This window comes from Streptomyces sp. RLB3-17 (assembly GCF_007113425.2).
GTDB classification, from domain to species: domain Bacteria; phylum Actinomycetota; class Actinomycetes; order Streptomycetales; family Streptomycetaceae; genus Streptomyces; species Streptomyces mirabilis_D.
In genome coordinates this window covers 10,632,907-10,689,783 of sequence record NZ_CP041610.2, presented here as the reverse complement: position 1 = coordinate 10,689,783, position 56,877 = coordinate 10,632,907, and the positions used below count along the sequence as shown (strand labels likewise).

Annotated in this window: 52 protein-coding genes, 1 tRNA gene and 2 pseudogenes (2 of these 55 cut by a window edge); 32 read left to right on the top strand and 23 right to left on the bottom strand. The window is 69.8% G+C overall.

Annotation, left to right across the window (positions count from 1 at the left end):
- Positions 1-387, bottom strand: partial view of a TMEM175 family protein gene (locus tag FNV62_RS48175; RefSeq protein WP_097288019.1) — the 5' portion only. The gene continues 270 nt to the left of window position 1, outside the view; 387 of the gene's 657 nt are visible here — the first part of the coding sequence; the start codon lies at positions 385-387; the stop codon falls past the left edge of the window.
- A 213-nt stretch (positions 388-600) separates the two neighbouring features.
- On the opposite strand from FNV62_RS48175, the gene FNV62_RS48170 reads away from it, so the two are divergent.
- The 4 genes from FNV62_RS48170 to FNV62_RS48155 all read left to right on the top strand — a co-directional run bounded on the left by FNV62_RS48170 (position 601) and on the right by FNV62_RS48155 (position 6,374).
- Entirely contained in the window at positions 601-1,119 is a 519-nt protein-coding gene (locus tag FNV62_RS48170; protein ID WP_097288018.1) for a DUF2231 domain-containing protein, read from the top strand.
- Between the two features lie 273 nt (positions 1,120-1,392).
- Positions 1,393-2,781, top strand: a complete 1,389-nt coding sequence (locus tag FNV62_RS48165; RefSeq protein WP_143629745.1) for a ricin-type beta-trefoil lectin domain protein — start codon at positions 1,393-1,395, stop codon at positions 2,779-2,781.
- A 51-nt stretch (positions 2,782-2,832) separates the two neighbouring features.
- The gene (locus tag FNV62_RS48160; RefSeq protein ID WP_143604388.1) at positions 2,833-5,055 is read left to right on the top strand and encodes an RICIN domain-containing protein; all 2,223 of its coding nucleotides are present in this window, start codon (positions 2,833-2,835) and stop codon (positions 5,053-5,055) included.
- A 26-nt stretch (positions 5,056-5,081) separates the two neighbouring features.
- Positions 5,082-6,374, top strand: a complete 1,293-nt coding sequence (locus FNV62_RS48155) for an RICIN domain-containing protein (protein ID WP_143604387.1) — start codon at positions 5,082-5,084, stop codon at positions 6,372-6,374.
- 53 nt (positions 6,375-6,427) lie between these two features.
- Here FNV62_RS48155 and FNV62_RS48150 read toward each other — a convergent pair whose 3' ends face one another.
- The gene (locus FNV62_RS48150; protein ID WP_143629743.1) at positions 6,428-7,579 is read right to left on the bottom strand and encodes a glycoside hydrolase family 88 protein; all 1,152 of its coding nucleotides are present in this window, start codon (positions 7,577-7,579) and stop codon (positions 6,428-6,430) included.
- A 290-nt stretch (positions 7,580-7,869) separates the two neighbouring features.
- Here FNV62_RS48150 and FNV62_RS48145 point away from each other — a divergent pair, with 290 nt between their 5' ends.
- The 7 genes from FNV62_RS48145 (at position 7,870) to FNV62_RS48115 (ending at position 14,048) form a co-directional block, all read left to right on the top strand.
- Positions 7,870-8,793 carry a MurR/RpiR family transcriptional regulator gene (locus FNV62_RS48145; RefSeq protein ID WP_143604385.1) on the top strand — a complete coding sequence of 308 codons (924 nt, stop codon included), beginning with the start codon at positions 7,870-7,872 and terminating at the stop codon, positions 8,791-8,793.
- 321 nt (positions 8,794-9,114) lie between these two features.
- The gene (locus tag FNV62_RS48140) at positions 9,115-9,495 is read left to right on the top strand and encodes a hypothetical protein (protein ID WP_143605797.1); all 381 of its coding nucleotides are present in this window, start codon (positions 9,115-9,117) and stop codon (positions 9,493-9,495) included.
- A gap of 50 nt (positions 9,496-9,545) precedes the next feature.
- Positions 9,546-10,334, top strand: coding sequence for an MBL fold metallo-hydrolase (locus FNV62_RS48135; RefSeq protein ID WP_225900657.1), 789 nt, complete (start codon positions 9,546-9,548; stop codon positions 10,332-10,334).
- 161 nt (positions 10,335-10,495) lie between these two features.
- On the top strand, positions 10,496-10,930 hold the full coding sequence (locus FNV62_RS48130; protein WP_143604384.1) for a VOC family protein: 435 nt from the start codon (positions 10,496-10,498) through the stop codon (positions 10,928-10,930).
- 88 nt (positions 10,931-11,018) lie between these two features.
- The gene (locus tag FNV62_RS48125) at positions 11,019-11,339 is read left to right on the top strand and encodes a DUF1232 domain-containing protein (RefSeq protein ID WP_060895600.1); all 321 of its coding nucleotides are present in this window, start codon (positions 11,019-11,021) and stop codon (positions 11,337-11,339) included.
- 74 nt (positions 11,340-11,413) lie between these two features.
- Positions 11,414-12,706, top strand: coding sequence for a CAP domain-containing protein (locus tag FNV62_RS48120; protein WP_143604383.1), 1,293 nt, complete (start codon positions 11,414-11,416; stop codon positions 12,704-12,706).
- A 121-nt stretch (positions 12,707-12,827) separates the two neighbouring features.
- On the top strand, positions 12,828-14,048 hold the full coding sequence (locus FNV62_RS48115) for a serine hydrolase domain-containing protein (protein ID WP_097288010.1): 1,221 nt from the start codon (positions 12,828-12,830) through the stop codon (positions 14,046-14,048).
- A gap of 68 nt (positions 14,049-14,116) precedes the next feature.
- On the opposite strand, the gene FNV62_RS48110 is transcribed toward FNV62_RS48115, so the two are convergent.
- The gene (locus FNV62_RS48110; protein ID WP_164331877.1) at positions 14,117-14,269 is read right to left on the bottom strand and encodes a hypothetical protein; all 153 of its coding nucleotides are present in this window, start codon (positions 14,267-14,269) and stop codon (positions 14,117-14,119) included.
- 145 nt (positions 14,270-14,414) lie between these two features.
- On the opposite strand from FNV62_RS48110, the gene FNV62_RS48105 reads away from it, so the two are divergent.
- On the top strand, positions 14,415-14,624 hold the full coding sequence (locus FNV62_RS48105) for a hypothetical protein (protein WP_143604382.1): 210 nt from the start codon (positions 14,415-14,417) through the stop codon (positions 14,622-14,624).
- Positions 14,621-15,319 (top strand): nucleoside/nucleotide kinase family protein, encoded by a 699-nt coding sequence (locus FNV62_RS48100; protein ID WP_143604381.1) that lies wholly within the window; start codon positions 14,621-14,623, stop codon positions 15,317-15,319. Before FNV62_RS48105 ends, FNV62_RS48100 begins: the two co-directional genes overlap by 4 nt.
- Here the strand turns inward: FNV62_RS48100 and FNV62_RS48095 are convergent.
- The 5 genes from FNV62_RS48095 to FNV62_RS48075 all read right to left on the bottom strand — a co-directional run bounded on the left by FNV62_RS48095 (position 15,249) and on the right by FNV62_RS48075 (position 22,064).
- Positions 15,249-17,081, bottom strand: a complete 1,833-nt coding sequence (locus FNV62_RS48095; protein WP_143604380.1) for a hypothetical protein — start codon at positions 17,079-17,081, stop codon at positions 15,249-15,251. The genes FNV62_RS48100 and FNV62_RS48095 overlap by 71 nt on opposite strands.
- Before the next feature lie 314 nt (positions 17,082-17,395).
- Entirely contained in the window at positions 17,396-18,298 is a 903-nt protein-coding gene (locus tag FNV62_RS48090; RefSeq protein WP_060900886.1) for a carbohydrate ABC transporter permease, read from the bottom strand.
- A complete protein-coding gene (locus FNV62_RS48085; RefSeq protein WP_060900887.1) occupies positions 18,295-19,209 on the bottom strand; it encodes a carbohydrate ABC transporter permease in 915 nt (304 codons plus the stop codon). The genes FNV62_RS48090 and FNV62_RS48085 overlap by 4 nt, the downstream gene beginning before the upstream one ends.
- 118 nt (positions 19,210-19,327) lie before the next feature.
- Entirely contained in the window at positions 19,328-20,656 is a 1,329-nt protein-coding gene (locus tag FNV62_RS48080; protein ID WP_143604378.1) for an ABC transporter substrate-binding protein, read from the bottom strand.
- Positions 20,657-20,930: 274 nt separating this feature from the next.
- Positions 20,931-22,064 carry an ROK family transcriptional regulator gene (locus FNV62_RS48075; RefSeq protein WP_225900656.1) on the bottom strand — a complete coding sequence of 378 codons (1,134 nt, stop codon included), beginning with the start codon at positions 22,062-22,064 and terminating at the stop codon, positions 20,931-20,933.
- Between the two features lie 320 nt (positions 22,065-22,384).
- Between FNV62_RS48075 and FNV62_RS48070 the strand changes: the two genes are divergently transcribed.
- The 8 genes from FNV62_RS48070 (at position 22,385) to FNV62_RS48035 (ending at position 31,573) form a co-directional block, all read left to right on the top strand.
- Positions 22,385-23,290: an N-acetylglucosamine kinase gene (locus FNV62_RS48070; protein WP_143604376.1), complete on the top strand. Its 906-nt coding sequence runs from the start codon at positions 22,385-22,387 to the stop codon at positions 23,288-23,290.
- Between the two features lie 298 nt (positions 23,291-23,588).
- Positions 23,589-25,538, top strand: coding sequence for a phosphatase PAP2 family protein (locus FNV62_RS48065; RefSeq protein ID WP_143604375.1), 1,950 nt, complete (start codon positions 23,589-23,591; stop codon positions 25,536-25,538).
- A gap of 193 nt (positions 25,539-25,731) precedes the next feature.
- Positions 25,732-26,241: a methylated-DNA--[protein]-cysteine S-methyltransferase gene (locus tag FNV62_RS48060; RefSeq protein ID WP_097288001.1), complete on the top strand. Its 510-nt coding sequence runs from the start codon at positions 25,732-25,734 to the stop codon at positions 26,239-26,241.
- 14 nt (positions 26,242-26,255) lie between these two features.
- Complete coding sequence (locus FNV62_RS48055) at positions 26,256-26,993, top strand: 2OG-Fe(II) oxygenase (RefSeq protein WP_143604374.1); 738 nt, start codon at positions 26,256-26,258, stop codon at positions 26,991-26,993.
- Between the two features lie 158 nt (positions 26,994-27,151).
- Positions 27,152-27,508: a DUF6204 family protein gene (locus tag FNV62_RS48050; RefSeq protein WP_097287999.1), complete on the top strand. Its 357-nt coding sequence runs from the start codon at positions 27,152-27,154 to the stop codon at positions 27,506-27,508.
- Between the two features lie 187 nt (positions 27,509-27,695).
- On the top strand, positions 27,696-28,685 hold the full coding sequence (locus FNV62_RS48045) for an alpha/beta fold hydrolase (protein WP_225900655.1): 990 nt from the start codon (positions 27,696-27,698) through the stop codon (positions 28,683-28,685).
- A gap of 363 nt (positions 28,686-29,048) precedes the next feature.
- Positions 29,049-29,963, top strand: coding sequence for an aminoglycoside phosphotransferase family protein (locus tag FNV62_RS48040; RefSeq protein ID WP_143604372.1), 915 nt, complete (start codon positions 29,049-29,051; stop codon positions 29,961-29,963).
- Positions 29,964-30,304: 341 nt separating this feature from the next.
- Entirely contained in the window at positions 30,305-31,573 is a 1,269-nt protein-coding gene (locus FNV62_RS48035; RefSeq protein WP_225900654.1) for a serine hydrolase domain-containing protein, read from the top strand.
- A 49-nt stretch (positions 31,574-31,622) separates the two neighbouring features.
- Here FNV62_RS48035 and FNV62_RS48030 read toward each other — a convergent pair whose 3' ends face one another.
- Together FNV62_RS48030 and FNV62_RS48025 are read right to left on the bottom strand one after the other, a co-directional pair.
- Entirely contained in the window at positions 31,623-32,648 is a 1,026-nt protein-coding gene (locus FNV62_RS48030; protein WP_143604371.1) for a LacI family DNA-binding transcriptional regulator, read from the bottom strand.
- An 8-nt stretch (positions 32,649-32,656) separates the two neighbouring features.
- Entirely contained in the window at positions 32,657-35,635 is a 2,979-nt protein-coding gene (locus tag FNV62_RS48025; RefSeq protein ID WP_143604370.1) for an aminotransferase, read from the bottom strand.
- A gap of 265 nt (positions 35,636-35,900) precedes the next feature.
- Here FNV62_RS48025 and FNV62_RS48020 point away from each other — a divergent pair, with 265 nt between their 5' ends.
- The 4 genes from FNV62_RS48020 (at position 35,901) to FNV62_RS48005 (ending at position 39,598) form a co-directional block, all read left to right on the top strand.
- The gene (locus FNV62_RS48020; RefSeq protein WP_143604369.1) at positions 35,901-37,253 is read left to right on the top strand and encodes an SGNH/GDSL hydrolase family protein; all 1,353 of its coding nucleotides are present in this window, start codon (positions 35,901-35,903) and stop codon (positions 37,251-37,253) included.
- Positions 37,254-37,452: 199 nt separating this feature from the next.
- On the top strand, positions 37,453-37,902 hold the full coding sequence (locus FNV62_RS48015; protein WP_225900653.1) for a hypothetical protein: 450 nt from the start codon (positions 37,453-37,455) through the stop codon (positions 37,900-37,902).
- Positions 37,899-39,287, top strand: a complete 1,389-nt coding sequence (locus FNV62_RS48010) for a hypothetical protein (RefSeq protein WP_143629742.1) — start codon at positions 37,899-37,901, stop codon at positions 39,285-39,287. Before FNV62_RS48015 ends, FNV62_RS48010 begins: the two co-directional genes overlap by 4 nt.
- Positions 39,287-39,598: a hypothetical protein gene (locus FNV62_RS48005; RefSeq protein ID WP_097287992.1), complete on the top strand. Its 312-nt coding sequence runs from the start codon at positions 39,287-39,289 to the stop codon at positions 39,596-39,598. Before FNV62_RS48010 ends, FNV62_RS48005 begins: the two co-directional genes overlap by 1 nt.
- 134 nt (positions 39,599-39,732) lie before the next feature.
- Here FNV62_RS48005 and FNV62_RS48000 read toward each other — a convergent pair whose 3' ends face one another.
- The 5 genes from FNV62_RS48000 to FNV62_RS47980 are packed head-to-tail and all read right to left on the bottom strand — an operon-like array spanning position 39,733 to position 47,162.
- Complete coding sequence (locus FNV62_RS48000; protein WP_221939462.1) at positions 39,733-42,642, bottom strand: DUF5682 family protein; 2,910 nt, start codon at positions 42,640-42,642, stop codon at positions 39,733-39,735.
- Positions 42,639-43,751, bottom strand: coding sequence for an ATP-binding protein (locus FNV62_RS47995; protein WP_060899692.1), 1,113 nt, complete (start codon positions 43,749-43,751; stop codon positions 42,639-42,641). The genes FNV62_RS48000 and FNV62_RS47995 overlap by 4 nt, the downstream gene beginning before the upstream one ends.
- Before the next feature lie 59 nt (positions 43,752-43,810).
- Complete coding sequence (locus tag FNV62_RS47990) at positions 43,811-45,274, bottom strand: vWA domain-containing protein (protein ID WP_143604367.1); 1,464 nt, start codon at positions 45,272-45,274, stop codon at positions 43,811-43,813.
- Entirely contained in the window at positions 45,271-46,689 is a 1,419-nt protein-coding gene (locus FNV62_RS47985) for a hypothetical protein (protein WP_144316233.1), read from the bottom strand. Before FNV62_RS47985 ends, FNV62_RS47990 begins: the two co-directional genes overlap by 4 nt.
- Complete coding sequence (locus tag FNV62_RS47980; RefSeq protein WP_060899522.1) at positions 46,659-47,162, bottom strand: hypothetical protein; 504 nt, start codon at positions 47,160-47,162, stop codon at positions 46,659-46,661. The genes FNV62_RS47985 and FNV62_RS47980 overlap by 31 nt, the downstream gene beginning before the upstream one ends.
- A 239-nt stretch (positions 47,163-47,401) precedes the next feature.
- Between FNV62_RS47980 and FNV62_RS47975 the strand changes: the two genes are divergently transcribed.
- Positions 47,402-47,818 (top strand): hypothetical protein, encoded by a 417-nt coding sequence (locus tag FNV62_RS47975; protein ID WP_143629738.1) that lies wholly within the window; start codon positions 47,402-47,404, stop codon positions 47,816-47,818.
- Between the two features lie 216 nt (positions 47,819-48,034).
- Here the strand turns inward: FNV62_RS47975 and FNV62_RS47970 are convergent, their stop codons facing one another.
- The 3 genes and pseudogenes from FNV62_RS47970 to FNV62_RS56370 form a co-directional block, all read right to left on the bottom strand.
- Positions 48,035-48,526, bottom strand: a complete 492-nt coding sequence (locus tag FNV62_RS47970) for a hypothetical protein (protein ID WP_143629736.1) — start codon at positions 48,524-48,526, stop codon at positions 48,035-48,037.
- 192 nt (positions 48,527-48,718) lie between these two features.
- Positions 48,719-48,922, bottom strand: coding sequence for a cold-shock protein (locus tag FNV62_RS47965; RefSeq protein WP_060899524.1), 204 nt, complete (start codon positions 48,920-48,922; stop codon positions 48,719-48,721).
- 505 nt (positions 48,923-49,427) lie between these two features.
- A pseudogene (locus FNV62_RS56370) lies at positions 49,428-49,613 on the bottom strand (3-oxoacyl-ACP reductase); the annotation flags it as partial.
- Between the two features lie 152 nt (positions 49,614-49,765).
- On the opposite strand from FNV62_RS56370, the gene FNV62_RS47955 reads away from it, so the two are divergent.
- The 4 genes and pseudogenes from FNV62_RS47955 to FNV62_RS47940 form a co-directional block, all read left to right on the top strand.
- Positions 49,766-50,377: a LysE family translocator gene (locus tag FNV62_RS47955; protein WP_413083901.1), complete on the top strand. Its 612-nt coding sequence runs from the start codon at positions 49,766-49,768 to the stop codon at positions 50,375-50,377.
- Positions 50,378-50,583: 206 nt separating this feature from the next.
- A tRNA-Met gene (locus FNV62_RS47950) sits at positions 50,584-50,657 on the top strand.
- Positions 50,658-51,067: 410 nt separating this feature from the next.
- Positions 51,068-51,466 (top strand): VOC family protein, encoded by a 399-nt coding sequence (locus FNV62_RS47945; protein ID WP_225900652.1) that lies wholly within the window; start codon positions 51,068-51,070, stop codon positions 51,464-51,466.
- 220 nt (positions 51,467-51,686) lie between these two features.
- Positions 51,687-51,839: pseudogene (locus FNV62_RS47940) on the top strand (transcriptional regulator); the annotation flags it as partial.
- Positions 51,840-51,981: 142 nt separating this feature from the next.
- Here FNV62_RS47940 and FNV62_RS47935 read toward each other — a convergent pair.
- Complete coding sequence (locus FNV62_RS47935; protein ID WP_143629733.1) at positions 51,982-52,890, bottom strand: hypothetical protein; 909 nt, start codon at positions 52,888-52,890, stop codon at positions 51,982-51,984.
- Positions 52,891-53,343: 453 nt separating this feature from the next.
- Here FNV62_RS47935 and FNV62_RS47930 point away from each other — a divergent pair, with 453 nt between their 5' ends.
- Complete coding sequence (locus FNV62_RS47930; protein ID WP_143656606.1) at positions 53,344-54,432, top strand: trypsin-like serine peptidase; 1,089 nt, start codon at positions 53,344-53,346, stop codon at positions 54,430-54,432.
- Between the two features lie 84 nt (positions 54,433-54,516).
- Here FNV62_RS47930 and FNV62_RS47925 read toward each other — a convergent pair whose 3' ends face one another.
- Positions 54,517-55,131, bottom strand: a complete 615-nt coding sequence (locus tag FNV62_RS47925) for a dihydrofolate reductase family protein (protein WP_143604360.1) — start codon at positions 55,129-55,131, stop codon at positions 54,517-54,519.
- A 184-nt stretch (positions 55,132-55,315) separates the two neighbouring features.
- Here FNV62_RS47925 and FNV62_RS47920 point away from each other — a divergent pair, with 184 nt between their 5' ends.
- The gene (locus tag FNV62_RS47920) at positions 55,316-56,056 is read left to right on the top strand and encodes an SDR family NAD(P)-dependent oxidoreductase (RefSeq protein ID WP_205522479.1); all 741 of its coding nucleotides are present in this window, start codon (positions 55,316-55,318) and stop codon (positions 56,054-56,056) included.
- Between the two features lie 10 nt (positions 56,057-56,066).
- Here FNV62_RS47920 and FNV62_RS58215 read toward each other — a convergent pair whose 3' ends face one another.
- The 3 genes in view from FNV62_RS58215 to FNV62_RS47910 are tightly spaced (at most 48 nt apart) and all read right to left on the bottom strand, a layout consistent with a single transcriptional unit that may run on beyond the window.
- Positions 56,067-56,198: a hypothetical protein gene (locus FNV62_RS58215; protein WP_382148763.1), complete on the bottom strand. Its 132-nt coding sequence runs from the start codon at positions 56,196-56,198 to the stop codon at positions 56,067-56,069.
- A 48-nt stretch (positions 56,199-56,246) separates the two neighbouring features.
- Complete coding sequence (locus tag FNV62_RS47915; RefSeq protein WP_143629727.1) at positions 56,247-56,561, bottom strand: hypothetical protein; 315 nt, start codon at positions 56,559-56,561, stop codon at positions 56,247-56,249.
- Positions 56,562-56,574: 13 nt separating this feature from the next.
- Positions 56,575-56,877 carry the 3' portion of an SRPBCC family protein gene (locus tag FNV62_RS47910; RefSeq protein ID WP_143629725.1) on the bottom strand. Its footprint extends 111 nt past the window's final position, so only the last 303 of its 414 coding nucleotides appear in the window; the start codon falls outside the window, past its right edge; the stop codon is at positions 56,575-56,577.

Below are 56,877 nucleotides of genomic sequence, written 5' to 3'. Positions count from 1 at the left end.
CGTCGCCGCGTAGACCGAGGTGGCCACGGCGGTGTTGCCGTACTCGCTGATGAGACGCGTGGGGAACGGGAGCGCGGCCACGACGGCGAGCAGAGCGAGATAGAGGCGGAGCAGCCAGTTGTCGAGCGCGGCGATCTGCCGGAAGAGCGCGTGCTGGCCCAGCCACAGGGCGCCGATGACGGCGAAGCTCAGCAGATACGCCCCGAACTTGGGCAGGGCGTCCCTCAGCGCGGCTCCGACCTCGCCGTCGGCCAGCCCCTCGGGAACGGTGATGTCGAGCGCGAGCAGTGTGATGGCGATCGCGATCACCGCGTCGCCGAAGGTGACGAGCCGGTCGGGATCCATCATGGCGTCGCGGCGGGGAAGGCGCGGGACACGGTTGGTCATCAGGGGGGCACCAGGGGTGTGAGGAACGCCTGTCGGCGTCAATGGGGACGGCAAGCGGTCAGAGTACCGGCGCCCGCCCGCGCGCACTCCCGCCTCAGAAGAAGCTGAGAAGTTCCTGTGCCAGGCTGCGAGCCGCCGGGCGCCGGGCGATCATCACCGCCGCCCCTGAACACCCCCCACTTCGCGACCGAGCGTCTCCAGGAGACAAGCCCGATGAGCCCCAGCATTGTCAACGGCCTGCCCGCACACGTCCTGTTCGTCCACATCGTCGTCGTCCTCGTACCGCTGAGCGCACTGGCGCTCGTCGTCTGCGCGATCTGGCCGCACCTCGCGCGGCGCCTCGGCGTCCTGCCGCCGGTGCTCGCGCTCGTGGCGCTGGTGAGCGTGCCTCTCACCACGCAGGCGGGAGAGTGGCTGGAGAAGCACGTCGACAGTTCGTCCCTGGTGGAGCGACACGCCCAGCTCGGCGACGGTCTGCTGCCATGGGCCCTCGGCTTGTTCGTGCTGTCCTCGGCCCTGTGGTGGGCGGCGCGACGCACCGCCCCCGGCGAGGGAGACACCCAGGGTCCGGCGATCCGTCTGACGTCCGCGCCGATACGGACCGCCGCGGTCGTGCTGTCCCTCGTCGTGGCGACAGGCTCCGTGGTGGACGTGTACCGCATCGGCGACTCGGGTGCCAAGGCGGCCTGGCACGACGCCTACTCGAAGACCACGCAGAGTCAGGGCAACTGACCGAGGCCGCCACAAGCGGGCTCCACACAACCGCTGCCCGCACAGCCGAGGTTCCGCACGGCGGAGCCTCGGCTGTTCGCTGTCTCCGGGATGGTCGATGCGTTCAACTCCTTGTGAACCCAGGTCAATTCGAAGCCCGCTTTGCTTCATCTCTTGACGAGTTTGGTTCAGACCTTTAGGTTCACCGATCACTACAGCTCCATGAATGCACTCAACGTTCACGGACATGAACGCCCCCCACTGTCAGCCTCCCCGAAGGGCTGTGACCCTCTGATGGCAAGACAATCCCTCGCGCGCTCCACCGTGCTGCGCGCCACTCTGACCACGGCGGTGTTCGCTCTCTCCGCCGGCGCCCTGAGCGTCTCCCCCGCCTCCGCCGCCACCGGGACCATCACCGGACTCGCGGGCAAGTGCCTCGACGTGGCCGGCGCGAACTCCGCGAACGGTACGGCCGTTCAGCTCTACGACTGCAACGGCACCACCGCCCAGCAGTGGACCGTCGGCTCCGACGGAACCGTACGAGCCCTCGGCAAGTGTCTTGACGTCACCGGCAACTCGACCGCGGACGGGGCCAAGCTCCAGCTGTGGGACTGTACGGGCGGCGCCAACCAGAAGTGGACGGTCTCCGCCGCCCGCGACCTCGTCAATCCGCAGGCGAACAAGTGTGCCGACGTCACCGGCAACACCTCGACCAACGGCACGCCTATCCAGATCTGGACCTGCACCGGCGCCGCCAACCAGAAGTGGACCGCGCCCGCCGCCGACGGCGGAGGCACGCCCCCCTCCGCGGCGATGGCCGTCGCCCCCTACCTCTACAACGGCTGGGGCAACCCGCCGAGCCCCACCACCGTCATGAACGCCACCGGCGTCAAGTGGTTCACGCTGGCCTTCGTCCTCAGCAACGGCTACTGCAACCCGCAGTGGGACGGCGGTCGCGCGCTGACCGGCGGCGTCGACCAGCAGACCATCAACACCGTGCGCTCGGCCGGCGGCGACGTCGTCCCCTCCTTCGGCGGCTACAGCGGCAACAAGCTGGAGAGCTCCTGCTCCAGCGCCGGAGAACTGGCCGCCGCGTACCAGAGGGTCATCAACGCGTACGGGCTCAAGGCGATCGACATCGACATCGAGGCCGACGCCTACAGCAACACGACGGTCCAGCAGCGCACCGTGGACGCGCTCAAGACCGTCAAGGCCAACAACCCGGGCATCAAGGTGTACGTCACCATCGGCACCGGGCAGAGCGGCCCCGACGCCAGCCTGATCAACCGGGCCGCGGCGTCCGGGCTGACCGTGGACGCCTGGACGATCATGCCGTTCGACTTCGGCGGCGCCGGCCAGAACATGGGCACGCTGACCCAGCGGGCCGCGGAGGGCCTCAAGACCGCGCTGAAGAACGCGTACGGCTACAGCGACGACCAGGCGTACCGGGACATGGGCATCTCCTCCATGAACGGCATCACCGACAACAACGAGACAGTCACCACCGCCGACTTCCAGACCATCCTCGGCTACGCGCAGACGCACCACCTCGCGCGGCTGACGTTCTGGTCGGCCAACCGTGACCGTCCCTGCCCGGGCAGCTACCCGAACGACGACACCTGCTCCGGAGTGGCCCAGAGCAACTGGCAGTTCACCAGCATCTTCGCCAAGTACACCGGCTGACGGACGCCCTCCGACCTTTCCACCCCACCCCCCATCACCACAGGAGAATCCGTGCTCAGACGGAAGAGACTGACCGGCCGCCATCGCGTCCCGAGAGCGCTCACGGCGGTCGCACTCGTGGCGACCACCGTGACCGGCATCGAGTTCGCCGCGCAGGGCTCGGCGAGCGCGGCCGCCTCGGCCGCCGCCGCGATACCGACCGGCTACACCACCGTGGTCAACAAAGGCAGCGGCAAGTGCGTCGACGCCCGCTCGGCCGCGAGTGCCGACGGCACCGCCGTCCAGCAGTACGCGTGCAACGGAAGCACCGCGCAGAACTGGCAGTTGGTGGCCACCAGTGGCGGCTACTACCGGGTGAACAGCAACCTGGACGCCACAAAGGCGTGGGACGTCACCGACGTCTCCACCGCCGACTCCGCGCCCGTCCAGCTGTGGACGTACTCCAGCGGCAACAACCAGCAGTGGCTGCCCGTCGCCGAGGCCGACGGCGCCTACCACTTCGTCAACCGCAACAGCGGGAAGTGTCTGGACGTCCCGAGCGCCTCCACCGCGGACAGCGTGCAGCTGGCGCAGTACACCTGCAACGGCACCGCCGCGCAGTCCTTCACTCTGGGTGGCGGCACGACGAACCCGCCGGGCACTCCGGACTTCGGTCCCAACGTGACGGTGTTCGACCCGTCGATGTCGGCGGCCGGCATCCAGTCCAAGCTGGACTCGGTCTTCTCCCAGCAGGAGACCAACCAGTTCGGCTCGGCCCGCCAGGCCCTGCTGTTCAAGCCCGGCACCTACAGCGCCAACGCCAACGTCGGCTTCTACACGCAGGTCGCAGGCCTCGGCTTCTCGCCGGACGACGTGACCATCAACGGTTCCGTGCACGCGGAGGCCGACTGGTTCCAGGGCAACGCCACCCAGAACTTCTGGCGCGACGCCGAGAACCTGTCGGTCAACCCCACCGGCGGCAGCGACCGCTGGGCCGTCTCGCAGGCCGCCCCGTACCGGCGCATGCACGTGCGCGGCAACCTCGCGCTGGACGACGGTGGCTGGTCCAGCGGCGGCTTCATCTCCGACACCAAGGTCGACGGACAGATCCAGTCCGGTACCCAGCAGCAGTTCCTCACCCGGAACTCACAGATGGGCAGTTGGTCCGGCTCCAACTGGAACATGGTCTTCGTCGGCGACCAGGGCGCGCCCGCCCAGTCCTTCCCGACGTACACCAACGTCGCCAGCTCCCCGACGATCCGCGAGAAGCCGTTCCTCTACGTCGACAGCGCGGGCGCCTACCAGGTGTTCGTGCCCGGGCTGCAGTCCAACGCCGTCGGCACCACGTGGAGCGGGAAGACCCCGACGGGCAAGTCCCTGCCGATCGACCAGTTCTACATCGTCAAGCCCGGCGCCACCGCGGCCGACATGAACTCGGCCCTCGCGGCGGGCAAGAACCTGCTGGTCACCCCCGGCGTCTACCACCTCAACCAGACGATCAACATCACGCGCCCCGACACGGTGGTGCTGGGCATGGGCCTGGCCACCTTCGTGCCGGACGGCGGGATCACCGCCGTCACCACCGCCGACGTGGACGGCATCCAGCTGGCGGGCCTGCTGATCGACGCGGGCACCACCAACTCCACCACCCTGATGCAGATCGGCCCGTCCGGTTCGTCCGCCACCCACGCGGCCGACCCGACGCAGCTGTCCGACGTCTTCATCCGGATCGGCGGCGCGACCGTCGGCAAGGCGACCAACTCGCTGGTGATCAACAGCGCCAACACGATCATCGACCACACCTGGATCTGGCGGGCCGACCACGGCAACTCCGGAACGGTCGGCTGGACGACCAACACGGCGGACAACGGCCTGACCGTCAACGGCAACAACGTCACCGCGTACGGCCTGTTCGTCGAGCACTACCAGAAGACCCAGGTCACCTGGAACGGCAACGGTGGCCGAACGTACTTCTTCCAGAACGAGATGCCCTACGACCCGCCGAACCAGGCCTCCTGGATGAACGGCGGCGGGAAGGGCTATCCCGCCTACAAGGTCGCCTCGTCCGTCACCAGCCACGAGGCGTGGGGTCTGGGCAGCTACTGCTACTTCAGCGCCAACTCGAGCGTGGTCGCCGATCACGCCTTCGAGGTGCCGAGCGTGTCGGGGGTCAGGTTCCACGACATGGTGACCGTCTCGCTGGGTGGTGTCGGCACCATCAGCCACATCATCAACAGCACGGGAGGACCGTCCAACTCCGGCACCAACGTCGCCTACCTCACCAACTACCCGTAAACCGCACGGAAAGGATCGATCAGCAGATGCACACCATCAGATCCGGTTCCACCCGCGCGGCCCTGCGAATCCTCCTCCTGCTGGCGGCGCTGCTCGGCCTCGCGGTACCGCCCGCCGCCCACGCGAGCACCGCGGCGACCCCGTTCAAGGTGCTCGCGCTCTACAGCGGCACCTACGACGCGGCACACATCGACTTCGACAAGGAGGCCAACGTCTGGTTCCCGCAGCAGGCCGCGGCGAACGGCTTCACCTACACGGCCAGCACCAACTGGGACCTGCTCGCCAACGGCGGGGTCAACGCGTACCAAGTCGTCCTGTTCCTGGACGACTTGCCGCAAACCGCCGCCCAACGCACCGGGTTCGAGGCGTACATGAGGGGCGGCGGCGGTTTCATGGGCTTCCACGTCTCCGCCTTCACGACGGACGCGGCGAGCTGGTCCTGGTACCACAACACGTTCCTCGGCTCGGGCAACTTCGTGTCCAACACCTGGGGTCCGACATCGGTGACCCTGAAGGTGGAGGACCGGACGCACGCGGCCACCAAGAACCTGCCGGCCACGTTCACCTCGTCGGTCAGCGAGTGGTACAGCTGGTCCAACGATCTGCGGCAGAACCCGAACATCAGGATCCTGGCCTCGATCGACCCCAGCAGCTTCCCGGTGGGAACGGATCCCAACCAGTCCTGGTACAGCGGCTATTACCCGATCCTGTGGACCAACACGCAGTACAAGATGCTGTACGCGAACTTCGGCCACAACGCGATGAACTACACGACCAACACGCGTCTGTCGTCGACGTTCGCGAGCGCGACACAGAATCAGTTCCTGCTGGACGGCCTGAAGTGGCTGGGAGGGGCCGACACCGGCACACCCCCGGCCGACTCCCCCTCCGAGACCGCCTGGTACTCGCTGACGAATGCCGGCAACGGCACCTGTGTGGACGCCCGTTCGGCCGCCACGGCGAACGGGACCGTGATCCAGCAGTACGCCTGCAACGGCACCCAGGCCCAGCAGTTCCAGTTCCGCTCGACCGACAGCGGGTACCGGCAGGCCGCCATCCGTGTCAATCCACAGCAGGTCATCGACGTGACCGGTGTCTCGACGGCCGACAACGCGCCGCTCCAGTTGTGGAGTTACTCGGGTGGACAGAACCAGCAGTGGCTGCCGGTGAAGGAGAGCACCGGGCGCTACCACTTCACGGCCCGCCACAGCGGCAAGTGCCTGACCTCGGCGAGCGCCTCGACGAACAGCGTCCAGCTCACCCAGCGCACCTGCGACGGCTCCGCGGCGCAGAGCTTCACGCTCACCGCGCAGCCCTGACAGCGACAGGCCGGTGCCCCCGCCGCGCATGGCGGGGGCACCGGTGTGTCACGTCAGGGTCCGACCAGGCGGGCGAGTTCGGTGCCGGCGAGCAGGAAGGCGCCCACGCCGAAGTTCGCGGTGCTGTCGTAGGTGACGGGCTGGCTGGATTCGGGGCGGTCGCCGACGTTCTGGACGTAGCCGAGGAAGCCGTCGGGGTGCACGGCCGTGCTGACGAGGCCGTTCCAGGCGCGGGCCACGACCGGGAGGTGGGTGCGCCGGTCGACGAGGCCGGCCCGGATCGCGTAGGAGGTGCCGTAGAGGAAGAAGGAGGTGCCGCTCGTCTCGGGGCCCGGCAGATGGGTGGCGTCGGCGAGGTTGACGTTCCAGAAGCCGTCGGTGCGCTGGATCCCGGCGACGGCCGTCACCAGACGTACAAGGGTGTCGCGGTACTCACCGGTGCGCCGCTCGGCGGGTGGCAGCGCCTTGAGCGTCTTGGCGTGTCCGCCCGCCACCCAGCCGTTGCCGCGCGACCAGACCACCGGCTTGCCCGCGGGCGAGAGGATCCCGCCGGGGACCCCGGGGAGGAACCGCTTGTCCCGATACCAGAGCCCCGTGCCGGCGTCGTACAGGCCGGGTCCGCCCTCCAGACGTTTGGTGTGGTCGTAGAGGGCGTACAGCTTCTGCCAGTACCGCGGGTCGCCGCGGAGCACTCCGATCCTGGCGAACGGAGGCATCGCCATGTGCAGGGCGTCGTCCCACCACCAGTCGTCGTTCTTGTCCGGCTGGTCGGTGTAGACCATGCGGTGGAGCGACTCCTCGATGGCGGAGATCTTGCTCTCCTCCGGCTCGATCTCGTACAGGTCGAGGTAGGCCTGCCCGGCGTTGTGATTGTCGGCATGGCGCGTGGTGACTCCGCCGTTGAGGCCGTACGCGTGCTTCTCGGCCCAGTTCCTGGCGTACGCCAGATAGCGGGGGCTGCCGGTCAGGCGCTGGAGAGCGAGCAGTCCGCTGAAGAAGGTGGCGTTGGCCCAGCCGTTGTCGCCGGGGTCCGTGTGCGCGCCGATCCACTGGTCGGCCACGCGCCGCAGGACGGTGACGACCGCGGCTCCGGAGGGTAGCGGCGTGGCGGGTGAAGCGGCTTGCGCGGTGTCCGTCAGGGCGGGTTGGAGCGAGGCGGCGGCCGCGAGGGCGGCTCCACCGGTCAGCAGGCGTCGTCTACGCATATGAACAACTCCTACGGATGGGGACTCCCATCCTCAACACCCGTCTCAGTCGCTGTCCATGGCCCGTCGTCAACTTGTCGTGAATCAGACCAGGTTCACATCCTGATGCGATCTTCATGGAGCAGAACCCAGGCCGTACGGCCTCCCGCTCACACCGGGCCATGCCGCCCACCGGGCTCCCGACCTCACGTTCCACGCCCGCCGAGCTACGGCGTGTGGTCATCCATGCCCTGGTCAGCACGGTCCGTGAGCTATGTTGAGTTCTCGTGGGACACGAAGGAGGCACATCGGTGCCATCGCCGCAGCAGGCACGCGCTCAGGCGTCTGCGATCACCTCGGGAAAGACGGCTCCGGAGGTGGGCGCGGCACCCACGTCCCAGCTCAGGGAGTTGTTCGACGGCCCCCGGCTCTCGCCCGGACAGCGCCGCATCGCCCAGTACCTGATCGAGCACATCACCGAGGCGGCGTTCCTGTCGATCACCGATCTCGCCGAACGCGTCGGGGTCAGCCAGCCTTCGGTGACCCGCTTCGCCGCGGCGGTCGGCTTCAGCGGCTACCCCGCGCTGCGGGAGAAACTGCAGGCCATCGCGCTCAGCACACTCTCCAGCGCCCCGGGCGCGCCCGCGGAGGACCACGGCAACGAGCTGCAGTTGGCGGTGGACGCCGAGATCGAGAACCTGGAGAACCTGCGCCGCGACTTCGCCGATCCGGACCAGGTGATCGCCATCGGCCGCGCGCTGTCGCAGTCGACCCCGCTCACCGTTCTCGGCCTGCGCATCTCGGTGTCGCTGGCCGAGTACTTCGCCTACGCCGCCCGCCGCATCCACCCCGATGTGCGGCTGGTGACGCGCGGCGGGAGCGTCGCCTACGACGCGCTGCTCCAGTCGCGCGAGGCGGGCGGCACCTGGCTGCTCGCCTTCGGAATGCCCCGGCACGCCCAGGAGACGCTGACCGCGGTGCGGGTCGCGCGCAGCGCGGGGCTGAAGGTTGCCCTGATCACCGACCTGGCGCTCGGACCGCTCGCGGACGAGGCGGACGCCACCTTCACCGTGGGCACCGGGGCCCGTCTCGTCTTCGACTCCTACGCCGCGCCCGTCATGATGTCGGCGGCGCTCCTCCAAGCCATGTCCGACGCCGATCCGGAGCGGACGCAGGCGCGGCTGGAGGAGTACGAGCAGATCGCGGAGCAGCACCAGTTCTTCCTCAAGGACTGACCCCCGCACGGCTTCCCTCCCGCACACCCCCCGCCACTACGGCATCGCGGGATCATTCGCCCATATCGCGGATGAATTTTTTCATGTCCTTGCGCATCCGGCGGTATATATAAATACTTCTCGCGGATGAGACCAGGAGGCCTCCGGGTCACGTCCTACGGCCATCCGGGGCCGTCCGCTCCTACCCGCATGGGGCCCCGGATGTTCGGACGGGCCCCGCGTGAGTGGGTGCCCGTGGTGGCGGCCCCGGCCATCCCCTAGACCGGGGCCGCCCCATAACCCGCTGACCCTTGCCGCCGACGTAACCCGGAAGCGATGAACATGGCCCTGACGACGTACTCACCGATGACCTCGGACTGGCCGTGCCAGGTCAAGACCCCCGGCAGCTTCGACTGGGAGCGCTCCGCGACCAAGTGGCTGCGCGATCTGGTGCCCTCCCGCTACGCGAGCTACCCGGCGCTCAGAAAGCACCCCGTGCTGCTCGCCCGTCACGCCCAGATCCAGGTGCAGCACGAGATCCGGGTCGCCCGGACCGCCCTGCAGACCGCCCGGGCCGAACTCCCCGCTCTCGGCCTGCACGAATCGGTCATCGAGCACACCATCAAGATGTACGCCGCCGAAGTGCTGCAGCTCAATCACATCGCCCGGAGCGTCCGAGCGGTGACCCAGGCACTCGTCGACCACAACGCCGGGCGAAACTGAGGTCCCGGGTCCAGGTGGTGGTCCCGGCGGGATCATCACCGGGAGACGTCGTGGACACCCAGAGGCCGAGGACCGAACAGACCACTGAAGCAGCGGAGAAGGCCGCGGGCGCGCGGGCGCTGGACGTGCGGTGGATCCACGGATCGCCGTCGGCCAAGCACAACACCGATCCCGACATCCAGGTCCACGCCCACGACGCGCACACGGTGATCCTGCGGCAGAACATGGCCGTCGACTACGAGGCGCCGTTCCTTTTCCTGCTGTTCGGCGAGACACGGGCCGTGCTGATCGACACCGGTGCCACGGCCTCGGCCGACTGGTTCCCTCTGCGCCGGGTGGTGGACGAGCTGCTGGAGACCTGGCTGACCGCCCGTCCCCGGGAGGGCTACGAGCTGTTGGTGCTGCACACCCACCCGCACGGCGACCACGTCGCGGGGGACGCGCAGTTCGCCGGCCGTCCCGGCACCACGGTCGTCGACGCGGCCCTCGACAAAGCCTGGCCGTTCTTCGGCTTCGACGGCGACCCCGAAGGAGTCGCCCGCGTCGATCTCGGGGGCCGGGTCCTGGAATGCCTGGCCACGCCGGGCCACCACGCGGCCGCGGTGACGTACTTCGACCCCTGGACCGGCTTCCTCCTCACCGGTGACACGGTCTATCCCGGCCGTCTGTACGTCGAGGACTGGGCCGCGTTCACCCGCACCGTCGACCGCCTGATCGACTTCTGTGCCGAACGGCCGGTCACGCACGTGCTCGGCTGCCACATCGAGATGTCCGGCAACCGGGTGTGGACTATCCCGTCCGCACGACCTACCAGCCCGACGAGCCGCCCCTGCAGATGACGACGGGCCAACTGCACGACATCCGCGCGGCGATCGACACCGTCGGCGACCGCCCCGGACGGCACGTCTTCGACGACTTCGTTCTCTGCCGCCGTGACGTTCCCGAGGGTCGGTAAGAGCCGTACGGCCGGATTGTCAGAGGTGCGCAGTACGGTCCTGTCATGGCAGCCAGAATCGATCTGACCCTTGACTGCGCGGACGCGAAACTCCTCGCCGAGTTCTGGAAGACGGCACTCGGGTACATCGACGAGCCTCCGCCCGCTCCGTTCACCACCCGCGAGGAGTGGCTCGCGCAGTTCGACCTCCCGGAGGACGACTCCGCGGACGACGGCGCGTGGCTCTGCGATCCCGACGGCGTCGGCCCCCGCCTGTCCATCCTCAAGGTTCCCGAGCCGAAGACGGCGAAGAACCGCCTCCACATCGACGTCCGTGTGCCGGGACACGGCGGTCCCGAAGAGCGGTGGGCGCGGATCAGGGCGGAGTCCGAGCGGCTCGTGAAGGCGGGCGGCTCCGTCCTGGAGGAGTTCGACGGGCACCACGTGGTGATGGCCGACCCGGAGGGCAACGAGTTCTGCGTCGCCGCCGGCTCGGCCTGAATCGGCCGGTGTTTCGGGGGCGGTACGAACCGGGCGAGCGGGAACACGAAGGGGAGGAACTGCCCTACGAGAGCTCTGGACGGAACTCATGGACTCCACGACATGGACGGTGGTCCTCATCGTCGCGATCCTGGGTGCCGCCGCGCTCGGGGTGGCGATCGCGGTCCTGGTACGACTCGTGCGCACCCGCCGTGACCTCAGGCGCGCGGGGCTTCCGACCGGGTCCCGCTGGGTCTTCTGGGGTGCGGTCGCCTATCTCCTGCTGCCGACCGACCTGCTGCCCGACCCCATCTACCTGGACGACATCGGCGTACTCCTGCTCGCGCTGCGGTCGTTGCGCCCGCCCGAGGCGATCGACGCACGCGGTGCCGCGGAGCGCGGGAACCCTCGGGAGCGAACGGGACGTTGACGGGGTGAGCGGGCGGGAAGCGGGTGCGCCCGTGCCGGTGGTCCGCGAGGACCGTCACTTCCACGGGCGGCACGATGAGCGAGTTGGTTCCCGGGGGCAACGTGCCCCTGCCGGGCGGCATCCTGACGATCCGGGTGCCGGGTCCCTTCGACGTCTCCGCACTCATCACCGACGACAGCGGCAAAGTGCGCGGCGACGCCGACTTCGTGTTCTACAACCAGCCGACGGCACCGGGCGCCCGGCTCACCGGGGAGCACCTCACCATCGACCCGCCGCGCCTGCGGCCCGGCGCGAGCCGCGTCACCGTGGTCGTCAGTCCGGCCGATCCCGGTACGCCACTTGGCCGACTGCCCGCTCCCACCCTGCACGTCAGCGGTCCGGGCGGTCACGCCCTCGCCCGGTTCACACCCCCGCGCCCACAGCGGGAGACCGTGCTGCTGCTCGCCGAGATCTACCGACGCGGCACGGCGTGGAAGCTGCGCGCACTGGGCCAGGGATACGCGGACGGACTGGCCGGCATCGCACGGGACTTCGGGGTCGATGTCACCGAGGACGCCACCGGGGACGATCCGACACCGATGGCGGCTGCCGACCCGGACGGCTTCCTCGACCTGGTCAACTCGGTGCGCGGCGCGGCCGGTTCCCCGCCCGTCTCCCTCGACGCGCGGCTCGCGACCGCGGCCCGGGCCCACGCCTCCGACATGGCGGCACGCGGACTCCTCAGCTCCGAGAGCACCCGGGGGATCTCCGTCTACCAGCGCATCACATCCGCCGGATACGCGTATCTGACCGTCGGCGAGCACCTCGTCTCCGGCCCCCGCACCCCGGGCGAGTTCGTGGAGTACTGCCTCACCACCGAGCAGTCCCGCGACACGCTGTACAACCCGGCGTACAGCCAGGCGGGGCTCGCGTACGTCCCCGGCCGACGCTCCGGCGACATGTACTGGACGGCGCTGTGGGCCAGGCCCTTCAGCCACGACGGCCTGCGGCAGACGGCGGGTGAGGTGGTCGCGCTGACCAATGCCGAGCGGACCGCGGAGGGCCTGGCGCCGCTCGCCGTCGACACCCTGCTCACCACCGCGGCCCAGGCGCACAGCGACGACATGGTCGCCCGCGCCTTCTACTCCCACACCTCCCCCGACGGCAGCCAGCCGTGGGACCGGGCCGCCGCCGCGGGCTCCGAGCGCCGCACCATCGGGGAGAACATCGCCTGCGGCCAGCGCTCCCCCGCCGAGGTCGTCCGCGGCTGGATGAACAGTCCGGGCCACCGCGCCAACATCCTCAAGCCCGATTTCACCCACATAGGCATCGGCTTCGCGGGCGGCGGCACGGCGGGCACGTACTGGACGCAGCTTTTCGGCCGCTGAAGGATCTTTTCCGCTTTCCTTCGCGTGACATGCAACCCATCTGCCCCTCCTGCGCGTAGAGATGGTGCCGGCGTTCGCATCCGCGGCGCGGTACACAGAGGGAACTCGGGAGAAGAATCAGATGGTCTCAGGAACGGTGGGCAGAGGTACGGCGCTGGGCGCGGTGCTGTTGGCCCTCCTCGCAGTCCCCGCACAGGCCGGCACCGCCGCGGCCGCGGATCTGCCGGCACCCGACGACGCCGGTCTACAGGCGGTGCTGCACACGGCCCTTTCCCAGGGAGCCCCCGGTGCGATGGTGCGGGTCGACGACAACGGCACGATCCACCAGCTGTCGGAGGGAGTCGCCGACCGGGCCACCGGGCGTGCGATCACCACGACCGACCGGTTCCGCGTCGGCAGCGTCACCAAGAGCTTCTCCGCCGTGGTCCTGCTGCAACTGGTGGACGAGGGCAAGCTCGACCTGGACGCTTCGGTGAACACCTATCTGCCCGGGCTGCTGCCCGACGACCGGATCACCGTGCGTCAGGTGATGAGCCACCGCAGTGGGCTGTACGACTACACCAACGACATGTTCGCGCAGACGGTCCCGGGCTTCGAGTCCGTCCGCAACAAGGTCTTCAGCTACCAGGACCTGATCACCCTGTCCCTCAAGCACGGGGTCACCAACGCACCGGGCGCGGCCTATTCATACTCCAACACGAACTTCGTCGTCGCGGGCATGCTCATCGAGAAGCTCACCGGCCACTCCGTGGCCACGGAGTACCAGAACCGCATCTTCACGCCGCTGAACCTGACCGACACCTTCTACGTGCACCCCGACACCGTCATCCCGGGCACCCACGCCAACGGCTACCTCACGCCGGACGAGGCCGGTGGGGCCCTGGTCGACTCCACCGAGCAGACGGTGTCCTGGGCGCAGAGCGCGGGCGCGGTCATCTCCAGCACGCAGGACCTGGACACGTTCTTCTCCGCGCTGATGAGCGGGCAGCTCATGTCCGCCGCGCAGCTCGCGCAGATGCAGCAGTGGACGACGGTCAACAGCACCCAGGGGTACGGCCTCGGCCTGCGCCGCCGTGACCTGTCCTGCGGTATCTCGGTGTACGGCCACACGGGCACCGTGCAGGGCTACTACACGTACGCGTTCGCCTCGAAGGACGGCAAGCGCAGCGTCACCGCGCTCGCCAACACCTCGAACAACGTGAACGTGCTGAACACGATGGCCCGCACGCTGGAATCCGCGTTCTGCGGCAAGCCGACGACCGCGAAGCTGCGCAGCGCGACCTCCTCGGCGACCACCGTGGAGCGCCACGAGGACATCGCGCCGGGTATCGCCCGCGACTGACGCGCGAAGGTGCGGCCGGACCCACCCGTCCGGCCGCACCCCTCCGCCGGACAGAACGTGGGCCGGGCTCATGACTTCTTCAGGTCGGACCGGTAGGTCCGGTACAGGGCGCTGCCGTCGCCGCATCGCCTCGGTGGCTCGCTGCACTTCTGGCAGGCGAGCAGGTGGTCGAAATACGCCCGGTAGCTGTGGGGGGCGAGCGTAGGGCGTTGCTGCGACATGACGTTCTCCCCGTGGACGGCGGCTGCGGCGCCCGCTATTGACCAAAATTCAACAGCTTGATGAGCATAGGCGGAATGACCGGTCCCTGACCCCGGGTCGCCGGAGCCTGGCCGAATCCCACTCCCGCCCCCTGATACTGGTGGCATGGGATTCGCCGTCTTCATGACCCTGCCGGGACTGGTCATCCTGCTGACTCTAGCGGCCTTCGCGGACCAGCTGTTGCCGCGCGCCGGACAGGCCGGCCTTCCGCCGTGGCGGAACGGCGTGTGCCAGGGCCAGATATCCGCTACCGGCTTCGAGCAGTTGATCGACCCGGTGGGCGGGACGGCCGTCGTGCGCAGGCCCCGCTCATGACCTTCGACGACCTCGTGGAGCGGGCCGCGGCGCTGGTGCGCCCCGGTGGGCGTGCGATTCTCGGGATCACGGGAAGCCCTGGCGCGGGCAAGACGACGCTGGCCGAGCGCCTGGTCAGGGAGCTGAACGGCGACGCGCCCGGCCGGGTCGCGCATGTGCCGATGGACGGGTTCCATCTCGCGGACGTCGAGCTGGACCGGCTGGGCCGCCGGGACCGCAAGGGCGCTCCGGACACCTTCGACGCGGCGGGGTATGCGGCGCTGTTGGGCAGGCTGCGTGACGAGGAGGAGGACGACATCGTCTACGCGCCGGGCTTCGAGCGGACCTTGGAGCAGCCGGTCGCGGGCGCCGTCCCGGTCTTCCGCAGCGCCCGCCTGATCATCACCGAGGGCAACTACCTCCTGCTGGGGGACGGGGCTTGGGCGCGCGTACGGTCACGGCTGGACGAGGTGTGGTTCTGCGAGCTCGACGAGGAGGAGCGCCTGCGTCGTCTCGTCGCCCGCCACGAGGAGTTCGGCAAGGACCACGACACGGCGGTGGCCTGGGTGCTCGGCACGGACCAGCTCAACGCCGACCTGGTCGCCGCGACACGGGACCGTGCCGACCTGGTGGTCGGCGCGGAGGTCACCGCCGCCGCAGTTCCAGCGCGGGTTCCCCTCGGTCATCACCCGCGGGATTCCCGATCAGCGCGGTGAACGCCTCGGTGCGGATCGTCAGGCCCGCCGGTGTTTCTGCGAAGGTGGGGGCGAGAGGGCCCGGGGAGCCGTAGCGCACAACGAAGACGTGCAGGTCCTGCGGGGCGCCGGGAGCCGGTGCGGCTTCGAGTGCCGTGGAGGTGACGAGGTGGCGCCAGCCCTCGTCCGGGTTGCCGTAGCCGCGCGGGTCCGCGGCCAGGGCGAACGCCGCCAGCTCCTGGGTCGTCTCGGAGCGGGCGTCGAAGTGGTCCACGCCGTCCGCTTGTGGATGTGTCAGCCTGAGCGGGCCGGCCGAGGTCACGGCGGCCTCGGCGGTCCTGCGCACCCGGTCCCCGTCGTCGGTGGCGTACGGCAGTCCGGCGAGCAGGTACGGCGTCCCGTCGAGGCGTTCGACGGCGACCGCGGTCCACAGGCTCACGCCGTCGGTGACGTACAACGACCGGACGTGGCGCAGCACCTGGTCGCGGCCGACGACCGGCTTGGTGACGAGCTTGGCGCTGAGGCCGTCGCTCTCGAGGTCGCGCACCCGTACCTCGCCCATGGGGCGGCTGAGCAGGAAGCCGTCGACGACCGGGCCGAAGCCGTGCTGGCGGTTGACCGCGGCGGGCAGGTAGTACGTGCCCGCCGCCTCGACCAGTGAAGGGGTCATCCGCTGGTCGAAGGCCACCGAGACCGTGCCCGCGCGCAGTTGATGCCGTGCGGGGTTCCTCGACGGCGTCCGGTGCCAGCGCGTGGTGTCCTGGATCTGCCAGACCAGCATGAACGCGAAGTGGCCGTCGATCGCGCCGTCCGGCCCGACCGCATGTCGGCCCCAGCGGGTGTCGCCCCGGTAGCGGCCGAGGTCGGCGCCGATCCGCCGGCCGAAGTGGCGCAGGCCGAGCACGGCCTCGAAGCCGGAGTGCTGTTCGCTGTAGCGCGGCCCGCCGATGTCGAAGCCGCCCACCGTCAGACGAGCGTCGAGATACCGGGCGAGTGCGTCCCCGTCCTCGGCGAAGACCGGCTCCCCGCTGACCTTGTGGGCCTGGGCGAGGAAGGAGAGGGAGATCGGCCCGTAGTTGTTGTCGTACGCGCCCCCGTGCTCCGGGGGCAGCAGGGCACCCCGGTCGCGGACGCGGCGGGCGCGGATCTCGTCGGCGTACAGACTCATCGCCCGCGCGCGGACCGACTCCCCTTCCTCCGTGGGGAGATGGCCTGCGAGCATCAGCCCACCGACGACGCAGCCGATGGCCTGGTTGCCGGCCTCCTGCGGGTTGAAGAAGGTCGCTTCGGTCAGCCACAGCCAGTAGCCGTGCGCCAGCCCGACCAGTTCGCGGCGGTCCTCGTCGGGGACGATCGGGTCGGCCGTGCCCAGGATGTTGACCGCTTGGAGCAAGGCCCACACCGTGCTCGGCCAGTCACCGATGGGGTGGGCACCGTCCTCCAGTACGTAGCGGGCGTACGGCAGTCCGGAGCCGCGCCTCCTCAGGTTCGGGTAGCCGGGGTTGTCCTCGGTGAAGACCCGCTCCCGCAGATGGAAGCGCAGGCCGCGGCCGACGGCCTCCGGCAGGCGCGGGTCCCTCCTGCGCTGCCAGGCGAGCGCCAGCAGGGAGGTGACGCCGAGGGAGGTGTCGCCGATGTCGTCCACACAGTCGGGGTGTTCGAGATTGCCCTCGGGCGTGAGGCGGGCCAGGGCCTGCTCCACCACGTCGGCGAGGACCGCGTCGTACGCCTCGGGCGTGTCCGGCAGATTGTGCAGCGGGCCGAGCTGGCGGAGGAGGTGCACGGGTGGATCAGCCCTTCATGCCGGAGGTGGCCATGGCGTGGTTTGTCGGGTCAGACGACGGGCGAGGGACGGCGGGCGCGCAGTGCGACGGTCAGTGTGTGCGGGCCGTGCCCACCGATGTGGACGCGGTTCCCGGTCGTCGTGTCGGTGCCGCCCACCACGGTGTGGTCCTGCCCCGGGTCGTACCGTAGTACGTCGCCCCGGTCCGGCCCGGCGAGCGGTTCGCCTGGGGCCGGCCGCCAGCGGGGCGGCCGGCCGGTCGGCGGCGCCGGCCACCGCGCGGACGAACTCGTGGTCGAGCGGGGTGGACACGGTCAGTCCTTCAGTCCGGCGTTGATGTCGGCGCCCATGACGTAGCGCTGGAAGACCAGGAAGATGACGATCAGCGGGATCATGGAGATGACCGATGCGCCGAGCAGGACCGACCAGTTGATGTTCTGCGCGCCGACGATGCTCTGGATGCCGATCTGCACGGTGAACTTGTTGGGGTCGTTCAGCATCAGAAGTGGCCAGATGTAGTCGTTCCATCGCCATTGGAAGGACAGGATGGCGAGGGTCAGCATGATGGGCCGGGAGAGCGGCACCATGATCCGCAGGAAGATCGACAGTTCGCGGGCGCCGTCGATGCGTGCGGCTTCCACGAGTTCGTCGGGAACCGTCAGGAAGAACTGCCGGAACATGAAGCATCCGGTCGCGGTGAGCACGGCCGGGAGGATGATGCCGGCGAACGAGTTGTAGAGGCCGAGGTTGCGGACCACCAGGAACTCGGGGGCGAGCATGACCTCGCCCGGCAGCATCGTGGTGGCCAGGATGCAGATGAAGAACGCCTTGAGCCATTTGTTGTCGTACTTGGCCAGCGCGTACCCGGTACAGCAGCTGGCTCCCACCGTGAGGATCGTCGTGATCACACACACGAGGGTCGTGTTGATGAAGTACTGCGAGAAGTTGGCACTGCGCCACGCCGTCAGGTAACCCGACAGGGTGGGGTGGTGCGGAACCAGCGTCAGCGGATAGGAGAACAGATCCCCGGCGGGTTTGAAGGAGCTGAGGATGAACCACAGCACCGGCAACCCGTAGAGGCACGCCAGGATCCACAGCAGTGTCGTCGCGGGTACCGCCCGCCGGAGCCCACCGCTGCTCGCACCGCGGGGCCGCTTTTTGGAGACGGACCGTCCGGGACCGGCGTCGGCCTTGCGTGGCATGTCTGTGGTTGTCATCGGTTCTCCACCCGCCGGTTGACGACCAGCTGGATGATCGCGACGGCCATCAGGATGAGCATGAGCACGAACGACGCGGCGCTCGCGTAGCCGATCTGGCCCCGTTGGAAGCCGGTCTGATAGATGTACTGGACAAGCAGGTTGTTCGACGTTCCGGGTCCGCCGTTGTTGAGGGAGACGAACAGCGGGTATTCCTTCATCGCGTTGATCGTGTTGAGCAGGATCACGATGAACGAGGTGGGCGCGATGCTCGGCAGCGTGATGCTGATGAACTGGCGCCATGGACCGGCGCCGTCGAGTGAGGCCGCCTCGTAGTACGACACCGGTACGTTCTTGATCGCCGCGATGAACAGCAGCATCGAGAAGCCCGTCCAGGCCCAGGACGCCGCCACCACTACCACCACCAGCGACAGGTCCGCGTTCGACTGCCACGGAACGGCGGACCCGCCGAACTTCTCGACGACGTAGTTGACCAGTCCGAAGTTCTCACCGAACAGCCACCGCCACAGGACACCCACGACGATGGGCGACAGCAGCCACGGGATGAAGAAGACGACGCGGGCCACCGACGCACCCTTGGCGTGCTTGCTCACCAGCACGTTGGCGATGAGCAGCGACAGCGCGAAGTTCAGCGGAACGAAGAGGACGGTGTACAACAGCGTCCGGGTCAGCGCGTCGTAGAAGGCGGAGTCACCGAACAGGTTGTGGTAGTTGTCCAGTCCGACGAACTGGAACGCCCCCACGCCCGTGTAGTTCGTGAAGGAGTAGACGAGCCCGATCACCGCCGGCCACACGAAGAACAGCGCGAAGAGCACGACATTGGCCGCGATGAGGACGAGCGGCGCGAGGGTGTAGGTGCTGCGTCGTCGCCTGGGCGGGCTCACGGACACGTCCGCGGCGCGTTTTGTCATCTTCCTGACTTCCGTGCTGGTGGAATGGATTGCTGTGGGCTCACTTCATGGCCCGGCATCACGTGAGCGCCCAGGGCCGGGCGGCGGTGTCTCGATCCCGCCGCCCGGCCCCTCCGGCCTACGATCCGCCGCCGACCTGCTGGTTGTAGCCGGCCACGATGTTCTCCAGGGCCTTGTCGACCGACTGCTGGCCGTTGATCGCCTTGCCGAGCTCTGTCTTGGTCGGGTCGGTGGTGAGGCTCTTGCCCTTCAGCACCCAGTCGGTCTGCGCGCCGTTGAAGTAGCCCGAGATCGGGGCGTAGAGCGGGATCTCCTCGTTGTACAGCTTGAACGCCGCCTGCGCCGCCTCGGAGGTAAAGGGGTACTTCGGGTTCAGACCGCTCTCGACGGGCAGGAACCCGGACGCCTCGCACAGCTCGCGGTAGTGGTCCGGCTCGTACACCCAGGACAGGAACTTCTGCGCGGCGGTGGTCGCGGCGCCGTTGTTGTTGAAGCCCACCATCATGCCGCCGCTGTTGACGTCGCTGGCCTGCACCGGCTCGGCGGGAGTCGGGACGCTCGCCCAGTCGAACTTCTTGATGCTCGTCGCGAAGGCGGGCACCTGCCACACGCCGGACCAGTAGGCGACCACGTCACCGCTCTGGAACATGGCCGACGGGTCGGCGCCGCTGGTCCACACCGACTTCGGCATGGTCTTGTCGTCGTTGAGTCCGACGAAGTACTCCACGGCCTTCTTGGTCGCGGCATCCACCGAGAACTTGCCGGAGGAGTCCGCGTGGACGTACTGCCCGCCCATCTCGTACACCATGGCGCGCAGCCGGGACGGCGACTGGTCGAACGTGAGGGAGTACTTGGCGCCGGTCTTCTCCCGGACCTTGTTTGCCGCCTTGATGAAGTCGGTCCAGGTCCAGGTGTTCTGAGGCGAGGTCGGGACGGCGACGCCGGCCTTCTTGAACAGCGTCTCGTTGATGAACAGGCCGGACGCGGTGACGTCCGAGGGGATGGACAGCACCTTCCCGGACGAGTCCTTGGCGAGGAAGTTGGCGTTGATGTTGTTCGTCTTGTTCTTGGCGATGGAGCTGAGGTCGATCAGCTTGCTCGACCAGATCGGGTCCAGCGCCGGCACATCCGCCACGTCGGGCAGGGAGTTCGCCTGCGCGGCGTTGTGCAGCTTCGTCGGGTAGCCGTCGTAGGGGATGTTGACGAGCTTGACGTCGACGCCGGCTTCCTTCTTGTACTGCGCCACCAGCTTCTTCCAACCCGCGTCCTGCCCCGGAACCGTGGAGATCCAGAACGTCAGCGACTTGGAGTTCCCGCCCGAGCCGGATCCCGACCCGCAGGCGGAGAGCAGCAGGGCTCCTGCCGTGGCCACGGCAGCGAGAGGAACCAGACGGCGTATGCCGCCGCGGCCGAGTCGGCGAGAGCGCCGCACACCCACACTGGTCATCTTCAATCCCTTTTCGTCGTAGCGGAAGAAGCACGGCGCCAGCCGAGGCGGCACGGGTGCATTTCGCGGGAGATTTCGCTTTCCGGGGGCACGGCCTCGCCCGGCCGTGTCGCCTTGACGGGTGGGGTCCCCGGCCTCGACGGCCGCCGCCCGCGAGCACGCCCTCGCCGGGCTGCCGTACGTCTGGGTACGGCCGGGACGCTCACCCCAAGTCGACGTCCCGGCCGACTTAGAAAGCGCTTGTCCGGACATTGGCAGACCGATAAGTAAGCCGTCAATCCTTCGCCTGCGCGCCTTCGGTCACGTTTTGGACTCCCCTGGCCACGGCGAGCCGGGCGGCACCCACGACGGTACCGAGATCCCCGATCTGGCTGCTGACCACCTCGGTGGGCCAGCTGAGCCGGCCCAGTTCGGCCCGCACCCCCGGCAGGAGCTGCGGATCGGCACCCGTGCTGCCGCCCAGCACGATCAGCCCAGGGTCCAGTACGGCGGTCACGGCGGCGGCCAGCCGGCCCACGTCGGCGGCGTGCCGGGCGACGAGCCCACGGGCGGGTTCCCGGCCCGCGGCGGCCAGCGCGAAAAGCCGCTCGGCGGTACGGGGGCGCGGGCCGTCACCGGCCCGCCAGGCCCGGGCGGCCCGGCGCAGCAGGGCGTGCGAGCCGACATAGGCCTCCAGAGCCTCCTGACGCGGCTCCCGGTCGTCGTCCCAGGGATACGGCAGCCGGGCCAGCTCACCGGCCGCGCCGTTGGCGCCGCGCAGCACCTGGCCGCCGATGACGATGCCGAGACCGATCCCGACGCCGATCCGCAGATAGCCGAAGGTACGACGGCCCCGCGCGGCGCCCTCCTGCAGTTCGGCGAGGGCCGCGCAGTTGACGTTGTTCTCCAGGTGGACGGGCACGCCCGGCGGCAGCGCGACGGACACGGCGTCGAAGACGGGCCCGGCCTTGGCGGTCGCCGGGCGCATGCCGGTGCCCGCCCGGTCGAGCTCGGTGACATCACCGACGGCGACCACGATGGCCCGCAGCGGGGCGCCGGCGGGCAGCGCGGCCAGCGCCTCGCGCACGGCGTCGGCGGCCCGGGCCCGCGGGGTGGCCGCCTCGGCGAGCAGGGTGCCGTCCAGGGCGCAGCCCCGCACCCGGGTGCGGGCCGGGCCCAGGTCGACGGCGAGGACCGAGCCGGAGGCGGGCCCCAGGCCGTACACGGCCGCGGAGCGGCCGGTGCCGCTGGACGCGGTGCCGGAGTGGGTGGCCAGCCGGGCGCTCTCCAGTTCCGCGACGGCGGCGGAGACCGTCGGCTTGGACAGCCCCGCGAGGGTCGCCAGCTGCGGCCGGGTGGCGCTGCCGGCCTGGGCCAGGACGGCGAACACCGCGCTGGCGCTCTCGGTGAGGCGGGGGGCTTCAGTCACGACGTGTTCCACAGTTCCCCCATGGGTCAGGGGCCGCGCTCCCCGGATGACGGATTGCGGCGATGCGATGCCCTCGTGCCGCGCGGTCCCGCCCTCCGGCGGCGTCCCGTTGATCGACTGCGCGACAACTCTTGACGCACTGTACTTGGTTAGTTAACTTCCTAACGAAGTCCGGTACTCGCCTGCCGTGCTCCGCAAGAAGCCCGTCCCGGGGCTTCCCGACTCGCTCAACTCCTGTTCGACCGGACACGGTTCGCCCGCCGTCTCAGCACAGTGCCATGCTCTTCGGCGCTCTTCGCCCAGACGACGAAAGAGGATCCGTGCAGGACACTCCTTCTTCCCCGCTCGTGGTCGGTATCGACGTGGGTGGCACCAAGACCCATCTCCGCGCCCTCGTCGGCGCGGACCCGGTCGCCGAACGCGTCCGGCCGAGCAGCGGCTGGCGGCCGCACGAACCGGCCGCCGCCGCCCGCTGGTTGACGGCATTGGTCCACGAGGCCCTGCCCGTCGACACCCGCCCAGCCGCACTGGCCGTCGGCGGGCACGCCTGCGAGACGCCTCGGCAGTGTGCGGAGCTCCGCTCGGCGCTGGAGGCGGTCCTCCACGTGCCCTGTCTGGTGGTGGGCGACGCCGAACTCCTCGTTCCCGCCGCGGGGCTGGACAAGGGTGTCGGTCTCGTGGCCGGCACCGGCTCGGTGGCCGTGGGGCGACTGGCCGACGGCAGCCCCGTTCAGGTCGGAGGCTGGGGTGCGGCGCTCGGTGACGAGGGCGGCTCCGCCGGTCTCGTACGGGAAGCGGCGCGCGCCGTGTGGGCGGCGCACGACCGTGGTGAAGCCCCGGACGAACTCGCCCAGGAGCTCACCGCCGCGTTCGGGGTGAGTGAGGTGCCCGCCCTGGGCGCCGCGCTGGAGAGCGCGACGGACGTGTCGGCCGAGTGGGGTCGGCACGCGCCCGTCGTGTTCGAGGCCGCGGAGCGGGGTTCCCGGATCGCGCGATCGGTGATAGCCGACGGGGGCCGGTCGCTCGCCGCGCTCGTCGTGCGGCTCGCCGAGCGCGGGGTCGCCGTCGACGACGTGGTGGTCGCCGGCAGCACCGTGCTCTCCCAACCCGCCCTGTACGCCTCCTTCACTACGTCACTCACCGAGTCCGTACCCGGGGCACGGCCCAGGCCGTTGCGGGCGGCGCCGGTCGAGGGGGCCGTGGCGTTGGCGCGAGCCCTCGTATGAGGGGACGGGGTGGCGCGATACTCGCGGGCGACCGGCGCCCCCGCGGGGCAGCGCGCGTCGCCGCGGTGCGGGCGCCGGACAAGTAGTCGGCGCCGGGGGCGCGTTCGCCCGTACAGCGGGCGCACAGGGTCGGCGCATTCGTCCGTACGACACTTTGCCGCCCCCCGCGCTTCGCAAGCGTGACATGAATCGGCCGTAGATCTTCGCTCGTATGACTCGTCCTCACCACAGGGGCACAGTCGCTTCACGACTTCACCCGGCTGTCGGAGGACCCATTCCACTCAGGAGAGGCACATCCATGCCGTCACCAGCCGGGCAGCAGTCCGTCCCCTTGGTCCCCGTCCGTGAACGCGCCTTGAACCGACGGGTGTTCCTGCGCAACTCGCTCGGCGCCTCGGCGGGGCTGCTGGCCGCTCCGACCGTCGTCACCTGGCTCGCCGCCGCGGACGCGAAGGCCGCGACGAGCCCCGCCGCCTTCGTGGACGACTACACCACCAACGTCCTCGCCAACCTGACGCCCGAGACCAACGCGGTGGTCAGGATCCTCGGCGGCATGAGCAAGGTGTGGAAGACCGGGGGTGCCTGGAACACGGGCACGCCGCTCATGTCCGAGGTGCTGCGCGCCAACATGCGTTACTGCGCCCGCATCACGCACGCCCGCACCGACGCACAGGCGAAGGAGGCGTTCATCTACGACCGGCAGCACCAGAGTTACGCGATGATCGCCGGCCTGGGTCCGCTGGCCGACCTGTACAAGACGGGCGCCAAGGCGGTCACCTCCATCACCAGCGCTCCTGACGGCACTCCTTCCGGCAAGATCAACGACGCCGTGCCGGCCGACGCTCCGGCGGGCTCCGCGCAAGGCGCCGGTTCGCACGACTCGGCGCTCGGCAAGGTCGCCGAGCTGGTGGACACGGTGCGCGGCCCGTACGCCTCCGGCAACCCCGGCAAGTACGCCTTCCAGTACCCGCGTCCGTGGCGCATGAACGAGAACAGCGAGGTCGTCGACACAGGGAAGGTCGACGCGCTCGGCTTCCCGGTCTACGACTCCGACGTGATCGTCGCTCCGCAGCTGCTGTGGCAGCGCGGCACGACCGCGGTCGACGACGGCGGCTTCCCCAGCGGCCACACCAACGCCTTCCACCTGGCGGGGCTGGCGTACGCGTACGCGGTGCCCGAGCGCTTCCAGGAGCTGGTGGCGCGCGCCTACGAGCTCAGCCACACCCGGATCATGGCGGGCATGCACTCCACCGTCGACGTCATCGGCGGCCGGATCATGGCCACCGCCCTGGCCGCCGCCACACTGGCCGACCCGGCCAACGCCGCCCTCAAGGCCGCGGCGCGCGCCCAGGCCGCCGCGTACTTCCAGCAGCAGACCGGTTCGACGGCGGACACCCTGTACGCCTACGCGCACTCGGCGGACGTCGCCACCGACCCGTACGCCGACCGGGCCGCCAACGCCCGCGCGCTCACGCCCCGGCTGACGTACGTCCTCACCCGGCACGGCCGCTCCGAGGGCATGACCGTGCCCAAGGGCGCCGAGGTCCTGCTGGAGACGCGGCTGCCCTACCTCGACGCCGCCCAGCGCCGCGAGGTGCTCCGCACGACCGCCCTGCCTTCCGGGTACGTGCTGCTCGACGGCTTCGAGCAGTGGGGTCGGCTCAACCTGTTCGCCGCCGCGGACGGGTACGGGGCCTTCGAGTCCGACGTGAACGTCACCATGAACGCCGCCGACGGGGGCTTCAGCGCGGCCGACACCTGGCGCAACGACATCTCCGGGTGCGGCCGGCTGGTCAAGCGCGGCACCGGTGCGCTGACCCTGACGGGCCACAACGCCCACACGGGCGGCACCGTGCTGGAGGAGGGCGTGCTGACGGCCGGTTCGACGGGTGCGCTGGGGTGCGGCGACGTCCGGGTGGACGGCGGGACCCTGCGGGTCGACGCGGCGTCGTCCGCACGCGTGCGCGGCAGCTACACGCAGGCGTCCGGCGCGGGCCTGGAGGCGACGCTCCGTGCGGGCCGCGTGCCCGCGCTGACGGTGGAGCGACGGGTCGTACTGAGTCGGGACAGCGCGCTCACGCTGCGGCTGGACGCCGACCGGCCGCCGGTCCCCGGCACCACCGTCCCGGTGCTCCGGACGTCGTCGCTGCGCGGCCAGTTCGCCCGTATCACGGTCGAGGCGGACGGATACCGGGCCGTGCCCGTGTACTCGGTGGACGGGCTGTCCGTGCGGCTCGTACGGCACTGATCCCCGCCCCGGGGACGAGCTCCCCGAGGACGAGCTGAGTGACAGGACCCGTGGACCGTGCGTGAACGGTCCACGGGTCCTCTTCGTTCTCGTGCGCCTTCGTTTCCGTGCGCCGCGTCCGATTTCCGCCAGCCGTGGTGGCGGCCATGGCGCAGAGTGGACAGCGGAGACACACTTCGAAAGGACACGACCGATGCCGGTGTACACAACGATCGACAGTCCCCTGGGCGAGCTGCTGCTGGTGGGCGAGGAGTCGGTCACCGCGAAGGGCGGCACGGCGCTGGTCTCGCTGTCCATGCCCGGCCAGAAGTCCGGCGCCGTCGTCCAGGACGGCTGGACCAGGGACGAGAAGGCGTTCACCGAGATCGTCTCGCAGCTGCGCTCGTACTTCGACGGGGCGCTGACCGACTTCGACATCGAATACGTGAGCGGCGCGGGCAGCGACTTCCAGCAGCGGGTGTGGAAGGCGGTGGAGACCGTCCCGTACGGCACGACCGTCAGCTACGGAGAGATCGCCGCGCGCATCGGCGCGTCGAGGGCCGCCGTGCGCGCCGTGGGCACGGCGATCGGCGCGAACCCGCTGCTGCTCGTGCGCCCGTGCCATCGTGTGATCGGCGCGAGTGGCTCCCTCACGGGGTACGCCGCCGGTCTCGAGCGCAAGCAGCAGCTCCTCGACCTGGAGCACGCACGCCCGGCCACCTGAGGATCGCCACCATCATGAACACGCTCGACACCACCCACCCGGCGGGTCCGGTCGCCGACCGCGTCGCGGCGAACGACTGGACCGCACTGACCGACGAGCTGAACGAGCACGGACACGCACTGACCACTCGACTGATGCCCCCCGACGAATGCCACGGGATCAGGGCGCTCTACGACGAGACCGACCGCTTCCGCACCACCGTCGACATGGCCCGCCATCGCTTCGGTTCCGGCCAGTACCGCTACTTCACCCATGAACTGCCCGACTTGATACAAGAGTTGCGCGAGTCGCTCTATCCGCGGCTGCTGCCCGTCGCCCGGGACTGGGCCGACAAGCTCCGGCAGCCCGCCCCCTGGCCCGAGGACCTGGAGGAGTGGCTGGCGATGTGCCACGCGGCCGGGCAGGCCAAGTCCGCTCAGATCCTGCTGCGTTACGGGCCCGGCGACTGGAACGCGCTGCACCGCGATGTGTTCGGCGCGATGGTGTTCCCGCTCCAGGTCGTCATCGGCCTCGACGCACCCGGAGTCGACTTCACCGGCGGCGAGTTCATCATGACCGAGCAGCGGCCCCGGGCGCAGTCGCGGGGATCGTCCACGACCCTCCCGCAGGGACACGGGCTGATCTTCACCACCCGCGACCGGCCCGTCGCCTCCCGGCGCGGCTGGTCGACCGGACCGATGCGGCACGGCGTGAGCACCGTCCGCTCCGGGCGGCGTCACACACTGGGCCTGGTCTTCCACGACGCCGCGTGACCTCCGCCCCGAAGCGGCGGTGGCGGGTGACCAGACCGGCGCCCGGCGAGGGGCACGCTTTCGGCGAGCCCCTCCCCCACAGCGCGGTGTTCAGCCGATGGCCGTCTCGCGAAAAAACACGGTGGTGTCCCACCGAACCCGCTGGTTAGGGTCGCCGGATGAGCACACGTACCTTCCGCGTCACCGTCCGCGGCGTCTTCGACGGGCTCGGCGCGGAGCAACGCGCCGAGCTCCTTGCCCGCGCGTCCGAGCACGACGTGCTGCACGCCGCCTTCACCCCCGAGGGGCACCTCAGCTACGACCTCGCGGCCCGGCCCGCCTTCACGTTCCGGTTCCTGGACTCGGGAGAGGCGGAGGAGGACATCCTGGAGGCGACCGAGCGCGCCGAGGCCGCCGCGCAGGCGTGGCTGACCGAGCGCGGCTACGGATACAAGAACCTCAGGTCGAAGGCCGAGGACCTGTCCCAGGCCCCCCTCGGCAAACGGCAGCGCCGCGCCGCCGCGCACGGCGCCTAGGACGCGTGCGGCCGGTCATCGACGCGCCCCGCGACCACGGGGCCGGTTTTGCCGAATCGGCAACAGGCTTGGCTCGCGCCACACCGACCGCCGCATGATCGTCGGTAGTACCGGAGGCCGCATGACGAACGGGCCGCTCCGGCCCCTTCGCCGCACCGGCCACGCGTCGAGCCCCCTGGGAGGATCCGTGCCGCAGCCGTCCACAACAGACCGCATCCACCGTCTTGTCCCCTCGCCCGCCGGGCGGACCCACCTGGTGGAGCAGGGGACCGGCCCACTGGTCCTGCTCGTCCACGGTTTTCCTGAGTCCTGGTACTCCTGGCGCCACCAGCTTCCGGCACTCGCCGCGGCCGGCTACCGGGCGGTCGCCGTCGACGTCCGCGGCTACGGCCGCTCCTCCAGGCCCGAGGCGCCGACCGCGTACCGGATCCTCGAGCTGGTGGAGGACAACGTCGCCGTGGTGAAAGCCCTGGGTGAGGAGTCCGCGATCGTCGTCGGGCACGACTGGGGTGCGAACATCGCCGCCGTCTCCGCCCTCGTCCGCCCCGACGTGTTCCGCGCGGTCGGACTGCTCAGCGTGCCCTACGCCCCGCGCGGCGGCCCGCGCCCCAGTGAGATCTTCGCGCAGATGGGCGGGGACGAGGAGTTCTACGTCTCCTACTTCCAGGAGCCCGGCCGGGCCGAGGCCGAGATCGAGCCCGACGTCCGCGGCTGGCTCGCGGGCCTGTACGCGGCGCTGTCCGCCGACACCATGCCCGCACCCGGCGCGTCGGACCCGCACTTCGTGAGCCCCGGGGGCGCGCAGCGCGACCGCTTTCCCACCGGGCGGCTGCCCCACTGGCTCGACGAGCACGATCTCGATCTCTACGCGGGAGAGTTCGAGCGGACCGGGATGACGGGGGCCCTGAACCGCTACCGGAACATGGACCGGGACTGGGAGGACCTGGCCGACCACGACGGTGCGCCCATCAGCCAGCCCTCGCTGTTCATCGGCGGCGGTCGGGACGCGTCCACCACCTGGCTGGCCGACGCGATCGCGGCCTACCCCACCACCCTGCCCGGTCTGCTCTCCTCCCACCTCCTCGACGACTGCGGCCACTGGATCCAGCAGGAGCGACCCGAGGACGTCAACCGCATCCTGATCGACTGGCTCACCCAAGTCACGAGCGACAAGTGACGTTCCCAACCGGGGCAATCCCTCGATCAGGTGACTCACCTCGGGCGAGTGGATCGAACGCCACATCACGACCGCATCACCCAACACCCCCTAGGTCCGGCACGACCACTCGAACCTTCGTCTGAGGATTCGCCCTCCTACACCCGTGACGGCTTCTTGATCAGGTGCGTTCTTGAGGCACCCGCTCATCGTCGTCACCGTAGGAGGAACCGTGAACCCCATCCCCGCTCCCGCCCTTGCCCAGCCCGCTTTCGAACAGCCCGCCGCCGCGCCCCGGACCGTGGTGACGCCCACGGTGCACGGTGTTGACGCCGTGGCCGTCTCCGTCGCGGATACCTCATGCGGGGCACCGAGGTGGGGGGCATGACCGACTCGAAGTCACTGCCCGGCTCGAAGTCACTTCCCGACGCCGTACAGGCGTGGGCCGAGAGCATCCTCGGTCCACTCACCGTCGTGCGCGATGCCTCCCACCCCCGGCCCGGGTCCCGGGTGTGGGAGGTGACCCACCAGCGCGATGGTGCCCGTCATTTCGTGAAGATCTCGCCCACACCGAAGTTCTTCGCCCGCGAGACCCGGGCCTATCGGCAGACCGCCCCCGCTCTGGGGCCGGGATCGGTGCCTCGGCTCGTGGAGACGAACCCCCAGTGGCAGGCGCTGCTGCTGACCGCCGTACCCGGCCGGGGAGTCACGTCGCTCCCGCTCACTCCGGCGCGGCAGCGCGCCGTACAACGGCAGGCCGGTGCGTGGCTGAGTCGCTTCCACGGCGGGCCGCGCGATCTCAGTCCCCAGGACCACGCCGAAGCGGCGGCCGAAGTAGCCCGTGCGGTACACGGCGCCGAACGGCACCTGGAGAGTGCCGAAGACCTGATCGGCGAGCGGGAACGGGAGACCGTACGACGCCATGCCGCCGAGCTGACGCGGCTGGACCCGCTGCCCCGCGGCTACGTGCACGGCGACTTCCAGGAACGCAATTGGCTGTTCGACACCGGGCCCGGCAGGCTGGCGGTGGTCGATCTGGAGCGGGCCCGGCCGCATGCCGTCGTCTTCGACATCGTCCGCCTCGCCTGCGGCCCGTGGGTGGGCCGGCCGGACCTGCGTGCCGCGTTCTTCGAGGGCTACGGCCGTGAGCTCGCCGACAAGGAGGAACGCTCCCTTCGGTGTCTGGCCGCGCTCGATGCCGTGAGCGCCATCTCCTGGGGTGTCCCCCACCACGATCCCGAGATCGTCGCACGCGGCCGCGCGACCCTGGCCCGGCTGGAACGGGGGGATGCCGCGTGAGCGAGCCGTTCGCCACTCTCACCGGCCCCGCGGGCGGGGGTGCGCCGTGAAAGGTGGCACCGTGCCTCGGCAGGGCACTCCCCCCGAGTCCGTGCCGTCCCCCGCCACGGTCGCCGCAAGGCCGTCGCCCCCACCGCCCACCGAACTCCGTCACGGGGGCCGGCACGCCAGGAACCCGCTCACCCTCTCCAGGGGTCGCTGAGCGCCCCTGAGGGAGCCTCAGGAGTTCTCAGGGTCGAGTCAGGGGGACTCCTGATGGTCCGAGGGGCTCGAAGCGGGCGAGAGTGGTGACATCAACATCCAGTTGCCGCGTGAGCCGCTGTCGACCGGAAGGACCCCTCGTGAACCCCCTTGCGCGTCGGATCGCCGTGCTGAGCCTGGTCGGCGCGGCGTTGGCGACCGCTGTCACCGGTACCGGGACAGACATGGGTACGCGTGTCGGTGGTAGTGGCGCGGCCCTCGCCGCTACCACCACAACACCGGGCCCCGCCCCTGCTTCGCCCCGGCCACCGTTGGATCCGGCCGCGCTGCGAGCCGCGTTGCGGGTGAGGCCGGACGATCACGCCGCCGGCGCGATCGCGCTCGTCGCCGAGCCCGGTCAGGTGTGGCGCGGTTCGTCCGGCGACACCGTCACCGGGAAACGCATTCCTGACAACTCGCACTTCCACATCGGCAGCATTTCCAAGACCTTCGAGTCGACGGTCGTGCTGCAGTTGGCGGCAGAGGGACGGCTCGACCTGAACCGACCGATACAGCACTACCTGCCGGGCCTGCTGCCCGACACCTTCCAGCCGATCACGGTCCGCCAGTTGCTCAACTTCACCAGTGGCCTGCCGGACGTGCTCGAAGGGGCTCCACCACAGAGCACCGACGAACAGATCGCCCATCGGTACGACTACCAGACGTTCGATCAGATCATCCAGGAAACCCTGCGGCCCGCCGACCGTCCGAGGCCGGGACCGAGGTTCGCGCCCGGTACGAAACAGGAGTACAACTCCCTCGGTTTCCGGATCGCCGGGAAGCTGATCGAGCGGATCACCGGGCACAGCTTCAAGAACGAGGTCACCGCCCGCATCCTGCGTCCACTGCGCCTCGACCGGACGTCGGTGCCGCAGGACGACCCCCGGATGCCCCGGCCCTACCTGCACGGCTACCTCATCAACAGCGCGGGCGAGCCGGTCGACGTCAGCGAACAGGGCGGCGATCCGTCCAACATGATCTCCACCCCTGCCGACCTGGACCGGTTCATCACCGCGCTCTTCCAGGGCCGGCTGCTGCCGACCGCCCAGCTCGAAGAGATGTTCACCCTCCCCAGGGACGAAGACGACAAGGTGGTGCCATACGCCGACGCCTCCAACTGTCTGTCTCCGGACGGCAGGCCAGGCCCGGCCTGCTTCGGACTCGGCCTGATGTCCGTCCCGCTGCCGGACGGCACCGTGCTCTGGGGCAAGACCGGACACGACTACGGCTACGCCAACGGAATGTTCGCCACCCGGGACCTCTCCCTGCGGGGCGTCTACTCCATCTCCACCACGTCGTCCGACAACGGCCGCCCGAATCCGATATCCGACCGCCTTCTCCTCGCCGCGGTCGCACCGACCTCCAAGTAACGTCCACAGGCGGAGAGTTGAGGCGGTAGATGCGCCGAGCGTGGCGTCGCTAGGCGCGAGTCGATGCCCTGACGTGCAGTGCGACGGGCAGGGTGCGCACGGTTCCCGGTGGCGTCCGGCCGGACAGGATCTCGCAGAGCAGGCGGGCGCATTCGGCTCCCATCGAGCGGGGGCGCAGGTCGATCGCGGTGATCGCCGGCTCCGCCGTCCGCATCGCCGAGCAGTCCACGCAGGACGCCAGCAGCAGATCCCCGCCCACCGTGCGGCCCGCGGCGCGCAGTTCGGGCAGCACGGCCGCGGCGGCACCGTCGGGAGCGCACACGACGGCGTCGGTCCCGGGTTCCTGGGCGAGCAGGTCCCGCGCGACACCTCGCAGTACCTCGGGGGTGGCACCGACGGGCGCCTTGCGCAGGACGAGGGGTACGCCGTGGTCGGCGCACCAACGGGCGTGGGTCCGTTGGAGGGTGAGGGACCAGTCGGAGGTGGCCTCGGAGGCGATGAGCGCGGGCCGCCGGGCACCGGAGTCGCGCAGATGGTCCAGCAGTTCGGTCATCGACGCCTCGTGGTCGGAACGGACCACCCCGGTCGGCTGCTGGTCACCGGAGTACCGCTCGGCCGTCACGACCGGCAGCCCGGTGTTCATCAGATGCCGGACCACCGGGTCCTCGGGGGCCGGGTCGCACAGCACCAGCCCGTCCACCTGGGGCGTACCGTGCTGCGGCAGATGACCGGAGGACAGCAGGGTGACGTTCAGGCCCGCGCCCGCGGCCCGCTCGGCCACTCCGAAGACGAACGCCATGGAGTACTCGGCGCTGGTCAGGAACTCCGGGAAGTAGAGCGCGACGGTGTCCGTGACGGAGGTGCGCAGGCTGCGGGCGCTGCGGTTGGGTGCGTAGCCCAGCCGCCGGGCCGCCTCCAGCACGGCCTCCCGGGTCGGTCCCGACACCCGGCCGTGACCGCGCAGGGCGTCCGAGGCCGTGGTCTTGGAGACCGCGGCCGCGCGCGCCACGTCGGCGATCGTGGGCGGGGTGCAGGGGCGGGGCGGTGGCACGGCCGCGGATCCGGGGGTCGGCATCTCCCGTGTCACCAGCCGTGCGTCAGTACGTCGTCCAGGGCATCGGCGAACACGTCGGCGCTCCGCCGGGTCAGACACAGCGGCGGCTTGATCTTCAGCACGCACTGCCGGTCCGAGGTCGGCTGGACGATCACGCCGAGTTCCCGCAGCCGGTCGCAGATCGCGGCCGTCTCCTCGGTCGCCGGTTCCAGGCTCTCGCGGTCCCGGACGAACTCGACGCCCAGATACAACCCCGAGCCGTGCACCGCGCCGATCAGTGCGTGCCGCTCCGCCAGTTCGAGGAGCCGGTCCTTCAGGTGGGCGCCGATCTCGCGGGCGTTGGTCTGAAGGTCCTCGTCGCGCAGTGCGTCCAGGACGGTGAGCCCGACCACCGAACTGACCGGGCTGCCGCCCGCGGAGGAGAAGAAGTAGCCCTGCGTACGGTAGGCGTCGGCGATGTCACGTCGGGTGATCACCGCGCCCAGCGGATGCCCGTTGCCCATCGCCTTGGCGACGGTGACGATGTCCGGCACCACGCCCTGCTGTTCGAATCCCCAGAAGTGTGAGCCGAGCCGGCCGTAACCGACCTGGACCTCGTCGGCGACGCACAGCCCGCCGACGTCGCGGGTGGCCTCGTACACCTGCCGGAGATATCCGTCGGGAAGGGCCATGCCGCCCGCGTTGCCGTAGTACGGCTCGCACACGAAGGCGGCCAAGGGGCGCCCCTGGTCGGCCAGTTCGCGGATCCTGGCGGCGGCTTCGGGAGCGTACCGCCGCGACTGCGGTCCCCGGTGGCGGCCCCGGTAGGAGTTGGGTGCCGCGACGGTGTGCACCCACGGCGGCCGTGAGGCGAGCGCGTTCGGGTTGTCGGCGATCGAGGTCGACACCGCGTCGCTCGCGTAGGTCCAGCCGTGGTAGGCCTCCTCCACCGCGACCACGTCCTGTCGTCCGGTCGCCGCCCAGGCGAGCCGGAGCGCGAGGTCCACGGCCTCGGAACCACTGTTGACCAGGAACACGGTGTCCAGCTCGGCCGGAAGGAGTCCGGTGAGTCGCTCGGAGAGCTCGACCACCGAGGCGTAGTGGAAACGGGAGTTGGTGTTCAGCCGCTGCCACTGCCGGTGCACGGCTTCGCCGAGCCCGGGGTGGCCGTGGCCGAGGATGGTCACGTTGTTCAGCATGTCGAGATAGCCGCGGCCCCGGGTGTCCACCAGGTGGTGCCGCCAGCCGCGTTCGATCTGCGGCGGCGTCTCGAAGTAGTGCTCCTGGACGGTGGCGAAGGAGTGCTCGCGTCGCTCCAGCAACTCCGTTTCCGTGACGGCTTGTTGGGCGTCGCGGGCGGAGACCGGCGCGTCGTCGGGCGCGGAGGACGGCGCGTCAGGGGCGTCAGGGGCGAGGAAGAGGCGGGTCGGGTCGGGGCACACCTCCAGCCATCCGGCGGCCAGTTCCGGCGGCGCGAACCGTGGCGGTCGGCCCCCGGTGGCACACGGCCGGAAGAGCTGGATGCCCAGCACCCGTACGCCCTCGCGGGCGGCCACCGTCCCGAGCCGCCGCCCGGAGACGACGGGACCCGGCTGGACCTCCGCGTCGACGCCGTCCAGCAGCAGGTCCAGGCCTCCGGTGTGCAGCGTCACGCCGGTGTCGCCGTGCCGGGTGACCGTGCCCGCCCAGGGTGCCCGTATCTCCGCCGGACCGGTGAGGTGAAGCTCCACGCCGAGTGCGCAGGTCGCGGCGGGGACGGAGTCGTCGACGGTGGTGCGGGTCAGCCGGAACTCGCCGTGCCGGGTCCGTACCGCCGTGCGTCCGGCCGTCAGGGTGGCCCGGGCCAGGACGGTTTCGGCGTCGGGCGCCAGCCAGCGTCCCGTGTGCAGCTCCTCGCTCGACACGGACAGGTCGAGGCTCGCCACGTCGTCCGGCAGGCCGGGCAGCAGCGTGTGTTCGGCCACCGGCAGGAGCTGCGCCGACGGGCGGCCGAGGACGTGCCGCAGCTGAGCCGTCATCACCTCGGCCGGGACGGACACCGCGGCCTCGAACATCGCCCACTCGCGGTCCAGCGCCACCGAGGCGTAACTGTTGCCGGGGTCCAACAGGGTGTCGTACTGGCCGCTCACCACCATGACGGAGGTCCGCAGCACGACCAGCGGCCACAGCGCGTCCACTTCCTCGTTCGCGAGAGGTCGCACCGCGTGGAAGGCGTGCACGGCGGGCAGCACCGACGCCGGTCCGGCCCCGTGATGATGGAGCACGGAGGCGCAGGTGACCGCCAGTTCGGCCACCGTCCAGCCGAGACCGAGGTCACCGAAGTCGATCACGCCGACCGGCATCCGGCGGCCGTCCGCAGCCGGTTCGCAGACCACGTTGTTGTCGGTGACGTCACCGTGGATCACCTGCACCGGCAGGCGGTCCACGAACGGCTCCAGCAGGGTGTGCGCGGCCCGGGACGCGCGCAGTACCCGGGCGGCCCGCTCCTGGTCCGGCAGGTGGGGAGCGAGCGTCTCGACGACGGTGAGCGCGTTGCGCAGGTCCCACAGCTGGGGCCGTTCCTGCTCCACGCCCGCGAAGTCGGCGAGCCCGGCCACGACACGTCCGGCGAGTTCGCCGAGCCTGGCCACGACCGGTGGTGCGAGATAGCGGCTGTCCATGATCGGCTCACCGGGCACGTAGTCCAGCAGCCGGCATACGAGCTCCACGCCGCCCGCGCTGAGCCACTGCACCACTTCGCCGTCGACGCCGGCGTGGGCTCGCGGCAGCCTCAGCCCGGACATCACGTCGGCCAGGCGTTCCACGGCCGCACACTGGGCGCGCAGTGCGGCCGGGTCCGAGGCGGGGTTCGCGATCTTGAGGACGTAGTCCCCCGTCTCCGTACGCACGCGGTAGTTGCGGTCCTGCTGGCTGCCCAGGTCGTGGACGGTTCCCGTCACCCCGAACCGCTCCGCGAGCACCGCCGACACCTCGGCCTCGTCGACAGGACCGATCGGCCGCACCAGCCAGTCGGCGGACGGGATGCCCATGGGGTCGCTCACTTCCGTTCGGCACGCCGCACGCGCGCGGGGCCCGGCGCAGGAGGTGCCGGAACGTTCCGGCAACCGTAGATTCGCCCGCTGAAGTGTGTCAACGGTGGCCCGTGCAGAACGGCCGGGAAGCATAGCCCGGCCTCTTGGCAGGATGCCTTAGCGTGCGCCACCGAACCGGTTCAGCTTCCTCACCGGCATCACTGGGACCCCCAGCACGGGGAACTGGGACCCCCAGCACAGGGAACAGGGAGGGCGCACATCCATGAATCGAACATCGTCGATCGTGAGCCTGGTGGTCGCGGGGTTGCTCGCGGCCGCCTTCGTGGTCGCCTCGTCCGCCGTGCGGGCGGCGGACGCCGGCCTCGGGTCGTCTCGCCCCACCGAAACGCATCAGCCGTCGGACGGGCACTGGGTGAACACCTGGGTCTCCATGCCTCAGCTCACCGAACCCGCCAACATGCCGCCCGCTCCGTTCACACAGGACGGCCGGGTGCTCGCCGACGCGACCCTGCGGCAGACCGTCCATGTGTCGGTCGGCGGAAGGCATCTGCGGCTGCGCTTCTCCAACGCGTTCGGCGGCGCGGCGCTGCCGATCACCTCGGTCTCCGTGGCGCTGCCGCTCGACGGGCAGGCGGGCGTCAGCGCGATCCGGCCCGGCAGCTCCCGGCCGGTGACCTTCGGCGGCCGCTCCTCGGTGGTGGTTCCGGTGGGAGCCCCCATGGTCTCCGACCCCCTGGACTTCGCGCTCACCCCGGGGGCCAACCTCACCGTGACGGCCTACCTGGCCGAGGGCCAAGCGTCCACCAGCATCACCTCCCACCCCGGATCCCGGACCACCTCCTACCTCCTGTCCGGCAACCACGTCGGGGACGAGGACCTGCCCGGAGCCACCCCCACCGACCACTGGTACTTCCTCAGCGGCGTCGAGACCTGGTCGCCCCGCACCGGCGCGGCGGCCGTGATGCTGGGCGACTCGCTGACCGACGGTCGCGGCTCCACGACCAACCTCAACAACCGCTGGCCGGACCAGTTGCTCAAGCGGTTACAGACCGAGGAGGGTTCGGCCGGGGTCGCGATCCTCAACCAGGCGGCCGGCGGCAACCGCGTGCTCCACGACGGTCTCGGCCCCAATGCTCTGGCCCGACTCGACCGAGACGTCCTCGCGCAGAGTGGTGTCGCGTGGCTGCTGGTCTTCGAGGGCGTCAACGACATCGGCACCGCCGAGCCCACCGAAGCCGCCCAGAAACAGGTCACGGCGGATCTGATCGCGGCCTACGAACAGATCGTCGTGAGGGCGCACGCACAGGGCATCAGGGTGTACGGAGCGACCTTGACGCCCTTCGGGGGCAACACCGGGTACGACGACGCGGCCGGGTACCGGGAGGCCTCCCGACAGGCGGTCAACCGGTGGATCCGCACGAGCGGCCGCTTCGACTCCGTCGTCGACTTCGACCGGGCGGCCCGTGACCCCCGGCAACCGGCCCGTCTGCTGACCGCGATCGACGTCGGCGACCACCTCCACCTCAATCCGGCCGGTTACCGCCTCCTCGCCGACGCCGTCCCCGCGCGACTCTTCCGACTCCGGCCGAATCAGGGGGACTTCGGACTCGAATAGCCATCGGACGAGGGGATTCCGTCAACGTGTCCCGCGCACCGGCAGAGGCGGCAGCGATGACGGACCTCACCCGCATACGGCATGTCAGGGCGCAGCAACGTGACGTCACTCGCAAAGAAGTGATGAGGTTTGGGCAAAGTCCCTCCCAATGGCATGATCGACTATGCGTTCGAGACAACGAGCCGAAGGGGGAACCGAGTTGTCTTTCGATGAGGAGTGGGCCCAGCTGAAGGCCGACGCTCTGGCGCGCAGGTCGACGGGTATGCAGATCGACCAGCTTCCGGCCGACGCGACCGGTGGCACCGGCGCACCAGTCGCCGGGAGTCTGGTGGCCAAGACCGACTCGATCAACGGCAACGCGAATCTGCTGATCGAAATAGCGGGCTTCCTCCAGGAGGGCCGGCCTGACGCCGAACTCACCACCATGGCCCGGGAGCCTCGAACACACGAGGACGTCGCCAAGCAGGTGGCCCGGTTCGCCGGATTCGCGGATGACCAGTACCTGGACGCGGTCGCTCTCTTCGCGGCACTCTCCACCCGCCTGCGAACAGTCGGCAGCGACTTCGTGAAGATCGACGACGACACGGCACAGCGCTTCCTCGACGACATATTGCGCTACGGCCAGTACGTCGCTCCGGAGGCACGATGAGCGGCGGAATCAGCCACCGCAAGGACGTTGAATATCTGGAGGGCTGCAACCCGCCCCTCGTCGAGCGGAACGCGGACGAGTTCAAGCGCCTGCACGACATGCTCGTGGCGGTCGACCCGTCCGCCGAGCGAGCCGAGAAGCACACTCAGTGGAAGAGCGAAGGCAGCCGGCACTACGAAGCCCGGCTCACCGAGGCGCGCAAACTGCTCACACAGCTCGCCGAGGGTTATCACAAGGCCGCCGGCGCCCTGAGCGACTATGCGTTCGCCCTGGAGGTCGCCAAGGCGCACTACTCCAACGGCAAGGCGAACGAGCAGTCCCTCGCCGACCTGATCCACACAAAGGGCACGGCGATCACCCGTGAGGCCCAGGAGGCGGAGCCGATGCGTCAGTGGGAGGACATGCGGTCCACCACCGGCGTCATGGACTTCTTCGCCGAACTCACCATGGATGTCGACGACATCCGCGACGACGCGAACCGGCTGCACGACGCCGCCGGCGGCGATTTCCATCTGGCGAAGACCACGGAACACGAGGCACGGGAGCTCTGCGTCCACCAGCTCAAGCAGGCGTACGACCTGTTGCCCGACTTCCGCATGGGCTTCATTCAACGCGTCGACATCGTCTCGGCGATCGCGGACTTGCGGCGAGAGGCTGCCGAGGCGCGCACGAATCCACTGACCCATCTGCCCGGCAGCGGCCCCAAGCAGGACTACTACCCCATCGCCGGGAGCGACATCGTCTCCCCGACGCTGCGCGACATCCGCCTCCAGGTCGCCAACCTCCCGGGGGCGAAGGACAGTTACTGGAGTCCGCCCTCCAACGCCCAGGAGCGCGCCGACTGGATCGCGGCGAACAAGAACATCATCAAGGCGGCGGCACGGAACTCGGGGCTCCCGCCGGACATGGTCGCCGGTATCGCCTGGCAGGAGATCGGCGGACAGCCCGGCATCCTGGACGACATCACCGACACCATCCGCGAGCAGGCCGACTCCCCACTCAGTCCGATCGCCCCCGAGAGCCTCCCCTGGCGTCTCGGCGGCGATCCCGACAACACGTCCATGGGGCCCATTGCCATCCAGGTGCGACGTGGCGCCGAGGTCCTCGGCTACGACCCCGACCACCTCACCGACCAGCAACGCAGCATGGTGGAGGATTCTCTCCAGGACCCTGCGCAGAACATCTTCATTGCCTCGGAGTACCTGGCCCAACTCAAGGCGGAGAGCGAGTTCGCCGACGTGCCTGCGGAGGAGATGACGCCGGCCCAGTATCAGGAACTCGCCGCGCGTTACAACGGTGGCCCGTACTGGCAGACCGACGACGCCCAGGCCTACGGGCGTGGCTTTGCGAACAATCTGGACGAGGCAAGGAACGCACTGCACTGATGACCAGCCATTCCGAGGTGGACAACGACCGTGGCTGCCTGCGCCTGGTCCTCGCCGTTCCACTGATCCTGCTCACCCTTGTCGCTGCGTACTTCTGCTGGACGGCACTGACCATCCGTCCGTCCGGGCCCTGGGACGACGACGCGTATGCCGGCATCGTTCTCTCGTGCGTCCTCACCATCGGGGCTGCCGGTGCGGTGGCAGTGTTGTGGCTGCTGCCGTCGGTGCGACGGATCATGGGGTGGTGGTGGGTGGGCCCCGCCGTGCTGTTGGGTGTGATCGCAGTGATCCGATGGGTGACGGGCGGTTAAGCCATCCAGCGCCATCGCTGCGTCCACCTACCCATGTGGTCCCGCGGCGAGTGCTCCGGACGCCCCATCCGTCGGCACGGTGCTTTGTGCTCCATCCACCCATGCCTTGCGACCGGGGCGTCCCGGAACCGATGTCAGGGGCCGGCCAGCAGCACCTCCAATGCCAGCGCCGTGTCGGGATGAAGACCGAGCAGCGCCGCCCCGGACGGACCGGGGGCCGCCGTCCGCCACGTACCGTCACAGCCCAGCAGGCTCGCCACCGCGTCGCACGTCGCGGGGTGGGCGGCGAGCAGCGCGACACCGGGGCCTTCGTCCGCGCGGCGCGCCGAGGGCGGGGTCTCCGGCACCGACTGCGCCCGCCAAGGCGGCACCCACGCGTCCAGCGCCGCCAGCCGGCCGGGGAAGATCCGTCCGGCCTCCCGGATCAGCAGCGGGGCCAGCTCTGTGCCGCTCGAACGCAGCGTGGTGATCAGGGTGGGCAGCCAGGGCAGGAGCACCGGGTCCGGCAGCCGTCCGAACGCGTTCGACACCGCTTCCACGACGAAGTCGGTGAGGGCGGGGACGGGCTCCAGCGCGTGTACGAAGCCGCTGAGGTAGCGCGGATAGGCGGGCACCACCAGAGGGTTGCCGAGCAGCTCGTCGCACCTCGTCCGAAGGTCGGCGCGGGAGAGGTTCCCGAGCTGTGTCTGCGCCGCCCACAGCAGCGCCGTCTTCGAGGGCTCCGCCGGATGCGACTGGCCCACGGCCAGTTCCAGTTGGGTACGGTCGCAGCCCAGCGACAGCGCCAGGCCCTCCATGCTGAACAGGAAGCCCAGCATCGCCGCCACGTGGCGCACGGTGGCGTCCTCGTCGGTGAACGCCGTGGGCAACAGGGTGCAGTAGTGCGCGTACCCGGTCTTGACGAAGGACTCGATCCATGGCGGCAGCGTCGGCTCGCTGGTGCGGTAGTACGCCAGCAGCCGGCGCACCCGGCGCAGCACCTCCGGCGCGCCATCGACGCTGCGTTCGGTCGCCAGCACCTCCAGCGCGCGGGTGCCCAGTTCGTCCGCGAGGCGGCGGCTGCGCAGATACAGCGTCGCGTCCTCGACGGTCCCCAGAACGGTCGCCGTGGTGGCCTGCGGGCCGTACGCCGTCCGGCGCAGACGCTGTTCAAGGACCTGCTCGATGCTGACGCCCTCGTAGCCGAGCTCGATGAGCGCACGCTGATGGGTGCCCAGCGCCAGGTCCCACGACTCCTGGATCGACCGCTCCCCCAGCTTCCGCTCGCCCATGATCGGCCGCGCGGCGCCCTGGGGCAGCAGTTGGCGGAGCATCCACAGCACGTCGGAGCAACGGTCCAGTTCCGGCTGGGCGGCTATGTTCAGCAACGCCCTCTGTACGCCGCGCTGTTGGAGCTTCAGGTTCAGCGGTGCGAGCCGGTCGTGCACGTCGCGCGCCAGCGGTGGCAGCGCGTCGTAGCCGACCTGGCCGACCCGGTCGCCGCCCATCATGATCTCCACGAGCCGACGCACATCGCGCCGGCCAGGCACGGTGTCCTTCTCGATGCAGGTGACGGCCGCGTCCTGGAAGTCGTACGGCGTCGGCCTGGCCCGGTCGCGCATCCCGGCCAGCAGGATCGACGTCTCGAACACGGCGATGGCGTCGGCGGTGGAGGCGAGGTAGCCGTTGCGGCGCGCCGCCCGCACGATCTCCACGCACCAGCCGAGCAGTTCGTCCTCGTCCAGCCGGTCGAGGACGGGTGGTCGTCGCAGGAAGCCGGTCAGTTTGTCCGCGGGTGGGAGCGCCGGTACCGCAGCCGCCGCGACCACGGTCTTCTTCGCCCTCGACTTCTTCGCGCCCGCCTGTCCCGCCAGGCGGTAGGGCTGCACACGGGTGCGGCTGACGTTCTTCGCCCAGACGGTCGCGGCGATCGACACCGAACCGGCGGCGAGGCCGAACTGCGCCTCGATCGCCGCGTGGCTGGACGGGATCAGGCCGTGCTGCCACTTGGTCGCGCTGCGCGGGGCGATCTCGAAGGTGTCGGTGCCGTGGACGCCGAACTCCTCGACCCGGCTGGCCGCGTGGAAGGCTCCGCAGACATAGAGGCAGTCGTCGGGATCGGTGCCGGTCGCGGTCAGGTGCTCGCGCATCCTGGTCCACATGTAACGCTCGCGGTCCTCGTCCACCCGCACCCGGTGCGGGTCGCCGGGTGCGAGGCGCCGGAAGAGGCTGCCGATCAGGAGCATCACCTGGCGGTAGGTGTCGTGGTCGCTGTCGCCGAGGGGCAGCTCGACGTACTGGTGCCACCACTCCGACCAGTGCCGCACCCTGCCGTGCCGCAGCAGGTGTTCCTCCAGTTCGGCGAAGCGCGGGCGCAGGTCGCCGATCTCCACGCCGACCGCGTCGCCGTGCAGCGCGGCCTCCTCCTCGACGGGCGGGGCGTCGGGGTCGGCGGGCTCGCCGGTGTGCGTCCCTCGTGCGTCCCACTGGAAGACGTGGTCCGAGGAACGGTCGACGAGGACGAGTTCGACGCCGGGCGTGTCCAGTGCGTAGGCGATCGCCTGGTACTCGGCCGAGGCCTCGGTGATCGGTGCGACCACCGACAGCGGGGACCACTCGGCCGGGAAGCCGTCGATCTCGGTCGCGAAAGCCTGGACCGCCACCGGGAGCCTGCAGTTGCGCAGTTCGGTCAGCAGCGGCGCCATGTCCTCACACAGCTCCAGGTACACGACCTTCGGCTGTTTCTCCCGCAGACGGCGTGCCATGGCCAGCGCCGAGGCGGGCGAGTGGTGGCAGACGGGGAAGATCTCCAGCGGCTCGCGCACCGCGCGGTCGACGTCCTCGACGATGCCGAGGAGGATGCCCTCCAGGGCGTCGGGCCCGTCGGCCAGCGTCGCGGCGGCCCCCTGCAACTGCGCGCGCAGCGCTTCGAAGGTGCCTTCGTGCGTGGCCCTGTGCGTGGGCCTTTGCGTGCTCTTGTGTGCGCCACTCGTGATCCCGTCCTGGGCGCTCTCCTGCGCGCCGTTCACGGTCCCGTCCCGCGTGCTCTCGTGCGTGCCGCTCATGACAGGGTGGCGATCGCGTCGCGGCCACCCTCCAGGAACTCCGGCCAGGATCCGCCCTCTTCCTTGCTGCGCGGCTCGACCACGCCGTGCAGGTACTTGTTGAGGATGGCCAGGTCCTCGGGCTCGCGCCGGGCCAGTGACCCGACGAGCGAGGAGGCCAGGGTGTGGGCGGTCAGGGCGCGTTCGCCGAAGAAGTTGCTGTGCAGGATCGCGTCCTCGAGCACGCCGATCTGCTCGGCGGTGGACAGCGCGGACTCCAGCTTCTCGTCGTCGCTGCCGGCCGCGGCCGCGGAGGCGCGCAGGTCGGCGAAGCTCTGCAGCAACACGTCGAGCAGGGTCGGCGGCACGTCCAGCTCGATCTGGTGACGGCCCAGGAGTTCCTCGGTGCGGAAGCGGACGATCTCCGCCTCGCTCTTCTTGTTCGTCACCACGGGGATGCGCACGAAGTTGAAGCGGCGCTTGAGCGCCGAGGACAGGTCGTTGACGCCCCGGTCACGGCTGTTGGCGGTGGCGATGATCGAGAAGCCTGGCTGGGCGAAGACGATGTTGTCGCTGTCCAGCTCCGGAACCGAGATGTACTTCTCGGACAGGATCGAGATCAGCGCGTCCTGGACGTCGCTGGTGGAGCGGGTGAGTTCCTCGAAGCGGCCGATCGCGCCGGTCTCCATCGCGGTCATGATCGGCGAGGGGATCATCGACTCCCGCGACTGCCCCTTGGCGATGACCATGGACACGTTCCAGGAGTACTTGATGTGGTCCTCGGTGGTGCCGGCCGTCCCCTGCACCACCAACGTGGAGTTGCGGGAGATCGCGGCGGACAGCAGCTCGGCCAGCCAGCTCTTGCCGGTGCCGGGGTCACCGATGAGCAGCAGGCCGCGGTCGGAGGCCAGCGTGACGATGGAGCGCTCGACGAAGCTGCGGTCACCGAACCACTTCTGCGAGATCTCCCGGTCCAGGCCGTCGGACCGCTCGGAGCCCAGGATGAACAGACGGACCATCTTCGGGGACAGCCGCCAGGAGAAGGGCTTGGGGTTGTCGTCGACGGACTCCAGCCAGTCCAGTTCCTCGGCGAACTTGATCTCGGCGGGGGCGCGCAACAGGTCGGACATCACAGGGCCTTTCTGAACGGAGAAAAGATGAGCGAGGAGTGTCTGAGCGGGCGGGTCGCCTAGGCGAGGAACGTCTTGAGCTCGTGGACCAGCTTGCGGATGTGGCCGGAGAGCACCGGCGTGCCGAGGTCCTTGAAGCGCTCCCGGAACCATGGGTTCACGCTGCCGCGACCGGAGCTGGTCACCGAGCCGACCGGGATGAACTTGGCTCCCGAGCGGTGGATGGCGGCCATGCTGTCGAACAGCGGCTCGGACCGCCATTCGTAGAAGTCGGAGATCCACACCACGACGGTGTTGCGGGGCTCGGCGATCTTCGGCTGGGCCAGGGCCATGGCGACCGTGCCGTCGGTGCCGCCCCCGAGGTTGGTGCGCAGCAGGGTCTCGAAGGGGTCGTGCACCCATGCGGTGAGGTCGAGCGCCTGGGTGTCGTACGCGATCAGGTGGACGTCCACCTTGGGCAGCCCGGCGAATATGGAAGCCAGGATGGTGCAGTTCACCATCGAGTCGACCATCGAGCCCGACTGGTCCACGACGACGATCAGTCGTTGGGGTGTCGTCTTGCGTGCGGTGTGCCGGTAGTAGAGGCGGTCGACGTACAGCCGCTCCTCCTCCGGGCTCCAGTTGGTGAGGTTCTTCCAGATCGTGCGGTCGAGGTCGAGGTTGCGGAACACCCGCTTGGGCGGGACCGAGCGGTCCAGCGCGCCCACACTGGTCTTCTCCACCTGGGTGCGCAGCACTTGGGCGACCTCGTCGACGAATCGGCGGATCAGTGCCTTGGCGTTGGCCAGGGCCACGCCCGAGAGGTTGTTCTTGTCCCGCAGCAGCTGCTCTATCAGCGACATGCTCGGGGTCAGCTGCGCGGCGAGTTCGGGATCGGCCAGCACCTCGCGCAGACGCATCCGCTTGACGAGGTCGGCCTCGATCGCGCCGAGTTCCGGGCCGATCGCCGGAATCAGCCGGCTGAGGTCGGGGGTCCTGCCCGGGCCGCCAGTACCGGTCGGGCTGACCCCGGGTCCCGCGGTGCCTGCCCCGGACCCCGCGCCGGCGCGGCCACCGCGCAGGTCGCCCGGCTTGCAGCCGAGTGCGCGCTCCAGCCAGCCCGCGTCGGACTGCCAGCGCGCCAGCTGTCCGGCGGTGACCGTACCGGAGCCGGCGGCGAAGACATTGAGCAGCACCTTCGACACCAGTGCCGCGCGCCGTACTTCGGCGGCCCGGTCCCGGGCCTCGTCGTCGGCCTCGGGCACCATCAGACCGTCGAACTCCTCGGCCAGGTCCGGATGGCGCTGCACGATCGAGTCGACCGAAGCACCCGGGTCCAGGAGGGCGGACGGCAGGCCGATGTCCTCCACGACGGCGAGGCTCGCCGACTCCAGCGTCGCCTGCTCCTCGTGGTCGAAGAGCCGGGCGAGGAGCCGCCAGTACAGAACCTGACGGCGGTTGTCGTGAGGGTCGTGAGGGTCGTGGGAGTCGTGGGCGTCGTGGGGGTCCGCTTCGGCGCGGGGGGAGGTCGTCGCGTCGGTCATTTCCGCAACAACCTTCCGGCACGCTCCCGCAGCACGGCCACGGCGTCGGTGGCGGCCTTCTCTGCCTTGACGCCGACCTTGTCGGTCGTGCCCCCGGCCCATGCCCCGGCGTGGAGCGCGACGGGCTTCTTCCGCACGGTCGTCTCGAGGGCCAAAGGCTGGACGCGATACGTGCCGGCGTCCCAGCGGAGCAGCCCTATGCAGGCGTTCGACGTCGCGACGGCCTCGGGGGTGAGCGGGCCGGCGGTGGGAACGCGGTCGGTGTCGACGGCGAGAGGGTGTCCGGCGACCGTGAACGTCATGGTCTCGTCGTCCTTGCGGACGGCGTAGCCCTCCAGGAACACGGGGACGGCGATGCGCGTCGGGTGCCGGTCGAGCGGTGCGGTCGCCGGGTCGGTGGCGGTGGGCAGGGCGACGCGGGCGGTGGTGAAGGCGTCGGCGGGCTCGCTCGGGCGGGCGTGCTCGTCGCTCCAGATCAGGTCGCCCTCGGCGGTGACCGGCATGTCGGCGAGCTCCATCGAGCGGCCTTCGCCGACGGCTGCCAGGAGCGACATGTGCGGCCGCAGCAGCTGCCAGAGGCCGGCTCCGACGACCGTGTCGGGCTTCGGCACCGACACGGTGGCGCGCACCAGGCCGGGCGCGGAGCCGTCGGCGGGTTCGAACACCGCGTGGACCTGGGCCTGTGCCGCGGTCGCGTGTTCCTGCAGGTCGACTCCCAGGGGCAGCAGGCGACCGGTGGCGGTACCCGGCGCGGGCGCGTCGGCGGCACCGGGCAGCGTCAGCAGCATCCCGCGTGACCAGAGGTCGCCCCAGCGGCGCGCCGGGATCCTCTCCAGGGCGGAGCCCGGGCAGGACGCGGCGAGTTCGGCGGCGAAGCCGTCGAGGAGCGTCGCCGGTCGGCGCAGGGACGGGTCCGGAAGCATCGCGGAGACGACCTGCGCCGCCCCGGAGACCACCTCGTGGTCGATGCCCTGCCATCCGGCACGTGCGAGATCGCAGAGCCAGGCGCGGGCGGCGGCGAGCAGGTTCGCCGCCTGCCGCCCACCGGTCGCCGGGACGGTCTCCTCGCCGCGGGGGCGACCGGTCGCCTCGGTGACGCGGCTCATCAGCGCGTCGTGGACGGAGCCGAGCAGAGCGGTGCGGGCGGCGGCGAGGGCGACGAAGTGGTCTTCGCCCGCTGCTCCGGCCGCCGCCTTCGCCGCCGCCTCGGAGACCCGGGCGGCCAGCGGTGTCCCCGCGACGGCGTGCGCGAGTTCGGTCAGACCGGCGGCCTGGGCGGGTTGCGGACGGAGCAGGCCCGCGACAAGCGCCTGGTCGAAGGCGTCGACGGCCGCCAGCGCTTCGTCGAGCCCGGCGATGGGGTCGGAGAACAGGTCCGCGCGCATCACGCCACCGCCCTGGTCGGCGGGAACCACTGCATCTCCGGCAACGGCGCGGTGGTCGGGGCGAGTTCGAGATAGGCCAGGTGGCGCAGGAACCGGCTGAAGACGGGCGCGGCGGCCTTGGTGTCTCCCTGCGCCGGTCGTGTGTGGTCCATGACGTGGGCGATGGTCTGTCCGCTCGGCTCGCCGTCCGCGAGCTCCACCCTCAGATAGCGGGCGACGCGCTCGGCGCCGTACTGAAGCACCGCCTCGTTGATCAGGGCGCGGATGTGGTTGCAGAACATGCCCCGCGCGCCGCCGCAGGGGCGGTTGTTGTTGGTGCTGCAGGCGAACGCGTAGGTGCCGGCCGCGACCGACGAGACGTAGACCCGCTCGATGTCCGAACCGCTGGACACCACACCCTGGAGGCGTCCGTCGGCCAGCTCGACAAAGGGCACCTTGGCGAGCTTCCGCGGCCGCGCGGGCACCGTCACCCGTGCCGTGCTCGACCTCTCCCAATCCGACAACGCACCATCTCCTATGCATCAGAGGGGACTTCCACGCCACTCCGGCGGGACACGACTGAACATAGTGGCGACCACTGACAACGCCGTTTCGCGGACGACCACCGAGGTGGGCAGGGTCGGTGCGCGACGCCTGCTCGTCGACGGGACCGCGACCTAGGGTTCCCATCGTGACCGGCGCGAAGTAGTTGGGGAGGACTGCTGGGCGGCATGCGCAGAACTCCTGATCCCAGTGGTCGGCGGTGCGGGCCGCTCGTACGACGGCGCTCCTCGGCCCGGCGGGGCGTCCGCTCACCTCCCGCCTGAAGACCCTGCTCGACAATCCCGTGCAGGTGCCGGCAGCGGTAGCGGCCCTCATAGCCGTGGCGGAACCCGCCTCGCTGGACCGCACGGCGCTCGCCTCGGCCGTCCTGTGGTCCGCCGAACAGGAAGCCGACCCGACAGGTGCCTGCGACGCCCTGGAGGCCCTCGGTGTCGCCGCCTTGACCGCCGACCACCTGCGCCGACTGTCCGCCCTCGCCGACGGCGACGCGCGGATCATCCGCTCGGGAGTGGAAAACCGCATCATTCGCCAGGACGAAGCCCTCCGGAACCGCGCCCGGGCCCTCGTCACCACCTTCACAGCACCCACTGGTCTCACTACTCCCACTGCCCCCTGACGCACCCGAGCATCATTCGCCGCCGCAAGGCCGTCCGAGCATGGCCTTGCCCCGCCTCATCGGGGATGGTGAGCGCCGTAGTTGGCCGCACGGGCCCCCACTACGGCGCCCGGTCACACTGACCACAGCGAGCAGCGGCGCGGACCCGAGTCCGGAGCGCCTCGCCAAGGGCCGCTCTGCAACGGCACGAGGAATCGTCAAGGGCTGTGGATCAAGTCAATTGGGCTGATCCCGGCGTTGCGGCTGACGGCTCGCTGCGTTTCGTACGCGGCGGGTGCGTCCGCGTTCGGCCAGCAGGCTGAGTGCCTCGGGTGAGACCACGAACCGCGTGGTTGTGGCCGTGCGCTGGAACCAGTCGGATGCGCTGGTGAGATCCTCGGCGGCCCACGGCTTGCCCAGGGCGATGGTTCTGAGCAGGGTCCACTCGCGCAGACGGAGGGTGAGGAAGTCGCGATCCGCGAACACCTCGATCATTGACCGGGCCCAAGTCGTGAACGCAGGGCCGGTCAGCAAGTCGGCAGCCCGGCGATCCAGATGACGGCACACTGCGCTGTCCGCCATCGTCATGTCCTGGTCGCGCAGGACGGCGGCCACCAGATCGGCCTCGTCCGCCTCGGCGACGGCCTCGAGTGCCTGTAGGTAGCAGGCGAAGCGCCCGTGCTCGGCGGGCTCCTCGGCTGGCTCCTCGCTGACGTGGAGGCCGGTCATGCCGCGCGTCCTTCCGGCCGTTCAACAGGCCCGCCGCGCTCGAAGCGTGCTCCGGCCCACACCGGGGAAACCAGGCGGGGCGTGTTCACCGCGTCCCGGCGGACCTGCGTGGATCGGCAAGTAACCGTAAGAGCCACATCAGGGTCCCGGAGCACGTGCTCCGGGACCCTGACACACGTCCTGCCCGCGAGGTCAGGCGGGCGTGATGTTCTCCGCCTGCGGGCCCTTCTGGCCCTGGGTGACGTCGAAGGTCACCGCCTGGCCTTCCTGGAGCTCGCGGAAACCGCTGGCGTTGATGTTGGAGTAGTGCGCGAACACGTCCGGTCCGCCGCCGTCCTGGGAGATGAAGCCGAAGCCCTTTTCTGCGTTGAACCACTTGACGGTTCCGCTGGCCATGCTGGTGCCTTCCAGTCGATATCGGGTTCCGCACCACGCGGACCCGGAGGTGATCGCCCTGGTCCTGCACTGCACAGCAAAGCGCCCACGCCGGAGCGCGGGCAGATACTGCGAACCACGACATCTGACAGCGACGCTACACGGCGAAACTGCCTACCGCCAGAGAGCAACAGCCATGATCCGCACGGTTCGCACGGGACCCCGCCGCAGGCCCCATGGCCGGCGCACCACGAGCCGAGTGGCCGGCGCGGGTCCAGGATGCAATACAGCCGCGAACAGCCCGTTTGGCAGCAGGTCGTGAAGCCGACGCAGAACACGGTCGGGGTCGGACATGCGGTGCATGGAAGCCGATGCGATGCCCACTCCGGATCCGGCGTGCCGAGGTGAGGCCACGCCGCCGCATCGAAGTCCACCTGAACGAGGCGCACGTGATCGGCCGACGTTTCGAGTGAAAAGGCCCCCCATGGCCGTCAGACCGTCCGCAATGGTCGGTTGGCTGGGCATACCAGGGCACGGTCCGGCCCGAGCGGTCCAAATACGCCAGACCGGGCGTGCCCAGCCTGGACAGCAGGATGTCCACCAGAAGTTGGACACCCTCCTCGACGGTGAACGGCGCGTCCGGCCCCCCGAGTGCGGTGCGAATGCAGCCTGGCGCCATGAGGAGAAAGGCACGCTGCGTCTCGGCCTGCCGGGTCACCCCGCGGCCGCTGACGCCCGCACCACCCGGCGCGACCGCTCCGGCCGCCGAAGGCGGGCCGTCGGCGGCCGGAGGTCCCTTGTCGCAAACCCGGAGGGGTTGTGAGGCACCCGATCGCTCGGCAGGCTGACCTGATGTTGAGTTCCGTGATTGCGTTCACCGGTGCGGCTTTTCTGATTGCGATGGTCCCGGGGCCGAGTACGGCCGTGCTCCTGCGCCGCGCGGTGATGAATGGCCGCAGAAGCGGTATCGCCACGGTCCTGGGCAACGAGTGCGGGGTGCTGCTGTGGGGCATCGCGGCGGCGTTGGGGCTCTCCGCCCTTCTGCTGGCCTCGCAGGTCGCCTACGACGCGATGCGGATCTTCGGCGCCGCGCTACTGGTGTGGATGGGGGCGCGCGCGTTGTGGCGGGCGCGGCGGCCCGGCGGCCCGGGTGAGGAACCGGCGGAAACGGCGGCGGTATCGCACCGACGGGCTTACTGGCAGGGGCTGGTCACCAACTTCGCCAATCCCAAGGCGGGCGTGTTCGCCGTGTCCTTCCTGCCGCAGTTCGTGCCACAGGGAGCTCCCGTACTGCCGACCCTGCTCGCCTTCTCCGTGATCTGGGCCGTGATCGACCTGCTCTGGTACCTCCCGCTGATCTGGCTGGCCGGACGGGTCCGCGGTGTGCTCCAGCGGCGGTCGATCCAGCGCCGGATGGAGCAGGTTTCCGGAGCTGTCCTGGTCGGGCTGGGGCTGCGCCTGGCGGTCGAGTCGTAGACAGTCGGAGCCGGTCCCGTCCGGTCCGGTCCCGTCCGGTCCCGTCCGCTCGGCCTGTCCGCTTCCGGCCAGATCATCCCCGTCTGCTTCCTCCTCACCGGGCGGTGTGTGCCGCGCCCGTAGGCGTTCGCCGACCGTAAGCCGACGGGTCCACGGCGATCGTGGTCTCGGGGCCGGGATAATTGGCGTAGGGTTGAGGAATCCGACGCGGGGTGGAGCAGCTCGGTAGCTCGCTGGGCTCATAACCCAGAGGTCGCAGGTTCAAATCCTGTCCCCGCTACTGAAACCTGAGGGGCCGGCACCGTGTGCCGGCCCCTCAGGCGTGTCCAGCCCCGCGGCGCGCGGTGGCAGCATGCGCGCCGGGCATGCACCTCTGAGGGAAGAGCGGGGGCGGCTGACGCCCCGTTCCGGACGGCTGGTCAAGTCGTACTGCGACACGGTGCACTGGGGCAGGTACGGCTGGGAGCTCATCGCGCACGCAACGCACTGTAGGTTCCGTTGCTCTGTGCGCTGGTAGCTGGGCATTCCGAGTGACATGGGCTGCGCGTCTACGGCTCAGCCATGCGCGTAAGTGTCGATCATCGAAACGATGGTGGCCGGCGGTGTCCGTAAGGCCGGTGTCAGAGGCAGGTCCTAGCCTCGTCCTTGAAGGACTGACGCCTGTAACCGGAGGGCAGCACCATGGCCTCGATGCCACAGAAGATCACCACTTTCCTCATGTTCGAGGGCAGGGCGGAGGAGGCGCTGACCTTCTATACGTCGTTGTTCGACGACGCCGAGGTCATCGACATCTCCCGCTACGGCGCCGACGGCCCCGGCGAGGCGGGCACGGTCCAGCGCGCCACGTTCTCGCTCGCCGGACAGCGGTTCATGTGCATCGACAGCCACGTCAAGCACGCCTTCGGGTTCACCCCGGCGGTGTCGCTGTTCGTCGAGTGCGACACCGAGGCCGAGCTCGACCGCCTCTATGGCGCCCTCGCCGAACAGGGCACGGAGCTGATGCCGCTGGGCTCGTACGGTTTCAGCGCCAAGTTCGGTTGGGTGAACGACCGCTTCGGCGTCTCCTGGCAGCTGAACCTGCGGGAGTGACAGTGGTACGGCTACGGCACAGAACCCCAAACGGAAGATCGTAAGCGGCTGTCAGTCATGAACTACTGAACGTCACCGCTGCTCATGATCAGTCAGGTCGCCGTCCACCTCGCCGGTTCCACCTCGGGCGGACACGCGGCGATCGACCGGGGCTGTATGTGCCGCACTCGTGGACCATGGATGTCTCATGTACGACAACGCCGTCACTGGTTGGAAAAGCATGGACCGCGGCAGCGAGATCCGCGAGTTCCTGACCTCCCGCCGGGCCAGGGTCACCCCCGACCAGGCGGGGCTGCCCAGCTGCGGCGCCCGCCGGGTTTCCGGGCTGCGCCGATCGGAGGCCGCGCAGTTCGCCGGGGTCAGTGTCGAGTACGAACAGGTCCGCGCCGACGCCGCAAACCGGCGGATCCGCAGGGAGTACTCCCCAACGTCCAGCGGCTCCCTCGGGCCGCCCCATGTCAGGCCATCGCTCCTCGGAAACGAACCCGCTTCCTGGGCCGACACTTGATGCAGCATCAGCCGCTTGAACCTGGCGGCGTCCCCGGGGTGTTCGGACGGCGGGACCGGGAGCGCTTGAGGAGGAGGGTCGTGCCGGCGGCAGCGAGGAGTCCGCCACCCGCGGCCCAGGCCACCACCTCGGTGCGGGATGTCCCGGAGGGATGCGCCGCCTGCTGCGTGGAGCAGGTGGTTGTTCTGGAGGCAGGGGTGATGCGCAGCCGGGCCCAGGGCTGGTTCGGGTGGTTCTCGCCCTGGTAGGGAGTGCGCTGGTAGACGAGGTAGAGGCCGGGCACAGCGTCGCATCTGAGGGTGGCGGTGGCGGTCAGGACCGCTCGTGCGCCGCGCAGGACGGGCCGGTCGGCGAAGGCCGGGGACGAGAGGGCGATGACCCCGTCCATTCCCTCGTCGTAGTTGTCGGTGATCGTGATGCGGCTGCCGGCGCGGAAGGACCTGACATCCCATTCCGACTGGGGCCACGTGGTGTTCGCCGCCCAGTGTTCCTCCCGGTCGGGCGGGGGCATCTTCTTGACCTTGTCCCGGCAGGCGCGACGCGCGGCCTCGTCGGCCGGTTCAACGCGTACGTGTGCCCACGGGGCCCCGTGCTCGGCCGGGCGTGTGTCTCCGGCACCGGTCAGCGTGACGGGGTAGGTGCCGGGCCGGGCGTCGCAGGCGATGGTGACGGCGGCCGTCAGCCGGGGTGTCGTCATCCGCATCCGCCCGGCCTTCAGCAAGACCGGGGAGGTAATGGTCTCGCCGTTCACGGCCTGTCCGCTCGCTGCGGTGACGGCCAGCGTGTCGCCGGGATGCACGGACCGGACGCTGCCGAGCGGCAGCGGTGCCGGTTCGGCGGCGGAGGCGGGCCCGGCGGCCAGGAGGGGCAGCAGGAGCGGCAATGCCACCACTGCCGCGGTGCGGAATCGGTCCATCGCCTCGCCTGTCTGCCTTATGACGCGACGTCAAGCCGCATGTGACGCTACGCTACCAATCTCCCCAACGAACATATGTGCGATTATGTGAGATCGATATCGCCCGCCGTTCGGCTTCCTCCAAGACGGAAAGACACCTCGTTGCGTTCCAGTTCCAGATGGATTCCGGCCCTGGCGCTCGGTCTGTGCGCGGGCACACTCGGCACGGGCCAGGCGCTTGCCGCCACCGGTACTCCGGTGCCGTTCGGCACTCCGATGCAGTCCGGCACTCCGGTGCCGTCGGTCCCCGCTGCACCCACGGCCCGTCCGACAGGGCCCGGGGCGGTGGCAGTGTCGCCTGCCCCCTCGGCGCCGCCGACACCCGCGCAGCCCAGCCACCCGCCTGTGTCCCCGACCTCCTCCGGCGGCGGCCCAAGCCTGAATGAGGAGGAGAAGTACTGGACAGCCACCCGCATGGACAACGCGGTCCCGATCGACAGCCCGCCCGGCCGGACCCCCGCGGCCTCGGCGCCCCTCATCGGCCCGCGCAGCACGCCCCCGGCCGGCACGCCCCGTCCCGAGCACTTCGGCGGCCACCCGATGGTGGGCACGTTCTTCTACGACGGCAGGCCCTTGGGCGGCAAGAGCACGTACTGCACGGGCAGCGTGGTGCACACGGCCGCCCATGACATCGTCCTGACCGCCGGGCACTGCGGCCGCGGTCTGCAGAGGGCCACCCACCGCATCTTCGTGCCGCAGTACCGCGACGGTCTGTCCGCCGCGAACCAACCGCGCGGCGTCTTCCCGGTCTCGCAGATGTACATCGATCCGCGCTACGCGGCCAACACCAAGAAGCCCACCTCCGACCTGGACCTGGCCTTCGCGCAGGTCGGTCCCAACAGCCGGGGCAAAGTGGAGGACGTGACGGGCGCTCTGACGTTCACCCCCACCACCAAATTCACCCACAAGGTCACGGTCATCGGGTATCCCAGCTCCGAAGGCGTCAATGCGAAGCATCAGGCGATCCGCTGCCCCGTCACCACCTCGCGCCTGCCCGGCTACCGGCAGGTGCGCATGGCCTGCACCGGCTTCTACGGAGGGGTCTCCGGCGGCCCGTGGATCGAGGACTACGACCGCACCACCGGCACCGGCAAGGTCGTCGGCAACACCGGCGGGTACAACGGAGGTGGCAACGACGCCAACGACGACTGGGTGACGTACGCGCCCATCTACGGCAAGGACGCCAAGGCCCTGTTCAACGAAGCCGCCGCCCATCGCACGGTGGGCGCGAGACCGCCCTACCAACCGTCGACGGACAGACCGCTCCTGCCCGGCTCGGCGGGCACCTGGCAGCACACCGGGCTCCTGGCCTCCGGCAACTTCCGCCACACCGGGCACAGCGACATGATCGTGGTGTGGACCGACGGCGAGGTCACGCTCCGCCCCGGCAACGGACAGGGCGGTCTCGACCCCGAGCGGCACCTGTGGCATCCAACAGCACCTGGACACACGCGCGAACCATCACGGTCGGCGACTTCACCGGATCCAACCAGTTCGACCTGATGGTGTGCTGGTTCGACGGCGAGACCACCATGTACACCGACATCGGCGCCACCCGGCCCGGGACCGAGCGTCGTCCGTGACGGGTCACTTCACGAAGCGGTACTTCACGTGGGTGGCGAGGGGTGTGTCGACCACCCTGACCGGCTCAAGGTTCCGCCGCCCGGCGCCCAGTCCCTCGAAGAGGCGCAGTCCCTCTCCGAGGAGCACGGGCACCACGTGCAGCTGCAACTCGTCGATGAGCCCCTCCCTGAGGTACTGCTGCACCGTGCTCGCCCCGCCCGCGATGTCGACGTTCCTGTCCCCGGCGGCAGCCTTCGCCTGGTCGAGGGCGCTGTGGATGCCGTCGGTGACGAAGGTGAAAGTGGTGCCGCCCTCCTTGACCAGGGCCGGCCGGGGACGGTGGGTGAGCACGAAGACCGGGGTCCTGAACGGCGGGTTGTCACCCCAGAACTCCTCGCCCGTGTCGTACATCATCCGCCCCATGACCACCGCTCCGGTGGCATCGAACCACTCGCGCATCAGCGCGGAGTCGCGGTTCTCCTCCCCGCCGGTCATGCCCTGACGCTGCCGCCAGCTCGCCAGGTTGTGGATCCACTCGAAGAGCGGCTCGGCGCCATCGCCTCCCGGGTTGTCGATGGCGACGTCGGTGCCGGCGATGCACCCGTCGAGGGAGATGGCCATGTCCGCGGTTACGGTCACGATGGGTTGCTCCTGAAGTCCTGGGATGTGCTGCCTCTACTCTCACGTCGATCGGGATCCGGAGTATTCGACATGCCCGGCGACACTCGACAGCTCCGCCCGCCAGAGGGTGCGATCCGGACGGTTGAACGCCAGGTCGGATTCCCGCCAGCTTCCGACACGGGTGCCAGCAATGCTCAACCCCATGAATCGACTTGAAGGAAACGTGGCCTTGATCACGGGCGGCAGCCGGGGTATCGGTGCCGCTGTGGCACTACGCCTGGCCGAAGAAGGCGCCGACCTCGTCCTGACCTATGAGAACAACGCGGAACGCGCCGGCGAGGTCGTGGAGCAGATCAAGGCCAGAGGACGCCGAGCCCTTGCCGTCCAAGCCGACAGCGCGGTCCCTGAAGCACTCACCGCCGCGGTCGACGAGGCCGCCGCGACGTTCGGCAGACTCGACATCCTGGTCAATAACGCCGGGGTCTTCCTCGTCGGCCCACTTGAAGACCTGAGGTCGGCAGAGATCGACCGCACTCTGGCGGTGAACGTCCGGGCGCCGTTCGCTGCGTCCCAGGCCGCAGTGCGTCATATGGACCAGGGCGGCCGGATCATCAGCATCGGCAGCAATGTCGCCGAGCGTGCGGTCTTCCCCGGACTGGCGCTGTACGCGATGAGCAAGACGGCTCTGGTCGGGATGACGAAGGGCCTGGCCCGGGAACTCGGCCCGCGGGGAGTCACCGTCAATCTGGTGCACCCCGGGCCCACCGACACGGACGCCAACCCCGCCGACGGGCCGAACGCCGAGATGATCGCCGGCTTCACCGCTGTCGGCCGCTATGCGGAAGCGGCCGAGATCGCGGCCACCGTCGCCCACCTGGCAAGCGCGGACGGCGCCTACATCACCGGAGCGTCGATCCACGTCGACGGCGGCTTCACCGCCTGACACGCGAGCTCTACTCCGCGACCAACTCTTCGCCGACCGCGGCTACGACCACGACGCCCACCGCGTCCGGGTCCGCGCCCATGACGTCGTGCCGGCCATCGCCCGTCGCGACACGCGCCACGACGCCGGGCTGGACATCCAAGAAACGCTCCTCGAACGGGCCTGCCGCCTCATCGCCCACCGACACCTGTCAGGGTTCCGTTACGTACCCTTCTGTCCATTGGTCCTCGTCGATCGCTGCCTCTTCGATGTAGAAGCAGTTGGGCTCGTCCGTAAAACCGGGGAGCCTCCGGGCCCGTTCGATGCGTTTCTGCGCGGCCTCGCGGCTCGAATAGGTGCCGAGGTGTTTGACGTCGTCGCCGGCTTCTTCGTCGGACCAGAAGTCATCGGGGTTTGCGAAGTGCCGAATCGCTCCGTCTTCTTCGGCCTGGTGGTGTACGTGCCACAGCAGGTAGACCTTGGCAGGTCCGCTCACTGTGCGACGCCAGTCGGCGCCACCGAGCATCCCGTGTCCGTGCTCACGCGTCGAGTGTCTTCTTCAGCGCGGCCAGACCCTCGGCGTAGATGCCGTGGAACAGGGTGATCGCTTCTTCTTCGCTCGCCCCTGCCGGTGTGAAGGTGCCGGACCACTCCACACGGCTCTGCCCGCCGGACACTTCGTGCACGGTGAGGGTGGAGCGGTAGCCGGTGACGGGGAACGGGGCCTGGAGAATGGAATAGCTGTACGTGCGCGCCTGGTTGTCGAACACTTCGAGGCGTTCGACGATGACGCCGCCTTCCTCGTTCGCGAGGCTGCGGACGCGCCCGCCCTCACTGAGCGT

Bases quoted from the DNA above. Each gene is read 5' to 3' on its own strand.
- FNV62_RS48110 (WP_164331877.1), bottom strand. From the start codon at position 14,269: ATGTCGCAGCAACGCCCTACGCTCGCCCCCCACAGCTACCGGGCGTAT.
- FNV62_RS48090 (WP_060900886.1), bottom strand. From the start codon at position 18,298: ATGACAACCACAGACATGCCACGCAAGGCCGACGCCGGTCCCGGACGG.
- FNV62_RS48050 (WP_097287999.1), top strand. From the start codon at position 27,152: ATGAGCACACGTACCTTCCGCGTCACCGTCCGCGGCGTCTTCGACGGG.
- FNV62_RS47920 (WP_205522479.1), top strand. From the start codon at position 55,316: ATGAATCGACTTGAAGGAAACGTGGCCTTGATCACGGGCGGCAGCCGG.
- FNV62_RS47935 (WP_143629733.1), bottom strand. From the start codon at position 52,890: ATGGACCGATTCCGCACCGCGGCAGTGGTGGCATTGCCGCTCCTGCTG.
- FNV62_RS48165 (WP_143629745.1), top strand. From the start codon at position 1,393: ATGGCAAGACAATCCCTCGCGCGCTCCACCGTGCTGCGCGCCACTCTG.
- FNV62_RS48125 (WP_060895600.1), top strand. From the start codon at position 11,019: ATGGACTCCACGACATGGACGGTGGTCCTCATCGTCGCGATCCTGGGT.
- FNV62_RS47915 (WP_143629727.1), bottom strand. From the start codon at position 56,561: ATGCTCGGTGGCGCCGACTGGCGTCGCACAGTGAGCGGACCTGCCAAG.
- FNV62_RS47945 (WP_225900652.1), top strand. From the start codon at position 51,068: ATGCCACAGAAGATCACCACTTTCCTCATGTTCGAGGGCAGGGCGGAG.
- FNV62_RS48115 (WP_097288010.1), top strand. From the start codon at position 12,828: ATGGTCTCAGGAACGGTGGGCAGAGGTACGGCGCTGGGCGCGGTGCTG.
- FNV62_RS48080 (WP_143604378.1), bottom strand. From the start codon at position 20,656: ATGACCAGTGTGGGTGTGCGGCGCTCTCGCCGACTCGGCCGCGGCGGC.
- FNV62_RS47930 (WP_143656606.1), top strand. From the start codon at position 53,344: ATGGACAACGCGGTCCCGATCGACAGCCCGCCCGGCCGGACCCCCGCG.
- FNV62_RS48155 (WP_143604387.1), top strand. From the start codon at position 5,082: ATGCACACCATCAGATCCGGTTCCACCCGCGCGGCCCTGCGAATCCTC.
- FNV62_RS48000 (WP_221939462.1), bottom strand. From the start codon at position 42,642: ATGAGCGGCACGCACGAGAGCACGCGGGACGGGACCGTGAACGGCGCG.
- FNV62_RS48065 (WP_143604375.1), top strand. From the start codon at position 23,589: ATGCCGTCACCAGCCGGGCAGCAGTCCGTCCCCTTGGTCCCCGTCCGT.
- FNV62_RS48040 (WP_143604372.1), top strand. From the start codon at position 29,049: ATGACCGACTCGAAGTCACTGCCCGGCTCGAAGTCACTTCCCGACGCC.
- FNV62_RS47990 (WP_143604367.1), bottom strand. From the start codon at position 45,274: ATGACCGACGCGACGACCTCCCCCCGCGCCGAAGCGGACCCCCACGAC.
- FNV62_RS48005 (WP_097287992.1), top strand. From the start codon at position 39,287: ATGACCAGCCATTCCGAGGTGGACAACGACCGTGGCTGCCTGCGCCTG.
- FNV62_RS48085 (WP_060900887.1), bottom strand. From the start codon at position 19,209: ATGACAAAACGCGCCGCGGACGTGTCCGTGAGCCCGCCCAGGCGACGA.
- FNV62_RS48170 (WP_097288018.1), top strand. From the start codon at position 601: ATGAGCCCCAGCATTGTCAACGGCCTGCCCGCACACGTCCTGTTCGTC.
- FNV62_RS48105 (WP_143604382.1), top strand. From the start codon at position 14,415: ATGGGATTCGCCGTCTTCATGACCCTGCCGGGACTGGTCATCCTGCTG.
- FNV62_RS47965 (WP_060899524.1), bottom strand. From the start codon at position 48,922: ATGGCCAGCGGAACCGTCAAGTGGTTCAACGCAGAAAAGGGCTTCGGC.
- FNV62_RS48150 (WP_143629743.1), bottom strand. From the start codon at position 7,579: ATGCGTAGACGACGCCTGCTGACCGGTGGAGCCGCCCTCGCGGCCGCC.
- FNV62_RS48060 (WP_097288001.1), top strand. From the start codon at position 25,732: ATGCCGGTGTACACAACGATCGACAGTCCCCTGGGCGAGCTGCTGCTG.
- FNV62_RS48055 (WP_143604374.1), top strand. From the start codon at position 26,256: ATGAACACGCTCGACACCACCCACCCGGCGGGTCCGGTCGCCGACCGC.
- FNV62_RS48120 (WP_143604383.1), top strand. From the start codon at position 11,414: ATGAGCGAGTTGGTTCCCGGGGGCAACGTGCCCCTGCCGGGCGGCATC.
- FNV62_RS48100 (WP_143604381.1), top strand. From the start codon at position 14,621: ATGACCTTCGACGACCTCGTGGAGCGGGCCGCGGCGCTGGTGCGCCCC.
- FNV62_RS47995 (WP_060899692.1), bottom strand. From the start codon at position 43,751: ATGTCCGACCTGTTGCGCGCCCCCGCCGAGATCAAGTTCGCCGAGGAA.
- FNV62_RS48010 (WP_143629742.1), top strand. From the start codon at position 37,899: ATGAGCGGCGGAATCAGCCACCGCAAGGACGTTGAATATCTGGAGGGC.
- FNV62_RS48025 (WP_143604370.1), bottom strand. From the start codon at position 35,635: ATGGGCATCCCGTCCGCCGACTGGCTGGTGCGGCCGATCGGTCCTGTC.
- FNV62_RS47970 (WP_143629736.1), bottom strand. From the start codon at position 48,526: ATGACCGGCCTCCACGTCAGCGAGGAGCCAGCCGAGGAGCCCGCCGAG.
- FNV62_RS48030 (WP_143604371.1), bottom strand. From the start codon at position 32,648: ATGCCGACCCCCGGATCCGCGGCCGTGCCACCGCCCCGCCCCTGCACC.
- FNV62_RS48140 (WP_143605797.1), top strand. From the start codon at position 9,115: ATGGCCCTGACGACGTACTCACCGATGACCTCGGACTGGCCGTGCCAG.
- FNV62_RS48130 (WP_143604384.1), top strand. From the start codon at position 10,496: ATGGCAGCCAGAATCGATCTGACCCTTGACTGCGCGGACGCGAAACTC.
- FNV62_RS48020 (WP_143604369.1), top strand. From the start codon at position 35,901: ATGAATCGAACATCGTCGATCGTGAGCCTGGTGGTCGCGGGGTTGCTC.